This is a genomic window from Ferrimonas sp. YIN67 (assembly GCF_057219095.1).
Genome location: NZ_JBXVVJ010000005.1, coordinates 177,122 through 234,792, shown reverse-complemented (window position 1 = coordinate 234,792; position 57,671 = coordinate 177,122). Strand labels below are relative to the sequence as shown.

At 59.2% G+C, this 57,671-nt stretch carries 47 protein-coding genes and 1 tRNA gene (1 of these 48 cut by a window edge); 21 read left to right on the top strand and 27 right to left on the bottom strand.

Going from position 1 to position 57,671, the window contains the following annotated elements; genetic code table 11:
- Positions 1 to 11 precede the first annotated feature (11 nt).
- On the bottom strand, positions 12 to 707 hold the full coding sequence (locus tag AC2D8U_RS12930; protein ID WP_484619481.1) for a Yip1 family protein: 696 nt from the start codon (positions 705 to 707) through the stop codon (positions 12 to 14).
- A 76-nt stretch (positions 708 to 783) separates the two neighbouring features.
- The gene (locus AC2D8U_RS12925) at positions 784 to 1,542 is read right to left on the bottom strand and encodes a Yip1 family protein (RefSeq protein WP_484619480.1); all 759 of its coding nucleotides are present in this window, start codon (positions 1,540 to 1,542) and stop codon (positions 784 to 786) included.
- A gap of 262 nt (positions 1,543 to 1,804) precedes the next feature.
- Here AC2D8U_RS12925 and AC2D8U_RS12920 point away from each other — a divergent pair, with 262 nt between their 5' ends.
- Complete coding sequence (locus AC2D8U_RS12920) at positions 1,805 to 3,898, top strand: cytochrome c3 family protein (RefSeq protein ID WP_484619479.1); 2,094 nt, start codon at positions 1,805 to 1,807, stop codon at positions 3,896 to 3,898.
- 355 nt (positions 3,899 to 4,253) lie between these two features.
- Here AC2D8U_RS12920 and AC2D8U_RS12915 read toward each other — a convergent pair whose 3' ends face one another.
- The 3 genes from AC2D8U_RS12915 to pepA form a co-directional block, all read right to left on the bottom strand.
- A complete protein-coding gene (locus AC2D8U_RS12915) occupies positions 4,254 to 7,100 on the bottom strand; it encodes a valine--tRNA ligase (RefSeq protein ID WP_484619478.1) in 2,847 nt (948 codons plus the stop codon).
- Between the two features lie 20 nt (positions 7,101 to 7,120).
- The gene (locus AC2D8U_RS12910) at positions 7,121 to 7,561 is read right to left on the bottom strand and encodes a DNA polymerase III subunit chi (RefSeq protein WP_484619477.1); all 441 of its coding nucleotides are present in this window, start codon (positions 7,559 to 7,561) and stop codon (positions 7,121 to 7,123) included.
- 422 nt (positions 7,562 to 7,983) lie between these two features.
- Complete coding sequence (gene pepA, locus AC2D8U_RS12905; protein WP_484619476.1) at positions 7,984 to 9,492, bottom strand: leucyl aminopeptidase; 1,509 nt, start codon at positions 9,490 to 9,492, stop codon at positions 7,984 to 7,986.
- A 234-nt stretch (positions 9,493 to 9,726) separates the two neighbouring features.
- Between pepA and lptF the strand changes: the two genes are divergently transcribed.
- Both lptF and lptG read left to right on the top strand, forming a co-directional pair.
- Positions 9,727 to 10,842, top strand: coding sequence for an LPS export ABC transporter permease LptF (gene lptF / locus AC2D8U_RS12900; RefSeq protein WP_484619475.1), 1,116 nt, complete (start codon positions 9,727 to 9,729; stop codon positions 10,840 to 10,842).
- Positions 10,842 to 11,903, top strand: coding sequence for an LPS export ABC transporter permease LptG (gene lptG / locus AC2D8U_RS12895; protein WP_484619541.1), 1,062 nt, complete (start codon positions 10,842 to 10,844; stop codon positions 11,901 to 11,903). The genes lptF and lptG overlap by 1 nt, the downstream gene beginning before the upstream one ends.
- 684 nt (positions 11,904 to 12,587) lie before the next feature.
- Here the strand turns inward: lptG and AC2D8U_RS12890 are convergent.
- Together AC2D8U_RS12890 and AC2D8U_RS12885 are read right to left on the bottom strand one after the other, a co-directional pair.
- On the bottom strand, positions 12,588 to 13,202 hold the full coding sequence (locus tag AC2D8U_RS12890) for a fumarylacetoacetate hydrolase family protein (protein ID WP_484619474.1): 615 nt from the start codon (positions 13,200 to 13,202) through the stop codon (positions 12,588 to 12,590).
- 74 nt (positions 13,203 to 13,276) lie between these two features.
- Positions 13,277 to 13,777 (bottom strand): RDD family protein, encoded by a 501-nt coding sequence (locus AC2D8U_RS12885; RefSeq protein WP_484619473.1) that lies wholly within the window; start codon positions 13,775 to 13,777, stop codon positions 13,277 to 13,279.
- Between the two features lie 133 nt (positions 13,778 to 13,910).
- On the opposite strand from AC2D8U_RS12885, the gene AC2D8U_RS12880 reads away from it, so the two are divergent.
- The 4 genes from AC2D8U_RS12880 to dddY all read left to right on the top strand — a co-directional run bounded on the left by AC2D8U_RS12880 (position 13,911) and on the right by dddY (position 17,560).
- Positions 13,911 to 13,997, top strand: a tRNA-Leu gene (locus AC2D8U_RS12880).
- Between the two features lie 275 nt (positions 13,998 to 14,272).
- Positions 14,273 to 15,805, top strand: coding sequence for an acrylate reductase flavoprotein subunit ArdA (gene ardA, locus AC2D8U_RS12875; RefSeq protein WP_484619472.1), 1,533 nt, complete (start codon positions 14,273 to 14,275; stop codon positions 15,803 to 15,805).
- Positions 15,806 to 15,818: 13 nt separating this feature from the next.
- Positions 15,819 to 16,172, top strand: a complete 354-nt coding sequence (locus AC2D8U_RS12870; protein WP_484619471.1) for a cytochrome c3 family protein — start codon at positions 15,819 to 15,821, stop codon at positions 16,170 to 16,172.
- Between the two features lie 131 nt (positions 16,173 to 16,303).
- The gene (dddY, locus tag AC2D8U_RS12865) at positions 16,304 to 17,560 is read left to right on the top strand and encodes a dimethylsulfoniopropionate lyase DddY (protein ID WP_484619470.1); all 1,257 of its coding nucleotides are present in this window, start codon (positions 16,304 to 16,306) and stop codon (positions 17,558 to 17,560) included.
- Positions 17,561 to 17,598: 38 nt separating this feature from the next.
- On the opposite strand, the gene AC2D8U_RS12860 is transcribed toward dddY, so the two are convergent.
- Entirely contained in the window at positions 17,599 to 18,459 is an 861-nt protein-coding gene (locus AC2D8U_RS12860) for a LysR family transcriptional regulator (RefSeq protein WP_484619469.1), read from the bottom strand.
- A gap of 120 nt (positions 18,460 to 18,579) precedes the next feature.
- Between AC2D8U_RS12860 and AC2D8U_RS12855 the strand changes: the two genes are divergently transcribed.
- Entirely contained in the window at positions 18,580 to 19,266 is a 687-nt protein-coding gene (locus AC2D8U_RS12855) for a TetR/AcrR family transcriptional regulator (protein WP_484619468.1), read from the top strand.
- A 329-nt stretch (positions 19,267 to 19,595) separates the two neighbouring features.
- Here AC2D8U_RS12855 and AC2D8U_RS12850 read toward each other — a convergent pair whose 3' ends face one another.
- The gene (locus AC2D8U_RS12850; protein WP_484619467.1) at positions 19,596 to 20,711 is read right to left on the bottom strand and encodes a dienelactone hydrolase family protein; all 1,116 of its coding nucleotides are present in this window, start codon (positions 20,709 to 20,711) and stop codon (positions 19,596 to 19,598) included.
- 127 nt (positions 20,712 to 20,838) lie between these two features.
- Between AC2D8U_RS12850 and AC2D8U_RS12845 the strand changes: the two genes are divergently transcribed.
- The 4 genes from AC2D8U_RS12845 (at position 20,839) to AC2D8U_RS12830 (ending at position 23,239) form a co-directional block, all read left to right on the top strand.
- Entirely contained in the window at positions 20,839 to 21,483 is a 645-nt protein-coding gene (locus tag AC2D8U_RS12845; protein WP_484619466.1) for a PadR family transcriptional regulator, read from the top strand.
- A gap of 249 nt (positions 21,484 to 21,732) precedes the next feature.
- Positions 21,733 to 22,044 (top strand): hypothetical protein, encoded by a 312-nt coding sequence (locus AC2D8U_RS12840; protein ID WP_484619465.1) that lies wholly within the window; start codon positions 21,733 to 21,735, stop codon positions 22,042 to 22,044.
- Between the two features lie 182 nt (positions 22,045 to 22,226).
- Positions 22,227 to 22,595: a diacylglycerol kinase gene (locus tag AC2D8U_RS12835; protein ID WP_484619464.1), complete on the top strand. Its 369-nt coding sequence runs from the start codon at positions 22,227 to 22,229 to the stop codon at positions 22,593 to 22,595.
- Positions 22,589 to 23,239 carry an START domain-containing protein gene (locus AC2D8U_RS12830; RefSeq protein ID WP_484619463.1) on the top strand — a complete coding sequence of 217 codons (651 nt, stop codon included), beginning with the start codon at positions 22,589 to 22,591 and terminating at the stop codon, positions 23,237 to 23,239. Before AC2D8U_RS12835 ends, AC2D8U_RS12830 begins: the two co-directional genes overlap by 7 nt.
- Before the next feature lie 34 nt (positions 23,240 to 23,273).
- Here the strand turns inward: AC2D8U_RS12830 and AC2D8U_RS12825 are convergent, their stop codons facing one another.
- The 4 genes from AC2D8U_RS12825 to AC2D8U_RS12810 form a co-directional block, all read right to left on the bottom strand.
- The gene (locus AC2D8U_RS12825) at positions 23,274 to 23,882 is read right to left on the bottom strand and encodes a DUF2238 domain-containing protein (RefSeq protein ID WP_484619462.1); all 609 of its coding nucleotides are present in this window, start codon (positions 23,880 to 23,882) and stop codon (positions 23,274 to 23,276) included.
- Between the two features lie 384 nt (positions 23,883 to 24,266).
- Positions 24,267 to 25,310: a TRM11 family SAM-dependent methyltransferase gene (locus AC2D8U_RS12820; protein WP_484619461.1), complete on the bottom strand. Its 1,044-nt coding sequence runs from the start codon at positions 25,308 to 25,310 to the stop codon at positions 24,267 to 24,269.
- 216 nt (positions 25,311 to 25,526) lie between these two features.
- The gene (locus tag AC2D8U_RS12815) at positions 25,527 to 27,104 is read right to left on the bottom strand and encodes a hypothetical protein (RefSeq protein ID WP_484619460.1); all 1,578 of its coding nucleotides are present in this window, start codon (positions 27,102 to 27,104) and stop codon (positions 25,527 to 25,529) included.
- Positions 27,105 to 27,181: 77 nt separating this feature from the next.
- Entirely contained in the window at positions 27,182 to 28,354 is a 1,173-nt protein-coding gene (locus tag AC2D8U_RS12810) for an acyl-CoA dehydrogenase family protein (protein WP_484619459.1), read from the bottom strand.
- 354 nt (positions 28,355 to 28,708) lie between these two features.
- On the opposite strand from AC2D8U_RS12810, the gene AC2D8U_RS12805 reads away from it, so the two are divergent.
- Positions 28,709 to 29,194, top strand: coding sequence for a hypothetical protein (locus AC2D8U_RS12805; RefSeq protein WP_484619458.1), 486 nt, complete (start codon positions 28,709 to 28,711; stop codon positions 29,192 to 29,194).
- Between the two features lie 51 nt (positions 29,195 to 29,245).
- On the opposite strand, the gene AC2D8U_RS12800 is transcribed toward AC2D8U_RS12805, so the two are convergent.
- The 3 genes from AC2D8U_RS12800 to AC2D8U_RS12790 all read right to left on the bottom strand — a co-directional run bounded on the left by AC2D8U_RS12800 (position 29,246) and on the right by AC2D8U_RS12790 (position 30,748).
- Entirely contained in the window at positions 29,246 to 29,437 is a 192-nt protein-coding gene (locus AC2D8U_RS12800) for a cysteine-rich CWC family protein (RefSeq protein ID WP_484619457.1), read from the bottom strand.
- Positions 29,438 to 29,591: 154 nt separating this feature from the next.
- The gene (locus AC2D8U_RS12795) at positions 29,592 to 30,056 is read right to left on the bottom strand and encodes a MaoC family dehydratase (RefSeq protein ID WP_484619456.1); all 465 of its coding nucleotides are present in this window, start codon (positions 30,054 to 30,056) and stop codon (positions 29,592 to 29,594) included.
- Between the two features lie 566 nt (positions 30,057 to 30,622).
- Positions 30,623 to 30,748: a hypothetical protein gene (locus tag AC2D8U_RS12790; protein ID WP_484619455.1), complete on the bottom strand. Its 126-nt coding sequence runs from the start codon at positions 30,746 to 30,748 to the stop codon at positions 30,623 to 30,625.
- A gap of 693 nt (positions 30,749 to 31,441) precedes the next feature.
- On the opposite strand from AC2D8U_RS12790, the gene AC2D8U_RS12785 reads away from it, so the two are divergent.
- From AC2D8U_RS12785 to AC2D8U_RS12765, 5 genes are all read left to right on the top strand, one after another.
- The gene (locus AC2D8U_RS12785) at positions 31,442 to 32,617 is read left to right on the top strand and encodes a steroid 3-ketoacyl-CoA thiolase (RefSeq protein ID WP_484619454.1); all 1,176 of its coding nucleotides are present in this window, start codon (positions 31,442 to 31,444) and stop codon (positions 32,615 to 32,617) included.
- Positions 32,618 to 32,697: 80 nt separating this feature from the next.
- Positions 32,698 to 33,606, top strand: a complete 909-nt coding sequence (locus AC2D8U_RS12780) for an SDR family NAD(P)-dependent oxidoreductase (RefSeq protein ID WP_484619453.1) — start codon at positions 32,698 to 32,700, stop codon at positions 33,604 to 33,606.
- 16 nt (positions 33,607 to 33,622) lie between these two features.
- The gene (locus tag AC2D8U_RS12775; protein WP_484619452.1) at positions 33,623 to 34,321 is read left to right on the top strand and encodes a PaaI family thioesterase; all 699 of its coding nucleotides are present in this window, start codon (positions 33,623 to 33,625) and stop codon (positions 34,319 to 34,321) included.
- Positions 34,322 to 34,331: 10 nt separating this feature from the next.
- The gene (locus AC2D8U_RS12770) at positions 34,332 to 35,522 is read left to right on the top strand and encodes an acyl-CoA dehydrogenase family protein (protein ID WP_484619451.1); all 1,191 of its coding nucleotides are present in this window, start codon (positions 34,332 to 34,334) and stop codon (positions 35,520 to 35,522) included.
- Between the two features lie 9 nt (positions 35,523 to 35,531).
- Positions 35,532 to 36,665, top strand: coding sequence for an acyl-CoA dehydrogenase family protein (locus tag AC2D8U_RS12765; RefSeq protein ID WP_484619450.1), 1,134 nt, complete (start codon positions 35,532 to 35,534; stop codon positions 36,663 to 36,665).
- A gap of 1,179 nt (positions 36,666 to 37,844) precedes the next feature.
- Here AC2D8U_RS12765 and AC2D8U_RS12760 read toward each other — a convergent pair.
- The 6 genes from AC2D8U_RS12760 to AC2D8U_RS12735 all read right to left on the bottom strand — a co-directional run bounded on the left by AC2D8U_RS12760 (position 37,845) and on the right by AC2D8U_RS12735 (position 50,239).
- Positions 37,845 to 41,645, bottom strand: a complete 3,801-nt coding sequence (locus AC2D8U_RS12760; protein ID WP_484619449.1) for an Ig-like domain-containing protein — start codon at positions 41,643 to 41,645, stop codon at positions 37,845 to 37,847.
- Between the two features lie 175 nt (positions 41,646 to 41,820).
- Complete coding sequence (locus AC2D8U_RS12755) at positions 41,821 to 45,834, bottom strand: putative Ig domain-containing protein (RefSeq protein ID WP_484619448.1); 4,014 nt, start codon at positions 45,832 to 45,834, stop codon at positions 41,821 to 41,823.
- A gap of 632 nt (positions 45,835 to 46,466) precedes the next feature.
- A complete protein-coding gene (locus AC2D8U_RS12750) occupies positions 46,467 to 47,660 on the bottom strand; it encodes a lipid-transfer protein (protein WP_484619447.1) in 1,194 nt (397 codons plus the stop codon).
- Positions 47,657 to 48,088 carry a MaoC family dehydratase gene (locus AC2D8U_RS12745; RefSeq protein ID WP_484619446.1) on the bottom strand — a complete coding sequence of 144 codons (432 nt, stop codon included), beginning with the start codon at positions 48,086 to 48,088 and terminating at the stop codon, positions 47,657 to 47,659. Before AC2D8U_RS12745 ends, AC2D8U_RS12750 begins: the two co-directional genes overlap by 4 nt.
- Positions 48,085 to 49,224: an acyl-CoA dehydrogenase family protein gene (locus AC2D8U_RS12740; protein WP_484619445.1), complete on the bottom strand. Its 1,140-nt coding sequence runs from the start codon at positions 49,222 to 49,224 to the stop codon at positions 48,085 to 48,087. Before AC2D8U_RS12740 ends, AC2D8U_RS12745 begins: the two co-directional genes overlap by 4 nt.
- A gap of 10 nt (positions 49,225 to 49,234) precedes the next feature.
- Positions 49,235 to 50,239, bottom strand: coding sequence for an OB-fold domain-containing protein (locus tag AC2D8U_RS12735; RefSeq protein ID WP_484619444.1), 1,005 nt, complete (start codon positions 50,237 to 50,239; stop codon positions 49,235 to 49,237).
- A 221-nt stretch (positions 50,240 to 50,460) separates the two neighbouring features.
- On the opposite strand from AC2D8U_RS12735, the gene AC2D8U_RS12730 reads away from it, so the two are divergent.
- Positions 50,461 to 51,393, top strand: coding sequence for a M14 family metallopeptidase (locus AC2D8U_RS12730; protein ID WP_484619443.1), 933 nt, complete (start codon positions 50,461 to 50,463; stop codon positions 51,391 to 51,393).
- A gap of 409 nt (positions 51,394 to 51,802) precedes the next feature.
- Positions 51,803 to 53,182, top strand: coding sequence for a YjiH family protein (locus AC2D8U_RS12725; protein ID WP_484619442.1), 1,380 nt, complete (start codon positions 51,803 to 51,805; stop codon positions 53,180 to 53,182).
- A gap of 414 nt (positions 53,183 to 53,596) precedes the next feature.
- Here the strand turns inward: AC2D8U_RS12725 and AC2D8U_RS12720 are convergent, their stop codons facing one another.
- From AC2D8U_RS12720 to AC2D8U_RS12705, 4 genes are all read right to left on the bottom strand, one after another.
- Positions 53,597 to 54,199 (bottom strand): TatD family nuclease-associated radical SAM protein, encoded by a 603-nt coding sequence (locus tag AC2D8U_RS12720; protein WP_484619441.1) that lies wholly within the window; start codon positions 54,197 to 54,199, stop codon positions 53,597 to 53,599.
- 103 nt (positions 54,200 to 54,302) lie between these two features.
- Positions 54,303 to 55,019: a class I SAM-dependent methyltransferase gene (locus AC2D8U_RS12715; protein WP_484619440.1), complete on the bottom strand. Its 717-nt coding sequence runs from the start codon at positions 55,017 to 55,019 to the stop codon at positions 54,303 to 54,305.
- On the bottom strand, positions 55,016 to 55,624 hold the full coding sequence (locus AC2D8U_RS12710) for an HD domain-containing protein (protein ID WP_484619439.1): 609 nt from the start codon (positions 55,622 to 55,624) through the stop codon (positions 55,016 to 55,018). The genes AC2D8U_RS12715 and AC2D8U_RS12710 overlap by 4 nt, the downstream gene beginning before the upstream one ends.
- A 118-nt stretch (positions 55,625 to 55,742) precedes the next feature.
- Positions 55,743 to 56,654: a sensor domain-containing diguanylate cyclase gene (locus tag AC2D8U_RS12705; RefSeq protein WP_484619438.1), complete on the bottom strand. Its 912-nt coding sequence runs from the start codon at positions 56,652 to 56,654 to the stop codon at positions 55,743 to 55,745.
- Between the two features lie 424 nt (positions 56,655 to 57,078).
- Here AC2D8U_RS12705 and AC2D8U_RS12700 point away from each other — a divergent pair, with 424 nt between their 5' ends.
- Positions 57,079 to 57,270 carry a hypothetical protein gene (locus AC2D8U_RS12700; RefSeq protein ID WP_484619437.1) on the top strand — a complete coding sequence of 64 codons (192 nt, stop codon included), beginning with the start codon at positions 57,079 to 57,081 and terminating at the stop codon, positions 57,268 to 57,270.
- A gap of 24 nt (positions 57,271 to 57,294) precedes the next feature.
- Here AC2D8U_RS12700 and AC2D8U_RS12695 read toward each other — a convergent pair whose 3' ends face one another.
- Positions 57,295 to 57,671, bottom strand: the 3' portion of a protein-coding gene (locus AC2D8U_RS12695) for an ACT domain-containing protein (protein ID WP_484619436.1). The gene runs 37 nt beyond the window's last position; 377 of the gene's 414 nt are visible here — the last part of the coding sequence; its start codon lies off the right edge, out of view; the stop codon is at positions 57,295 to 57,297.

Below are 57,671 nucleotides of genomic sequence, written 5' to 3'. Positions count from 1 at the left end.
TTCTCTGATCTTTACACGGGGATCAGAGCACTGAGATCCACAAACATCAGCACCGGCACCAGGATCAACGCCGAGACCACCAGCAGAATGGTGAGATGGGTGAAGAAAGCGCGCCACAGGCTGTAGCGATGGGCTTCGGCCAGGTTGGCCACGGCCAGCACCATGGACCAAAGGGCGAAGATCATCTGCAGTACCCAGATCAGCATGGCGGTAGCGCCCTGCCACAGGTTGCCCTGCGCGGAGATCTCCGGCTCGACCAGGACATCGGGGCCGAAGATCGCCACCAGCGCCAGCAACAGAGGCAGGGTGAACACCGCCGGCATCTGCGCCCAAATCATGCCGATCACGATACTGCGCACATCGCCACTGCCGCCAAACCAGCTGCCCACCCAGCGATAGAGAAAGCCAAACAGGTAGGTCAGGCACCAGATAAAGAGCACGCCAAGGGGCACGCCCACGGCTAGCCCTATCAGCAGGGAGCTATCCATTGCCAGGCCCTGCTCGCCCAGGGAGCCCAGGCTGCCCGAGAGGACCGCAAGCACCAGAATGGGCCAGAAGAAACGCATCGGCGTCCGGCTGTCGAGGATGGCCCGCAGGGTTTTGCGGGGCTCCAGCATGATAGCCAGCCAGCTTTGCCTGGGAAATTCATTGGAGATCGGTTCGGCCTGCCGATGTTCCGTCTCCTGTGAGGTGTGCTCTATGTTCATATCGGTTTGTTCATCCCTATAACAAGGTTGTGGCCCTATCACTGTAACACCAAGAACGGGCCCTGTGTCCCGAGGCTCAGCTCGGGCAACTCTGCTCCGTCTGACTGCCGAACTGTACCGGGCCCTCTCTCAGATCGAATCCCATGTATACGGCAAGCAGCAAGGCAGATCCGATCAGCAGGGCGATCAGGTTAGCAGCCAGGCTGCGCCACAGACTGAAACGATGGGCGGTGGCCAGGTTGATCACGCCAAGACCGAGCGACCAGACAGAGAAGATCAGCTGAAGTACGCCAAACAGCACCAGGTAACCGGCATACACCACCCCGCCGATGGACAGCCAGGCTGCGACATGGCTGTCCAGGGCACTCCACAGCATCATCAGTAACAGCAGGGGGAAGAGAAAGAGCTGGGGGAGTCCGCTCCAGATCATGCCGATCAAGATCTCTTCCGAGCTGCCCCTGCCCCCCAGCCAGCGGCCGATGTGTTTCATCACCCAGGCACCCAGCTTCAAGAACAGGTAGATCAGGGGAATAACCAGCACAGGCGCGAGGATAAAGCCAATGAGGGTAGCACTCTCGAACTCGGCGTCGGCCTGCATGACCTCGGGCAGGGATTCAAACAGTCCTGTCAGCAGCGGCAGTGACAACACCCTCCAGAGGTAGCGTCTGGGGGTCTCGCTGTCGAGAATGCCCCGCAGTGTCCGCCGAGGCTCGAGCATCATGGCCAGCCAGGACTCCCTGGGAAAGGGGCTGGCCGGGCGTTGGGCACGGTCAAACAGGGCGGCAATGGATGCCGGGGTCGGCTCAGCGGCGGCGCGCTGGCTAAAAAGTCGCATGTCGATTCCTATATGAAGCACAACGGCAAAGGCCGATGAAAGGGGGCATCTTCGGTAAGAGTCCCAGTTAGATCAAGCCATTAAGCTTTGACCTGCGAGTTCGGTAGGTATCACTCGTCGGTCCAGCCCCAGGGGCTTTTTCCCTTTCCCTGGCGAGAGAAACACGGCATGGTGAGGCAGCGCCCAAGGTGCCTGGCGATCTCCTCCAGGCTGACCAAGGGTGCCGGGCAAAGCCCGCCCGGTTGTATTCCATGGAGGACCTATGCAACGCCCCCTGATCCTGTTCCTGCTGTGGCTGCTCAGCCCGGCCAGTCAGGCCGAACAAGCCTGTGTCGAGTGTCACGCCGCCCAAGCCAGTCAATGGCAGTCATCGCACCATGCCCAAAGCCTGGTACCCGCCAGCCCCACCTCGGTGGCCGCCGACTGGGCCCGTGGCCCGGCCCGTGAAGGGACGCTCGAGGGGCGCTTCTATAGCAAGGGCGACCGGCTCTGGGTCGCCCTGGAGGAGCAGGGGGAGATCGCGCATTACCGGATCGACTACCAGGTGGGGATCACGCCGCTGCAGCAGTACCTGACGGAAACCGAGCCGGGTCGCTTCCAAGTGCTGCCCTTTTCCTGGGATAACCGGCCCGAAACGGAGGGGGGCCAGCGCTGGTTTACTCTCTACGGGGAGGCCATCGGCAAGCAGGACCGTTTCCACTGGCAGCAGCCCCTGTTCAACTACAACGGCATGTGTGCCGATTGTCACTCCGATGGCTACCAGCGCAACTATGACGCCGAGACCGATCGCTTCAACAGCCAGTGGCGCACCATTAATGTCGGCTGCCTGGCCTGTCACAATGATATGGCCGACGGCCATGCCTCGGGCAGTGCAGAGCGCCATGATGGCCCGACCCACACCAAGGGCGAGGCCGGCGGCCAGTGGCTGCGGGGAGAGGGTGAGTCAACCGCTAGGCGACAAGGCGGCAAGGCAAACACGCAGATCATGGAAAGCTGCTTTGCCTGCCACTCCCTGCGCTCAAACCTGACCGATGGCTTCGATGCGGAGACGCCCTATCTGGATCAGTTTCGCCCCAACTGGCTGACGCCGGATCTTTACCATGCCGACGGCCAGATCAAGGAGGAGGTCTATGTCATGGGCTCCTTCCTGCAAAGCAAGATGCACGCGGCGGGGGTCACCTGCCAAAACTGTCACGATCCCCACTCGCTGGGCCTCAAAGCCGAAGGCAATGCCCTGTGTGGCCAGTGCCATAACCCCCAGGAGTTCGATGGACCCGATCACCATGGCCATGTCGAGGCCACCGCCGGTGGCCAATGTGTCAACTGCCACATGCCCACCACGACCTACATGCAGGTCGATCCGCGCCGGGATCACAGCTTCACCAAACCCAATCCGCTGGCCAGTCGCGAGCACGGGGTGCCCAACGCCTGCCAGGGGTGTCACCAGGATCTCACGGACAAAGAGATTACGGCCGCCTTCAAGGCGCAGTTTGGCGCGGATGCGGGCCAACAGAGTTCGGAGCAGCGACTTTACCAGCAAGTGATGCGCGGCCAAGCGGTCTCACCGGGCCAATTGCTGCGCGCCGCGGGCTCCGAAAACCTGCCGGTGATCAAGCGCGCCACCCTGCTCAGCCAGCTCCCCCTGTACGCCCGTCAGCTTAGCGAGGCACAGCTTATGCCCTTTATCGGCAGTGACGAGCCACGGCTGCGCCTTGCCGCCACCCAAGCCGCCGTGCTCTGGCCCCCTGCCCTGCGGCAAAAGCACCTGCTGCCCCTGCTGGATGACGCCTACCGGGCGGTGCGGGTAACGGCGCTCGATCCCCTGCTTGGGCTGCCCCTGCCGCCCCAGGCGAAACCGGCCTACCAGCGCGTGCTCGCCGAGCTGCTCAGTGCCAGCGAAACCAGCGCCTGGCGCGGCGAAGGCCGGGCTAATGCGGCCATGCTGTACGCACGGCTGGGCCAGCCCGGCAAAGCGGAGCAACACTACCTGGCGGCGATAGCGCGGGATCCCTACTTCGAAGGGGCCTATGTCAATGTCACCGATCTCTACCGGGTTCAGGGGCGCAGCAGCGAGGCCGAGGCCATCTACCAGCAGGGCCTGGCCGCCCTGCCCGGCTCCGCCATGCTGCACTACAGCTATGGCCTGCACCTGATCCGCAATCAGGATGCCAAGCAGGCCGAAGATTATCTGGCCAAGGCGGTACGCCTGGCCCCGCAGCAGGAGCAATTCGCCTACGCCTATCTGCTGGTGATGGAGGGGGTTCGAGGACGGGCCGCCGCCCAGGCCAAGCTCAGGCAGATGCTGCCGCACTACCCCAGGGGGGGCATGCTGGAGCAACTTAGCCGCCAGTGGTGAGCACCGCCAAGCAACCGATGCCCCGTAGGGCAGGTTAGCCCGCGCAGCGGGCGTAACCTGCCGCATTCACGGGAGCCGAGCCTTCATGGGCCCACGGGAAACGGCCCGAGATCAACGGGGCGCGATGTCAGCTTACGGGACTTCGTCCCTAAGCTAACCTACGGAGCTGGGCTTTCGGAACCAAAGCAATGTCAGCTTACGGGACTTCGTCCCTAAGCTAACCTACGGAGCTGGGATCGATGTCAGCTTACGGGACTCCGTCCCTAAGCTAACCTACGGAGCCGTTGGAAACGGCAATAAAAAACGCGCTCCCGGTTCCCCGAGAGCGCGTTTTCTGCAGTATTAAGCGACTGGTTTACAGCGCTTTAAGCTGCTCTTTCTGCTCTTCCAGCTTGGCGATGTCGCGCTTGGCGCCATCCAGCTTGGCCTGCTCTTTGGCAACCACGGCCTCGGGAGCCTTGGCCAGGAAGCCCTGGTTACCCAGCTTCTTCTCGACGCGCTCGGCGTCTTGCGCCAGCTTGGCGATCTGCTTGTCGATGCGGGCCAACTCGGCGTCCACGTCGATCAGGCCCGCCATGGGGATCAGCAGCTCCATCTCACCGATGATCTGGGTGGTGGACATAGGCGCCTCACCCTCCAGCACGCTGATGGACTCCAGGTTGGCCAACTTGGTCAGCATGATCCGGTTGGCTTCCACCCGGGCCAGCTCGTCGGCACTGGCGTTTTTCAGCAGCACGTTGAGCGGCTTGGATGGGGCCACGTTCAGCTCACCACGGACGTTACGCACGGCGACGATGAATTTCTTCACCCACTCCAGCTCAATCATGGCCTGCTCGTCCACCAGCGCGTCATCAAACTGCGGGTAGGACTGCAGCATGATGGTGTCGGCGCCCTTGTTCAGCATCGGTGCGACGGTCTGCCAGATCTCCTCGGTGATGTAGGGCATCAGCGGGTGCAGCACGCGCAGCATGCCTTCCAGCACGGTCAGCAGGGTGTGGCGGGTGCCACGCTGCTGCGCCTCGGTGCCGTTTTGCAGCACCGGCTTGGTCAGCTCCAGGTACCAGTCACAGAACTGGTTCCAGGTGAACTCATAGGCGATATTGGCAGCGATATCGAAACGGTAGGAATCCATCGCTTCACGCAGGTTCTTGACGGTTTCGTTGTACTGGGCCAGGACCCAGCGATCCGCCAGGGACAGCTCCATATCGCCACCATTGGCGCCACAGTCCTGATCTTCGGTGTTCATCAGCACGTAGCGGCTGGCGTTCCACAGCTTGTTGGCGAAGTTGCGGTAACCTTCCAGGCGGTTCATGTCCCAGTTGATGTCGCGACCTGTGCTGGCCATCGCCGCCAGGGTGAAGCGCAGCGCATCGGTACCGTGTGGCACGATCCCGTCCGGGAACTGCTTGCGGGTGCTCTTCTCGATCTTGGCGGCCAGCTGAGGTTGCATCATGTTGCCGGTGCGCTTCTCAACCAGGGTTTCCAGATCGATGCCGTCGATCATGTCCAGGGGATCCAACACGTTACCCTTGGACTTGGACATCTTGTCGCCCTGCTCGTCACGGATGAGGCCGGTGACGTACACGGTCTTAAACGGCACCTGAGCCTTGCCCTCTTTGTCTTTGTTGAAGTGCATGGTCATCATGATCATGCGGGCAACCCAGAAGAAGATGATGTCGAAACCGGTCACCAACACGTCGGTGGGGTGGAAGGTTTCCAGCTCAGGGGTTTTCTCCGGCCAGCCCAGGGTACCGAAGGTCCACAGGGCAGAGGAGAACCAGGTGTCCAGTACGTCGTTGTCCTGGGTCAGCACCACGTCATCAGCCAGCTTGTTGTCGGCGCGCACCTCGGCCTCGGAGTTACCGACATAAACCTGTCCGGCTTCGTCGTACCAGGCCGGAATGCGGTGGCCCCACCACAGCTGACGGGAGATACACCAGTCCTGCACGTCGCGCATCCAGGCGAAGTACATGTTTTCGTACTGCTTGGGTACGAACTGGATCTCGCCGTTTTCAACGGCTTCCACCGCTGGCTTGGCCAGCGGCTCAACCCGTACGTACCATTGATCGGTCAGCATCGGCTCGATCACCACGCCGCCACGATCGCCGTAAGGCACGGTCAGCTCGTGATCTTTGATCTCGTCCAGCAGGCCCAGCTCGTCGAACTCGGCGACGATCGCCTTACGGGCGGCGAAACGCTCCATGCCCTGGTACTTGGCGGGCAGCTCGGCAGAGTAAACGTCGGACGCTTCACCGTTGGTGTCCAGCACTTCGGCTTCATCGCGGATATCGGCGTTGAAGGTCAGCACGTTGATCATCGGCAGAGCATGACGCTTACCCACTTCGTAATCGTTGAAGTCGTGGGCCGGGGTGATCTTCACACAACCTGTGCCCTTCTCCATGTCGGCGTGCTCGTCACCGACGATAGGAATGCGACGGCCAACGATCGGCAGGATCAGCTCTTTGCCGATCAGATCCATGTAGCGGGGATCTTCCGGGTTCACCGCCACACCGGTATCGCCCAGCATGGTTTCCGGACGGGTGGTGGCCACCACGATGTAGTCTTTGCCGTCTTGGGTCTTCACGCCATCCGCCAGCGGGTAGCGGAAGTGCCACATGAAGCCTTTCTTGTCCTTGTTTTCCACTTCCAGATCGGAGATCGCGGTGTGCAGTTTCGGATCCCAGTTCACCAGGCGCTTGCCACGGTAGATCAGATCGTCCTTGTACAGGCTGACGAACACCTCCTGTACGGCGGCGGACATGCCCGGATCCATGGTGAAGCGCTCGCGATCCCAATCCACGGACGCGCCCAGACGACGCAGCTGCTGAGTGATGGTGCCGCCGGACTCTTCCTTCCACTCCCACACCTTGTCGATGAAGGTTTCACGGCCCAAGTCCTGACGGGTGATGTTTTGTGCCGCCAGCTTGCGCTCCACCACCATCTGGGTGGCGATCCCCGCGTGATCGGTACCGACCTGCCACAGGGTGTTTTTGCCCTGCATGCGCTGGTAGCGGATCAGGGTATCCATGATGGTGTCCTGGAAGGCGTGACCCATGTGCAGGCTGCCGGTGACGTTCGGCGGCGGGATCATGATGCTGTAGGCATCTTTGCTGGTATCACCGTGGGGCTTGAAGTAGCCCGCTTCTTCCCAGCGCTGGTAGTGGCGCTGCTCAATCGACTGGGGATTGTAAGTCTTATCCATGGAGGGGATCTCTTTAGAAACTAAAACGGCTGACGGGCCAGATCTTGGGTGGTCACATTGACCCCCAATTGACGGTAGGCAGCGAATCGTCTGCGTGCCTGCGCCTTGGCCTGCTCATCAGCCGGGACAAAATCGATAATCTGGGTGAATTGTACCGCAAATTGCGGCGCATCGAAGCTCAGGTTGATCAGTAGCGGACGTTTTTCCACCGTGGCGTGATCCCGATCGGCCCATCCTATCACCACGGGGGCGCCACCACGGGGCCCTTCACCCACCAGGTTGTGTGGAATGAAGCTGTCCGGCTCAAATTGCCAGAGCAGTTCATCGAGACGATGGGCCTGGGTTTGATCCTGACACAGCAGGTAGACCCCCTGGCCTTTGCGGTAGGCCCGGGCGGCGGCCTGGCAGGCGAGCTGCTCGGCAGACTCATTGGTCAGAAGGTAAAACAGCGCGTTGGCCATGGGACCTCGTAAAAAACTAAAAGCGGAGCCTAAAGCTCCGCCTCATATATTAACCGAACAGGGCCACCTTAGGAGCATACGGCAGGTTACGCCGCTGCGCGGCTAACCTGCCCTACGAAGCGGATGGCACACAAGCCCCTACGGCTCCGTAGGTTAGCTTAGCGACATCGTCGCGTAAGCTGACAATACCCCATCCTTAGGAGCATACGGCAGGTTACTCAGCTGCGCGGCTAACCTGCCCTACGAAGCCCAACCCGGAGGAGCATACGGCAGGTTACGCCGCTGCGCGGCTAGCCTGCCCTACGAAGCTAAGAGCAAGAGCCTAGGTTCTAAGATCTAGAGCTCTCTAGCTCTTAGAACCTAGCAGGGCGAAGCCCGTCCTAGCACCTAGAACCTAGCAGGGCGAAGCCCGCTCAGGGAGCTTACTCCTGCTCCATCTCGCCGGCACGGCCCAGCAGGTACTGGGTCAGGATCGGCACAGGGCGTCCGGTAGAGCCCTTATTGGCGCCACTGTTCCAGGCGGTACCGGCCACATCCAGGTGAGCCCAGTGGTACTTCTTGGCGAAGCGCGACAGGAACAGCGCGGCGGTGATGGTACCCGCCGGGCGACCACCCAGGTTGCTCATGTCGGCAAAGGGGCTCTTGAGCTGATCGCCATACTCTTCCCACAGGGGCAGACGCCAGCAGCGATCGCCCGAAGCCTCACCGGCATTTTGCAGATCGTGCGCCAGGCTGTTGTGGTTGGAGAGCATGCCGGTGGCATGGCTGCCCAGGGCGATGACACAGGCACCGGTCAGGGTGGCAGTGTCGATCACCACGTCCGGATCGAACCGCTCGACATAGGTCAGGGCATCACACAGCACCAGGCGGCCTTCGGCGTCGGTGTTGAGCACCTCGACGGTCTGACCGGACATGGTGGTGAGGATATCCCCAGGGCGGTAGGACTTACCGTCTGGCATATTTTCACAGCCGGCCACGACCGCGGTGACATTGATGGGCAAGTTCAGTTCGCACAGCGCCTTCATGGTGCCCAAGACACCGGCCGCGCCGCCCATGTCGTACTTCATCTCATCCATGCCTTCGCCGGGCTTCAAGGAGATCCCGCCGGAGTCGAAGGTCAGGCCCTTACCTACCAGCACAATCGGCTTCTGCTCGGGATCCGCTGCACCCTGGTATTTCAACACGGTCATGATGGATTCGTTTTCGCTGCCACGGCCCACCGCCAGGTAGGCGTTCATGCCCAGCTCGGCCATCTGCTCCTCACCTAGGGTGGTCACCGTCAGCTTGTCGCACTTCTCCGCCAGTTGCTTGGCCTGGCTGGCCAGGTAGGCGGGATTGCAGACGTTGGGCGGCATGTTGGCCACATCACGGCACAGCTTGGTGCCAGCGGACACGCCCAGCCCATGGCTGATCGCCTTCTCCCCCGTGGTCAGTTCACGGCGGGTTGGAACATTGAACACCATCTTGCGCAGCGGACGACGGGTCTCATCCTTCTTGCTCTTCATGGCATCGAAGGTATAGAGGCTCGATTGGGTGGTTTCTACGGCCTGGCGCACCTTCCAGTAGGTGTCCCGGCCCTTGACGTGCAACTCGGTCAGGAAGCAGACCGCTTCCATGGAGCCGGTGTCATTGAGGGTATTGATGGTCTTGGTGATGATCTGCTTATACTGGCGCTCGTCCAATTCCCGCTCCTTGCCACAGCCCACCAGCAGGACACGCTCGGACAAGACATTGGGTACATGGTGCAACAGCAACATCTGCCCCGGTTTTCCTTCCAGATCGCCACGACGCAGCAGGTTGCTGATGTAGCCGTCGCTGATCTTATCCAGTTGCTCGCCAACCGCAGATAAACGGCGAGGCTCAAACACACCGACTACGATACAGGCGCTGCGTTGTTTTTCTGGACTGCCGCTCTTTACACTGAACTCCATGGCATCTCCCGGTTCTTAAAGACATGGCTGTATTATTGTTAGATAATACGCGCTTTGTTGGCCTCCGAGCCGCCGGAAACGGGTCCGCCACCGAGTTCGGGGATTTGTATTTTCATACGTTTTCTCCCCCAGATCGGCCCCAAGGCCATTTTAAAAAGGTGTAAAAGTAACTAGTTTACTTAAAATACAACCCGTTTCCAGAGAAATTACAAGTTTACCAAACGGACACAGGCTTTGATTGTATTTCGATATCTGCTTGGAGAGGTTTTCCGAGCTCAGATCGCGGTATTGGCGGTATTAGTCACCGTCTTTATCAGCCAACAATTCGTCAAGATCCTGGCTGATGCGGCTGAGGGACAATTTCCCGGCCAGCTGGTGATGACCCTGCTGGCCCTGAACATGCCTGAGCTGCTCTCTTTGATCTTGCCGCTGTCACTCTTTCTCGGGGTGATGCTGGCCCATGGCCAGATGTATTCCCAGAGCGAAATGACTGTACTGCATGCCGTGGGGATCTCCGAGTGGTACGTCACCCGGGTCACCCTGGTGCTTGCCTTTGTGATGGCTGCCATTGCCGGTGCGACGGCGATCTGGGTGGCGCCCTGGGCTCAGGAGAAGGAGTACCAGGTGCTGGAGGAAGCCGAATCCGAGGCTGGCCTGGCCGCCTTGGTGCAGGGTCGGTTCCAGCGTGCGGCCAACGGCAAGGGCGTGATCTACGTGGAAGGGCTGTCCAAGGGCAACCTGGATACCGTGTTTGTCGCCCAGTTGCCCTCCCCCAGCGAAACCACCACGGAGGAAACCGCCCTGGTGTTGGCCAGCTCGGGACGCATCGTCGAGGGGGCTGACGGTTCACAGCGCCTGCAACTGACCGACGGTGCCCGCGCCAGCGGTGTGCTCAATTCGCGGGAGTACAGCCAGATCGAGTTCGACAGTTACGAAATGGAGATCAAGGCACAGGAAGCCTCGCACAAGCGCCGCAAGCTGTCGGCTTACTCCATGCAGCAGCTGCTCGAGGATGGCAGCCCTCACGCCTGGGCCGAGATCCACTGGCGGATCGCCGTCCCCATCGCCCTGCCCCTTCTGGTGTTGATCGCCGTCCCCATGTCCCGGGTCAACACCCGCCAGGGCAAGTTCGGCAAGATGATGCCGGCGATCCTCATCTACCTGGGCTACTTCGGCATGCTGATGGCCGGTCGCAAGGCGATCGAAAACGAGGCGCTTCCGGCCATTTTGGGACTCTGGTGGATCCACGTCACCGCATTGATCATCGGCATCATCCTGATCGGCAAGGGCCGCCCCAGCGGGCGTAAGCTTATCGCTGTGTTCCGCCGCCGTAAGGAGAATGCCGCATGATCCGCATCCTGGATATGTACATCGCCCGCACCATCACCAGCACCTCGGCCTTGTGTTTGCTGGTGCTGACCGGCCTGTCCGGCCTGATCAAGTTCGTTGATCAACTGCGCCTGGTCGGCCGCGGCGACATGACCACCTGGGATGTGGTGATGTACGTGCTGTTTTTGATCCCTCGTGATGTGGAGATGTTCTTCCCCATCGCCGCCATGCTCGGCTCCCTGATCGGCATGGGCATGCTGGCCTCCAGCTCAGAGCTGGTGGTGATGCAGGCGGCGGGGATGTCTCGCCTCAATATTGCTGGCTCCGTGATGAAGACGGCCATTCCCCTGATGATCCTGGCCATGCTGTTCGGCGAATACGTTGCCCCCGTCTCTGAGCAAACCGCCCGCGAGCTGCGCGCCCAGAAGATCTCCGGTGGCAGCCTGATCAGTGCCCGCAACGGGACCTGGGCCAAGGACGGGGATCTGTTCGTTAATATCACCGAAGTGCAGGAAGCCAACCGGCTCAACGGCGTCACCATCTACGACTTTGATGAAGGCAACCGGCTGCGCCACATCACCCGGGCCGAGCAGGCCGTCTTCGATGGCGAGGCCTGGCGCATGGTGACAGTGACCAAGACCCAGATCAGCGATGAGCAGATCAATACCCACGAGATGGCGCAGGAGCGCTGGCGTTCCACCCTGACCCCGGACAAGCTGCAGGTGGTGACGGTGAAGCCCGAGTCCCTCTCGATCCAGGGGCTGATGGGCTACCTGGATTATCTGGAAGCCAACCGGCAGGACACCACCCGCTACGAGCTGGCACTGTGGCGTAAGGTGGCTCAGCCCATCACCGTCGGCGTGATGATGATGCTGGGGCTCTCCTTTATCTTTGGCCCGCTGCGCACCGTGACCATGGGTGCCAGAGTGCTGCTTGGGGTGATCACCGGCTTCAGCTTCTACCTGAGCAACGAGATCTTCGGCCCCATGAGCCTGGTGATGGGACTGCCCACCTTTATGGGCGCCTTCCTGCCCAGCGCCCTGTTTGCCCTCGCCGCCTACCTGCTGCTTCAGAGGCGATAGCCAGGCAGAGAAATGCCCGGTCCCTTCTTCAGGGGCCGGGCATTTTTTATGGGTTAAGCCTTAGCGGCAACGACTTTGTCAGATCACGCCGCTGCGCGGCTGTTCTCACCTACGGAGCGTCCAGCTCCGTAGGTTAGCTTAGGGACGGAGTCCCGTAAGCTGACATCGATCCCAGCTCCGTAGGTTAGCTTAGGGACGCAGTCCCGTAAGCTGACATCGATTTGGGCTCAATTCCGGATTGTCAGATCACGCCGCTGCGCGGCTGATCTAACCTACGAAGCGCCCAGCTCCGTAGGTTAGCTTAGGGACGAAGTCCCGTAAGCTGACATCGATTTGGGCTCGATACCGGGAGCGTCAGATCACGCCGCTACGCGGCTGATCTAACCTACGGAGCAGTCCCGTAAGCTGACATGGCTTTGGGCTCGAGACGGGAGCGCCAGATCACGCCGCTGCACGGCTGATCTAACCTACGAAGCAGTCCCGTAAGCTGACATGGCTTTGGGCTCGAGACGGGAGCGTCAGATCACGCCGCTGCGCGGCTGATCTAACCTACGGAGCAGTCCCGTAAGCTGACATGGCTTTGGATCCGAGACGGGAGAGTCAGATCACGCCGCTACGCGGCTGATCTAACCTACGAAGCCGAGACGGAAACGTCAGATCACGCCGCTGCGCGGCTGATCTAACCTACGAAGCCTGCCAACTCTGGCTCACCAAGACCCGATCGCCTGCCAATACCCGGCCTTCAAATCGCGCCCCCGACGGCACAGGCCCCACCCCTGCCGGCGTCCCGGACATCAGGATATCGCCGTCCTCCAGAGTGATAAAAGTCTGGATCTCAGCCAGGATCGCCTCAGGGGTGTAGATCATCAGATCCATGGGGGCCTGCTGGGCCACTTCGCCATCGATCCGCAGCTCCAGCGCCAGCCCCTCCAGGCGCGCCGGCAAAGGGACAAATTCACTGAACAGGGCCGAGCCGTTAAACGCCTTGGCCCGCTCCCAGGGCAGCCCCTTGGCCTTGAGCTTTCGCTGAGTGGCCCTCAGGGTCAGATCCAGCCCGATGGCCACATGGGAGAGGCGGCCGTCCCGCACCAGGAAGCAGAGCTCCGCCTCGAAATGCACCGGCTCTCCGGCAAATTCGCTTGGCAGCGATGTGCCAATGGCGCTGTTGGGTTTCGCAAAGACCACCATCTGCTCGGCCACTTCGCTGCCCATCTCGGCTATGTGGGCGTGATAGTTACGCCCGACACACAGGATCTTCTGAGGCACTAAAGGCTGCCCCTGTACCATGACGGTTTGCATTTAAGATCATATCTCCAGGTGATTATCCCGGGCCCTCGCCTTGGCGCGGCCCCCTTAACCGATCAGCCGTGCGCTCAACGGCGCTTCTCCATCAGCGCCCGGTTCTGCTCCAAAGTCAGCTCAACCACCTCAGAGCCACTGAGACGATCATGCATCGCCAGTCCCTCGTCATCCCAGAGCAGACTCAGGTTGGCCAAACCACCAAAGGCATAGAGCGCCCGGTAGAGCCCCTGTCGGCGGCTCATCAAGCCGCCATCACGACGCTGAACCCGCAGGCGCCAGGCCCGCATCCCCAGGGTCTGGCCGCTCTTGCTCCAGCTGTAGACAAACAGCCCGATCACCGCCGCCAGCTTGCCGACCTCGTTAAGGGTCAGCCACAGGCCGCTGGCTTGCAGCAGATCCGAAGTGTGCTCCAGCCCCTGCTTATCGATCACTCCGGCTCCGACCAGGGCGGAAAACAGGGCGAACAGCACGGTTCCCGCCAGCATATACACCGCCAGCGCCACCATAAAATCGTACATCCAGGCCGCCATTCGGCGGCCCAATCCCGCCCGGGGGGCATTGGCAAAAGACATCTATCGGCACTCCCTGCTGTATCGTGGATCCGCAGTCTATCAAACCCAAAGCGGGGAAGATGCGCAGAAATCGCCCACTTGAACGCAAAGGGCTTGCCGAGCCGGTTTCGTTCTATATAATGCAACCCACTGAGCCGGGATGGCGGAATTGGTAGACGCAGCGGATTCAAAATCCGCCGGTGGTGACACCTTGGGGGTTCAAGTCCCCCTCCCGGTACCAAACTCAGAGAAAGCCCCGAAACGGAAACGTTTCGGGGCTTTTTCGTATCCAAGAAAAAACTTTCTCCTTTTCCTCTGAATTTCCGCGGCCAGGCTCCCGCTTTGTCCCCCGCTCCAATTCATGCCCAATCGCTGATCCTCACAACTAATCGCCACCCACTTAACAGTTTTGCAACGCCACACTCCCTTCTCAGAGGATAGATCCGCCGCTTCCACAGTTTGGAATCGATTCCATCCCTAATCTGCAGTGACTCACTCATTTACGAGGCACCCCCAATGAGGAAGAACACTGTTAACCGCACTCGCCGTAATCTGATACAAGGGATCGGGGCCACCGGCCTGGCTGCCATGACGGCCTCCAGTTTGGCCGCTGACCGCGGCCCCAAGGGTACCGATTGGCACCAAAGCTACGATCTCGTCATCATAGGATCCGGATTTGCCGCCCTCGCCGCCGCCATTGAGGCCAAGCGCCAAGGGCTCCAATCCGTCGCCATCTACGAGCAGATGCCCACCTTCGGTGGCAACTCCTCCATCAATGGCGGTCTGTTTGCCGTCCCCAACTCCCCCATGCAACAGAAAGAGGGCGTCAAAGATTCCGTCGATCGTATGGTGGCGGATCAGCTCAGATCCGGCCGGGGGATCGCCGATGAAGCCCTGTTGCGCCATGTGGCCGAACACGCCAACGAAGCACTGCAGATGACCTTTGATGCCGGGGCCGAGTACCTGCCCTACCTGCAGCAACTGGGCGGCCACAGTGCCCCCCGCACCTACCAGACCACCGTCGCCTGCGGCGCAGGGATCACTCAACCCCTGTACAAGCTGGCGGTCAAACTGGGTGTGGAGATGCACAACCGCTGCCGGATGAGCGGCTTTATCCGCGGTAAAGGGGGCGAGATCGAGGGGGTCACCATTGAAACCCGCTACTACGCCGACCGTAAAGTCTCCGAAGGCGAAACCCTCAATATCAGAGCGGGCAAGGGCGTACTGGTGGCCACCGGGGGCTTCTCCCAGAACATCGCCCTGCGCATGGCTCAGGACCCAACCCTGACCGCCGACGTTGGCTGCACCAACATCAAGGGCGCCACCGGCGAAGCGATGCTGGAGATGTTCCGCATCGGTGCGGTGCCGGTTCACCTGGCCCACATTCAGTCGGGCCCCTGGGCCTCTCCGGATGAGGGGGGATTCGGTTACGTCTCCAACTACTCCATCTTCAACTTCCCCCACTCCATCGCCATCAACCGGATGACCGGCCAGCGCTTTATGAACGAGATCGCTGATCGTAAGACCCGGGCCGATGCCCAGCTGGCCAATCGTGATGCCGAAGGCAAACCGGTTCCGCCCTTGATGATCACCCACTATCACGACGCCGATCAGCACCCGAACTGCCAGAAAGTGCTCAAGTACGGCGTGGGCTGGAAGTTCGACACCCTGGAGTCCCTGGCCAAGCACTTTGATGTTCCGCTGAAGCCGCTGAAAACGCAGATCGAGGAGTACAACCGCTACGTCGACAGCGGGGTGGACGAGCAGTTTGGCAAGCCGATGGGCAAGGCTAAGGGCAAGCAGATCAAGGCGCCCTTTATGGTGGTTCGCCTGTGGCCCAAGGTGCACTACTGCCAGGGCGGCGCCAAGATCAACCAACTGGCGCAGGTGATGGACTCACTGACCGGCAAACCCATCAAGGGTCTGCTGGCAGCGGGGGAAGTGGCCGGAGGGATCCACGGCGTCAGCCGACTGGGTAGCTGCTCCATTCCGGAGTGCATGGTCATGGGTATGACGGCGGCACGCACTGCAGCCGCAGGCAAGGCGTAGGGAGAACCAACCAATGAAACGCACTATCACACTGATGCTCTCCACCCTGTTACTGAGCACTGCGGCACTGTCCGCGCAAGCCTTTGAGTTCCGAGACTGGCATAAGGAGGCGGGACTGGACTGTAAAACCTGCCACCAGGGCGCCCCCAAGGGCTACCCGGCCGACGATGCCTGCCAAGTTTGCCACGATCTGGATGACCTGGCACAGCAAACCGCCCGGCCGGAAGAGGAGAAGTGGCAGAACCCACACAACAACCTGCACTATGGAAAAGATATCCCCTGTGTCGAGTGTCACTCCGAGCACGGCACCAAGCCGCCGATGTGCGACCAGTGCCACACCTTCAAATACCCCGCTCATAAGCAGTAATTGAGGGTTCAGGGCCCCCTGCAGCGGGCCCTGACCGACACTGGAGCACACCGGGCGTATTCCACTCTCCCGAAGAGTCCGGTGTTGCTCCTCTTTCCACCTTCCACCGTTATTGCCGCATGGATAGCCTTATGAATAAACCTCTTTTGCTGACTGCCCTGCTGTGCAGTCCCGGCGCATTGTCAGCGCCCCTCCCCGATTTTCTCGACAGCAACGAGATTGAGAACGCCACCTTCACCTGTCTGGAGGCACCCGCCCAATACAGCGCGAAGGAGCAACAATATGTTGATCTGCTCTGGCAGGAGACCCTGACCTACCTTGAGGGCTACGCCATCGCCCTCAGCACCAGTGACGGCCACTGCCGCAACTCCGATCGAAGCATGGTGGAAACCAACACCCATGATCTTCAGGGGCCGCAGTACCAGTGCATCATGGATCAGCGCGACATGCAGTTGATGGTCAAACACCTCTATGCGGTGATCCAAAACCCCGACAAGGCCAAGGCCTGCTTTGGCGCCCGGGAAGAGGTGGACTGGATCTACAGCCCCGGCGGTGAGCTGGAGGCCCACTCCCCCGTTGCCCAGTGGCTGAGCCGCACCAGCTTCGACACCTTCTTCAAGGAGAAGGTCAGCGATCCGGAGGTCCAGGCCTATGGTCGCGAGTTCACCCGACACTTCGCCAAGATGGTGACCGGCGATGACATGGTGATGCCTGGGGCTTTTCCCTTTGATGTCAGCGCCAATGCCCTGCCCAACCTCTGGGCTTCGGTGGGCTGGTTCCCGATGTACGCCGAGGAGAGCGAGCGCAACCAGCGCAACTTTGCCAAGACCCGAGGCAGCTACGCCTATGCCGAAGTGTTTGGCCATTGGGGCCTGCTGCGGATCGACGCGATCAACGGCGAGAAGGTGGGGGCTGAGGTGGGCATGGTGGCCCAGCGCATCGACTCCTTCTACCCCTACCACAACCACGCCATCTCCGAGATCTACTACACCATTCGGGAGCCCGCCTGCGCCGATGAGTTCCAGAACTTTGCCATTCGGGAAAACAGCCCGCTGGTGAAGACCCTGAGCGAAACCGACACCATTCGGGAGGTGGAGTTCGACGGGGGAATGGATAACGAAGCGATGTTCTGGACCGCCACCTCGCCCCACAAGGATGATCTAGCCTACTTCCATCAGAACACCATCCACGCCTTCAACTACAACGGCGCCGACTGTCACGCCAACCCGGAGCAGAAAGCGATCGTGACCGTTTGGGCCCGCTCTAACGCCCACGATAAGCGCAACGATTACGGCACCACCCGGTTGTGCGAGTCCTCGGCCCGTGCGGACACCCCGGCGATGCGGGGGGAAGCAATCCGTTGCGATCTGACCAAGACAAAGTACTGATCAACAGCATCAAAAACGGCGCCCCGAGGCGCCGTTTCTTATTCTCCGACAATCGCCTGTCGGTGGGTTCGCAGCAACTCAATCAGCTGATGAATGGCGGGAGTAGGCTCGGTTTTACCCAGGTACACCGCTTCATTAAAAGCGGGCAGACGGGGCAGTCCGTTCTCCTCGGGGTCGAGCAGCTCCATGGTGTCACGAATGCGGAAATCGGCGATGGGGGCAATGGCCAGATCGTGCTCCACCGCCAGGCAGATCGCCTCCGGTGAGGGGGTGGAAAGCACCGCCCGAACCGGTGTCATGTTCAGGTGGTGATGGGCAAACACCTGGGCCCGAATGGGGCAATTTTCCGGATAGAGCGCCAGCGGGATAGGGCGCCGGTTCACCGCGCTGCCCCCCTTCTTGCCGACCCAGTGAAAATGGCGTTCCACCAGGATCTCTGCATTGGGTTGGGGCTCCCAGTGGGTGCCGATCACCAGATCCAGTTCACCCTGCTCCAGGCGTCGATAGAGGTTGCCACTGACGTCCGTGTCCAGCACCAGCTCAATGGCCGTAAACTCACGGATAAACTCCAGGATGGAGGTGGTCAGGTAACGCACCACATAGTCCGTGGGGAGTCCCAGACGGATCACCTCCCGTTGCTCGCCATGACTGAGATCATCCAGGGCTTCAAGGTTCAGCTTGACCATCTGGTGCGCATAGGTGAGCAAGCGTGTACCGGCCGGGGTCAGGCGGGTCCCTTTATTGTCCCGACTCAGCAGCTGCTGGCCGACGGTCTCCTCGAGACGTTTCAGCTGCAAACTGACCGCGGACTGGGTACGACAAAGCTGTTCGGCCGCTCTGGACAAGCTGCCCAACTCTGCCACGGCGATAAAGCTCTCCAGCAGTTCGATCTTTAACATGAGGCATTGAGAAAGTTCATATCGCCATGAGGATAACTCGATTTACCGACTTGAGGCGAAACACTAAGCTCGTTTTGTGACTCACAATGCCCATCCGGGAGCGGATGCTAGGAGACCGCGATGAGCGACTGGAAAAAACGGGATCACTACCTGATCGGTATTGCAGAGCGACTGCTGCAGGGCCAAAAGACCTTCACCCTGCGCCGGGTGCATCTGGTGCAGGCCAGCGGCATCAGCCGAGGCACCATCTACAACCACTTCCCCACGGAAGAGGATCTGATCCTGGCCCTATGCCGATACCGATACGAGCAGGCACTCAGTCAGGCCAAAACCTTTATGGCACACAGCGACACGCCCCTGGAGGCGTTCGTGCTGCATCAGTGCTGGGTCCTATGGGATCTGCTTCATCATCAGCGCTTCGTGTTGCAGCGGCTGATGCCCAACCCGGAGATCCTGGCACAAGCCTCAGCTCAGCAAGTGGAGCTTTACCAAGGGGTGGCATCTCGTCATCGCGACTACTTCAAGGGCCAGATCGCCGCCCTGAGTTCGGATCGGGCCTTTGACCGGGCCCCCATGGTCTGCTGTTACATCCGGGGCTCACTGATCCAGTGTGATGATGACGGCTGCGATCCCCAGGATCCTGCGCTCTACGAGCAGTACGCGTACGGCCTGATGCAACTGCTGGGGCGCTCCGATAAACGGGGACCCGGCCGAGCCCGGTGGGAGGCTGAACTGAGGCACTGGTTGCTCCCGAAAGAGACCAATCCTCGATCGGTCAGAGAGAACCACAGCCGGTTGATAGCCTGAATCATGATTCCGGCTCGTGTACCCCCGACGAACGGTGAGTGCTCCCAGGCTTGGGCTTTTCGGACCTAGATCCTAGGTGCTAGGTACTAGGAAGGGCAGGTTCTAGGTGCTAAGAGCTAAGGGCTAGGTGCTAAGGGCTAAGTACCAGGGGGCGCTGCACGACGCCTGGGCCAGTGGGGATGAGATCCCTTCAAACACACCCGAAAATTGAAGTCCCCCGGGACCAAATCGCACGCAGAAGCCGCAACTCAGGTTGCGGCGTTTTTGTCTCTGCGCTTCGCCCCTGCACCGTGCGGCCAGGCACGGAGGCTGCGCCCAGCCCTTATCGGCTAGTGCACAGTCTGCAGCGAAAATGCGTTTCGACCGAGAAACGCCAGCAGATCCCGATAGCCCTGCTGCCGGGTCTTCTCGTCCCGGCCGACAATGTAGCCATGGTGCACACAGTCGTTGAACTTGCCACCGCTGGAGAGCCGTGCCGCAATCCGCTCCGTGCGGCTGGCACCGGGCTCGTACTCAGCGATCACTTCACCATTCAGCAGGCCGATCCCCGCCGCGTTGTAACGGATCTCACAGCCTTGCAGATAGGGGTAATCCTCCCCCAAGGCGCGGGGCGCCTCTATTTCCCAGGAGTGCCCGGCCCCCTCATAGATCCGGGAATCCACCACCACGCCGAGATCGCGCAGCTGCTGCTCCTGCTGTCGGCACGCCACCAGATCATTGGAAGCATCCTCGGTGCCCCGCAGGGTCAGCAGGGGCGCGCCGTTGGTCCGGGTGGTTTGCAGATCTTGATAGCAGGGTCCGTAGATATCGACATGGAGGGCGAAGCCTGGCAGATCCGGGGTCAGGACCTGGCGGAAGCGATCATCCATCGCCATGCGGGCCGCCAAGCCGCCGTAGGACATCCCCATCACCCCAATCCGATGGCCGTCGATGGCCGGGTGAGTGGAGAGGAGTTTCAGCGCGGCAAAGGCATCGGTGACCAGATCAAACTCGGTGACCGAGGCGATCCGGAGCAGGTAGTTGCTGTCGTTGGTCAGCCCCCGAGGCTCGTAATACTCCACCACAAAGGCGGCGATGCCATGCCGATTCAGCAACTGGGCGTATTCGTGCTCCCGTCCCGGTTTGATCCCGCCGCTGGCGGGAAGGATCACCATGGCCGGCACAGGATCCTCAGCGCTGATCCCCTCCGGCATGGAGAAATAGCCCTTGCCCGTGGTGGGGAGCGCCTGGCTCATGCCCGCGAAGATCACATCCAGATCAAAGGGGGAGGCGGTCGAATAGTAGATGGTGCCCCGATCACCGTTCACCAGGCGGCTTTGCGGCTCGGGCCACTTGGGGAACTCCGGCAGCGTCAGGGCAACCAGGGTATTGCGGACGCTGTCGTTCTGTAACAGACCGGCGCCCAGCAGGATCAGGGCACACAGCCCAACCAACCACTTCTTCATAAAAAACCTCTCCTCAGTCAGTGAGGGAAGCGACGAAAAAAGCGACCGTCGCACTGCATCCCGTCCCGGTAGTCAAATACTCCATATAGGAGTATTATCTATACTCCAACGTGGAGTAAAGTGAAACATGAATTCGTTATCCCCCACCTCCTACGCCCTGCTGGGCCTGCTGAGCAATCACAGCTGCTCGGCCTACGAGCTGAACAAGGTGATGCAAAACAGCCTCGTCCGCGCCTCCTGGCCCCGCGCCCAAAGCCGGATCTATACCGAAGTGAAAAACCTGGAGAGGTACGGACTGGCCGCCAGTGAAGTGAAGCAGCAGGGTGAGCGCTCGCGCCGGGTGTACCAGATCAACGACAAAGGGCGGAAAGCCCTCGCCGCCTGGTTGGAGAGCGCCGGTGGCACCCTGCGCCTTGAGTACGAAACCCTGTTGCAGCTCGCCTTTGCCGATCGGGGGCAAGCCGGGCTGACCGAGCGGCTGATCGATCGGATCGAGCAGCAGGCCTGGGAGGAGATGAGTCAGATGAAGGCCGCCTGTGAGCACACCCTGAAAACCGGAAACTGGCACATCTCGGACACGGGCCACCTGCACGTACTGACGATCAAGTTCATGAATGAGCTGGCCGAAGCCAGGGTACGCTGGGCCGAACAGGCCCGCGACTACATGGCGGCGCTGGACAGGGACAATCTCAAGGCGCAGTCACTGGCCAGTTACGAGCAGGAGATCGCTCGACTGCAGCACGCCCTTGGCAAAAAAGATCCCAAGCGCTGATCCCCCGGGGACAAGGCCAGTCTTGCCCCTTCCGATCTTGTTTTGAGCAATTTCTCTAATGGGGTGAACGAGTTTCGCAACTCGGTCGCCAGGACTCGGCTCAAACTCGCTGAAAAGCGCGCCACCAGGGGCTTTCGACGACCCGACCAAGGCTTGGGATAGCTCACAGCTCACACAGAAAAAGCTTGCGCGCGAACCCGCTTCAGATATGCTGGTGGCGATTTTACCGCCAAGGCACAAGATATCACCATGATTAGAACCGCAACGCTGGTCTCCGACACCGGGATCTCCGAGGGAGAGTGGTGGATGATCGACAGCAACCTGAGGGTGCGTGCCTTTCCCAACCTCTACTTTGAGGGGTATGAGCTCACCATCTGCCTGCGGGATCTGGTGGAAAACCAGCGCAGCACTCCGCCTAGCCAGGTCACCGAGCTGCTGCCCGATGGCGATCTGTTCCGCTTTGCCTTTGAGCAGGCCGGAAAACAGTGGACCCTGGAGTGCCACACCGCCTCCGCCCAGGCAGAAAGCAAGGCGTTTGCCATCTCCCTGTTGGCCAACTGAGGCGGGGCGAGTAACGCCACGCCTTGGGCCTGCCACCGGACAAGCCCATTTCTCACCAACCTCCTTCCAATTGCGCCCTCTGGCTGTGCCAAGCTTGAACAAGCCCTAGATTTGATCCCGTCTCCCTGCTCAATCTGGCGTATCATTGGATACATCCCAAACCACACCATCGAACCGCATCAATGAATCAACCGGTTAGCAAAAAGCGTGGCCTGTTCCGCTTTGTTCAGGCTGGACGCTACTCCCTGCAAGGCCTCAAGGCCGCCTACCGTCACGAGGAAGCTTTTCGCCAGGAGCTGTTCCTGGCGTTGATCCTGATCGCCGCCGCCTTCGCCTTCGACGTCAGTGCGCTCGAACGCGTACTGATGATCGCCGTCGTCATCCTGGTCTTGATCGTCGAGCTGCTCAACTCCGCCATCGAGGCGGTGGTGGATCGGATCGGGCCCGAACATCACGAGCTGTCCGGCCGTGCCAAGGATATCGGCTCCGCCGCCGTCTCCCTGGCCCTGGTTCTGGTGGCCATCGTATGGGGAGGGATCCTGCTGTGGTAAGCCGCATCACGGTTCTGCTGATCACCCTGCTGGCCCTGCCCGTTTCTGCCCAGGATCCCGGGCCGCGCATCGAGCCAGCCCCAGGCGATAACTGGTCCCGGGCCTCAAGCAAGGGCGAAAACAGCGTCTGGACCCGGGATGTCCCGGGTACGGCGATCAAAGAGGTGAAGCTCGAAGGGGTGATCGACGCCCCCGTCGAACAGGCCTGGCGCACCATCACAGAGATCGAGCGCTACACCCAGTTCATGCCCTACATCGATGATATCGAGGTACTCCAGAGCGAGGGGGAGGATCGGGCCTACGTCTACCACAAGGTGGATCCGCCCCTGGTCAGCAAGCGGGATTACACCCTGCTGATCGTCAACCAGGTGGATGAACAGAGCGGCGAGCACTACCGCTACTGGACCCAGATGAACCAGTTCGGGCCGGAGGAGAAACGAGGAGTGGTACGCCTGGTGATCTGTGATGGCAGCTGGGCGCTCTACCCCATGGAGGATGGCCGGACCCGGGCCGTATACTGGGTCTACACAGATCCCGGCGGCAAGATCCCCACCTGGCTGGCCAACAAGGCCAACACGGTGGGGCTGTACGATATCCTCAAGGCGGTAGAGAAGCGGGCACAGGATCTGAGCTGGCAACAGTAAGCGCTTCATGCAGGGGCCCAAAGGCCCCTTTTTACTACCCTGAGGCCTGGCTCAACCGCTTCAGCTGCCCATCATGCACCCTGCTCAGGCTGATCAGGGCCAGGATCGCCCCCACCAGGGCCAGGGCCATGTCAGACTGGGTATCCCAAACATCCCCCTGAGTGCCCAGGAAGGCTTCCGCCCCCTGGCCGGACAGCAGGGCCACCCACCACTCGATCAGCTCATAGAAGGCACTGAACGCCAGGCAGACACTGATCACAAACAGGTTCATCCAGCCCCGGCCATTCACCACAGCCAACCGCAGCAGGATCTCCCGGGCCAGGATGGCCGGCACAAAGCCCTGGACGAAATGCCCCACCTTGTCGTAGTTGTTGCGCGCACCGTCGGTAACATCCCGGATCCAGTCAAACAGGGGCACTTCGGCATAGGTGTAGTGGCCACCGATCATCAGGATCACGCAGTGCAGCAGGATCAACTGGTAGAGCAAAGGCGTCAGGGGAAAACGCCGATAGGTGGTCAGCAGCATAATGGCGCCAATCAAGGCCGGTAAGACTTCCAGGAACCAGGTAAACCCATCCTTGGGATCCAGTGCCGACCAGACCAGGACTGACAGGAAGACGCCTGCCCACAAAAACAAAGCCATACACTCCTCCCTACGCCTGCCGTGATCATGGTCCCCATCGATTCAAACGGCAAGTGACTGGCTCAAGGGGCCTCCTGGACAAGGAGCAAGTCAGGCTCAAACGTGTGCCCGAAATCATTTTAGCGCCTTGGACTCGAAGCGATTGCCGTCACCCGGTTTCCCAATATGGCCAACCGGGAGCATCTTTCGGCCTTCACACGGGAGAGGCGGCAGGGCGAGCGGCGGCTCCGGGGACATCGAACCCGGATAGCCAGGCCGATGAAACCCCAGACTGACGGGACACATGCACACAAAACATTGCCCATGTGGATCCCGCATCGCCCTTTTGGCGGGCGTGACCGTCTCGCCAGAACGAAACAGCGGGCCATCGGGCCCGCTGCGTATTTACCGTTTCACCGCCACGATCAGGTTGCGGTTGATGGACTGGTCGACCCGGTGCAGATAGCCGCTGTAGGGCGCCTCGTCCAGCACGGTAAAACCGTTGGCATCGAGTACCTGGGCCACTTCAGAGTACTTCATGGTGAACTCGTTGTAGGAGAGCACCATGGCGCCCTTGGGCTTGAGGGCATGGCGCCAGGCTGGCACCGCGGCCTCCAACAGTTGCAACGCGCTGCGATCCATCTTGGCATCCTTGTCGCTTTTGCTGCCGTGCTGCACGCCATAGGGCAGATCGGACACCAGGATATCGAAGCTGTTTTTCTTCAGGATCACGTTAGCCTTGCGGGTGTCCGCCGGATAGAGACGAAACTGCTGGGTATCCCCCGCCGCGTAATCCGACTTCTCCGCCGCAGTCTCCACCGAAAACAGATCGGCCACCTTTTTGCCATCGGGCCCGGTACGCTTCTCCTTGGTGATCTTGTGCTTGTAGCGGCCGGTTTTGAGGAAGCGGACGATGTAGGCCTGGATCTCCAGGGTCCACTTGGTGTTGATCTCGATCCCTTCCACATCGAAACCGCGGATCATCCCCTCGTACAGGGTGGTGCCCTTGCCGCACATGGGATCCAGCAGGCGCAGCTTTTCATTGGCCTGGCCGCTGGCTGTGCCACAAGCACTCACCGCCAGGTTGATCATCATCCGGGTAAACTGCTCATTGGTCTTGCCGGTGTACTTGAGGATCTGACTCAGGCTTTCTGGGAAGGTAAAGATCTTGGGCACCTTGATGGGCTTGAGCAGGCCATTGTCCACCACTTCAAACAGGGCATAGAAGATGGAAGCGCCCGCCAGGGCCTTGAGAGCCACCTCATCCAGCGCCTTATCGGTATGAAACACCAGGCTGGCCGGCAGGCCCAGATCGGCATCCACAAAGTCGGTGATCCGCACATCCGCACCCAGGCTGATCGCCGCCAGCTCAGAGCGGGCAATGGCCATGGCGGTATCGAAATAGATCCGGTTATGGCCCGGATTGGCAAGGATGGCGTACTGGTGCATGGCGTCGGCCCTGAATGTCGGTGAACGGGGTAAAAATGGGCGCTAAAAGTACCAGTATCAAGCTATTTTAGCAATTTTGGCCCGGAGAAAGCGCCCGACGCCCGACCTCGTAGGGAGGCTTGGCCACGAAGCGGCGCGAACTCAGCTCGTAACAAAAAGCCGCTGGCTTACGCTGCGCCATGCCCCCCTGCGGAGCAAGGATCAGGCCTCTCCTCCTTACAGCCTCACCCCATCACGGATCGCCAGGATCCCCTTGAAGGTACCGACATAGAGGGTGCCATCCGGGCCAATGCTGATGGGGGCCCAGCTGTTGTCAAAATCGCTCCCGACCCCGGTATGGATCTTAAAAGCCGTCTCACCGGTTTCAAAATCCAGCGCCATCAGATACCAGGCGTTCTCGCCATCGGACTGAGGTTCAAAGGTATAGAAATAGGCCAGGCCGCTGCCCAGGGAGAGCTTGGGCACCACTGAGGGGGCACGCTCCGTCGAGTGCCAGACGGTGTCACAACCGCTGCCATCGTTCCGCACATCGATACGCGTGATCCCCCCCGCCACCTCCCCGGCCTTGGGGGGCTGGCGGGCGAAGCGGTAGCCATGGTTATTCTCAATGATGATGCTGTTGCCGTACCCAATCATCGAGTTATCGGTCACCGAGCGCCCCGGCTCAAACAGCGGCACACTGCACACCAGGCGTTCGCCATCAAACTCGGCACCACGGCGATAAACCAGCAGATTGATGCGCTCATCGGCATTGTCCGTGATGGTGATGTAATCCCGACCCAGCAGGGTCGGCGTGGTACCGCTGCCCTGATTAATGGTCCCCACCTTCTGGCTGCTGCCTCGATCATAGGACTCGCGCCAGTCCACCTCAGGCGTGCCGTCACCCTGCTTATGGAAACGGTAGAGGGCATGGTCTGAGACGATATACACCCCATCCCTGGCCACCGCGAAGCTGTTCTGGATCTCCTCACCGACCAAGTGATGTACCTTGATATTACCGGTACTTGGATCCAGCGTTCCCACACGGCCGTAGCGGGTGATCCACCAGATCAGCCCATCCATATCCGGCAGCGCGGCAGTCACCGGATCGCACTGCTGCGGTGTCGGGTTCCAATTGCCCAGGGAGAAACAACGATTGGGCACGTAAGCGGACAGATCCCACTGATCCTCCTCGACGATCCGCCAGCCCGTATCATCCTGGAGTGCCGCCAGACGCACCAGGCGCTGACGCGAGTCCACCAACACCACCCGATCCTGATCATCCAGGTAGTAGTAGGCGCCGCCTGAGCTGTCCTGATTGATCAGGCTCATGTCCCGATGGGCGATCGCCTGCCAGGTACTGGGACGAGCGGGCAGATCGTGCCGGGCCAATATGGTCAAGGTGTCGGGCTCCACCAGTTGGAACTGAAAACCACGCAGGCCGGCACAGAGCAAGAATGCCTTGCCATCACGACGAAAGGTCATGCCCACGCACATACCGCCACTGCCGCCCCGTCCCTGACGGCTTAGCACCTGGGGGGCATAACCGGTCGGGCCGGCAGGCCGGTGCACGTCGGAGTTAAAGGGATCGGCGTGCATGGCGCTGTAGCCGGTTGCTGCCATATGGGGGTGCTGGGGCTGAAGCAGGGGTGTAAGGGGTTTGGCCACCACGGGCTCGCCCAACAGGGCCCCCTGCTGGGCCTGGGCAGGCAGGGGCGAGAGGTCGATGGGTTCGGGTCGCATCAGCAACACGGCAACGGCCACAACAGGCAATAACAGCAACAGCGCCAGGCCGATCAGGATCTTCTTTAACATGGTGGGTTTCCTAATCGAAAGAGGAGATAAAAAAACGGGCACCGCCCAATGGCCGTGCCCGTAAAATGAGAGTGAGCTCAGCGGGAAGCCCGCTGCATCCTCAGGCCAAACATCGCCGTCAGCTCCCGCAGGATCTCGTTGACCCCACCGCCGAAGGTGTTGATCTGGCACTTACGGTAGCCCTCCTCCAGTGCCCCCTTGAGCACATCGGCACTGCCCTTATGCTTGCTCAGACCCGCCGGGCCCAGGGCATCGAGCATCAGGCGATAGATCTCGATCACCGACTCGGTGGAGTGCACCTTGATGGCCGAGGCAAAGGCCGGGTTGAGCTGATTTTGCTCCAGCTCCCAGGCCATGCGGCCATTAAGGACTTTCAGTGCCTCGATGCGGGCATAGGCCTCGGCCATGGCGGTCTGCACAAAGGGCTCGTCAATGGGGCGCAGCCCAAGGGCGTTGGGGGTCCGGCTCCAGTTCAGCAGTTGCTGGTAGTGCCCGATGGCGTTGATCCCCAGCGCCGCCAGGCCGATCCGCTCATGGTTAAGCTGGGAAGTGATGAGTTTCCAGCCGCCATTGAGCTCGCCAACGATGTTCTTGGCCGGGACCCGCACATTGTCGTAATAGGTCATGTTGGTGCGCACATCGCCGACCGTATAGATGGGGGCGTAGGAGAACCCCTCCGCCTTGGTATCGACGATAAAGATGGTGATCCCCTTATGCTTGGGGGCCTCCTTGTCGGTGCGCGCCGCCAGCCAGATGTAATCCGCTCCCTCGGCGCTGGAGGTGAACACCTTGGTGCCATTGATGATGTAATCGTCGCCATCCTTCACCGCACTGGTGGAGAGCGACGCCAGATCCGTGCCGCTGCCCGGCTCTGTGTAGCCGATGGCAAAGTGCACATCCCCCTTGGCAATCCGAGGCAAAAACTCCGCTTTATGCGCCTCGCTGCCATTGGCCATCAAGGCTGGCCCTACAGTATTGAGGGTGACAAAGGGGATAGGGGCACCGGCCATCTGCGCTTCTTCGAAGAAGATCAACTGCTCAGCCTCAGTCCGCCCCTGACCGCCATAGGCCTCGGGCCAGCCAATCGCCAGCCAGCCATCCTCGCCCATCTGGCGGATCACCCGCATGTACTCGTCACCACTCTCGTTACCGTGGCATGCCTGACGCACCGCTGGGGTGATCAGCTTGGCGAAGTACTCCCTTAACTCCTGCCGCAGCGCCTTTTGTTCCAAACTGTTGTCGATCTGCATAATGCCTGTCCTGTTGCCTGCGGGCCCAAACGCCCGTGCTGCCCCTACCCTTTACCGGGTACCAAAGTCACCGGCCCGTTCCAGTGACGCCAGTCTCGATCGAAGCAGTCCCATCCATGTCACCTACTTTGACTCGCAGGCAAAATCCAAACAATGACGAAACCGGACAAGTTACAGTGGCGTTTGCGGCCCGTAGAGCACCTCCTTTTATCCAACTCAGGGCTGAAGAAACAGGCAAGAACTGTCGCTAAATATCTAATTGAGAAAGGGATTTTCCAAGGCGACGTCTTCCGGACGGAAGGCTCGAATATCGACCCATCGAGGTCAAGCCGAATACAGAATGGAAATCACAACGTGAGAATCATCATCAGAGTCCTGACGCTCTGCCTGCTCAGTGGGCTCTCATCCCCCCTGTGGGGCACCCCTATCTCGCATCCGGTCCCCCTGCGCGACTTTGACTCGGTCGCCGCGTTCGAAGCCCATCACGAAGTGCTTGAGCTTGCCTGCCTGGAGAGCACCTTTGGTGGCGCACAAGCCAGTGAATGCTTCCTCCGTGCCCGGATCTGGCGTGAAGAGATCGACCACTACCATCAACAGTTACAAAACCGACTGGCCTTGAATGCACGGGATCAGTTACTGCAGGAACACCTGGCCTGGCAGCGTTTCCTAGACCGCACCGAGCAACTGAGCCAGCAGCTACTGGAGCTGAAGTATGCCCAGCAGTCGGGCCCACTCTACGAGAGCCTCAAGGCCAGTGACAACGCCGAGTTGCTGGCTCCCCTGCTTAAGCAGCGCGCCCTGATGCTGAAAAACTGGTTGGATACCCTACCCAATAGCTGATCACCAAGAGCAAGTTGCAGGGGCGAAGCGCCCCTGCTTTTCTTTGCCCGGCTATTCCGTCACCCTTGCCATTGCCGCGCGACGCAAACACTCTGGGCACAGACACCCCTCCTCCCGTGCGGCCCGATCCAACGGCAACCCCACAGGTTGAGCCATGCACCAGCACCGGCGATCGGCGCAACAGGCAAAGCGCTGGCCACAGCGGGGACAGATCTTGTCATTGGGACTTTGCATCGATCTCATGACTAAGTGTTCCTTGGGGGGATAAAGCCAGATTACCCAAGCTTCCCCCGCAGGCAAAGCCAGCACAGGAAAAAGCGGACCCTAAGGTCCGCTTTCCACATTAACGGGCTCACCACAGACTCATCGAGCCAACCGGTCGCTCACCGTCATCGCCTCACATGTACATAAAGGTCATTTCGTAAGTCAGTGCCGGACGCTCCTGACCCACCACATGGACATGCTGCTCCAGAGTCACCGCGGTGCCTTTCTTGGTGGCTTCAACAGCCTTGAGACGACTGCGTGCCTGGATCTGACTGTTTACCGGCACCACCCCGGTAAAGCGCAGGCGATCCGAACCGACGTTCAACATGTTGTTAAAACCGACCACTTCGAACGGCTGCTCGGTGCGCAGCTTCGGCAGCAGCACCAGAGTCAAGAAGCCGTGGGCAATGGTGCCCTTGAAGGGGCTGTACTTGGCACACTTTTCGACGTCGGTATGGAGCCAGTAATCGTCTCCGGACAACTGGGCAAAGGCATCGATCAGGGCCTGATCTATGGTCACAGGCTCGCTCCAGCCACCGAAGTCATCGCTGATCTGGGTCTTAAGACCGGCCACGTCGTCAAAGTTGTACTGGGTCATATCGCTACTCTCTTCTTTTCCTGAGCTTTGCACTGACAGGTCAGCGCCTGCAGTACGGCATGTCGCCAGCATAGCCACCCCGTCATCCCTGAAACAATGACCAAACCCGGCCAAGATCCCATGTGCATATGCGGTCAGAGAGAAGCAGAGAGAAGCAGAGAGAAGCAGAGAGAAGCAGAGAGAAGCAGAGAGAAGCAGAGAGAAGCAGAGAGAAGCAGAGAGAAGCAGAGAGAAGCAGGAAGCCTCGGCTTTTGCTTTACCTGTATTCTGTCTTCTGTGAGCGCAGCATCCTGTCATCTGCTTTTAAGGCAGCAGGAAAAGTCACTGTTAGGAAGAGCCGTTTGGGGAGGGCGGGGGTGGGCAAGTTGGATCAGCGAGCACTCTTTTTCGCATAACCCAACATAGCACCTTGGTCGCGCCTCGGGCTTTCCCGGCAGTCGGGAACAACAAGCCCATTAAGGAGTGGCGCACTCCCTTACCTTCATCTCAATCAGACCGGTCCGGGGGACAAACCTTAGCCTTGTACTAAAACTACAAATTTGACCGAGAAAGGCGGTCTCGCATCCTTAAACGATGGGAGCCAGGGAAGCAACAATGCCGGCACAGACCAGGCTACCAGCCACGGCGTAACAGAGGCGACATACGCCCTGGTAGGGGGTAAGCCATTGAGCAGGTTTGAACATAGTAAACATATCAGTTTCCTTTTTTCTTTGATTTCAGCGTTGAGCGCATTATAGCAGCAAATTGTAATCTGAAAACCATTTTGTAAGAAAATTACACTTCTGTTCTGATCTGACAGTTCTTCACCTTGATCCCCCTCCTCACTTTCACCTTGGCGGTGACCAAGACTAAGGTCCGGCGCCCGCACGCCCCATGACATAACAGCCTCCCGGACCGCTCTCCCCTTATCCTTAACACTAAGAGGATGAAACCGAGACAGGGCTCTCCTTCCCTCCCTTCATCATCGTTCCCAACGGTGCAACACCCTATGAACGGTGAGTGATCCCTGGTTTAGGGATCCAGGACCTCTCTCCGCCCTAGGCCATCGTCGCCCGTTAAAATTGGCACAGACCGAAGAACCGCCACTTAACTCAACCCGACACGGCCATATGGTGGCCGGCTTCCATGACAAAGAAGATAGCCGCGCAGTAAAGCCTTCACCCTCGACAGCACAAAGCAGCTCAGTACGCTGGCCAAATCTGTCAATGAGACTGGCCAACTCCTGCCATTTTTTCCCTGGCACCCCCTCGTTAGAGTGGTGAACATGCGACGCTGTGCCGCTCCCTGATCGTAACGATCACTCAACGCAGCCAGCGCCACTCAATCGATGGCCAACTGTTCGGCAGTACGCCGATGGCCTTCCAGGGAAGTAAAGGAGCAAGCCAATGGCTGAAGCCGTTATCGTTGAAGCACTACGTACCCCCATCGCCCGAGGCAAACCCATCGTCGGGGATCTGCACGGGTTCCACGCCACCGAACTGCTGGCTCTGTCCATGCGCGGGGTACTGGAGAAAGCGGGCCTGGAGCGCACCGACATCGACCAGTTGATCGGCGGCTGCGTGACCCAGGCCGGAGAGCAGGCGGGCAACCTGTGTCGCAACGCCTGGCTCTCCATGGGGGGCACCTATAACGGTGGCGCCACCACCATCGATGCCCAATGTGGCTCGGCCCAACAGGCCAACCACCTGATCTCCGCCCTGATCAGTAGCGGCTCCATCGACACGGGGATCGCCTGCGGCGTTGAGGCCATGAGCCGGGTCGGCCTGGGCATGAACGTTTACAACGGCCCGGGCTTCTTCCTGCCCAAGTCCTGGCCCTGGGACTCCACCCCGGACCAATTTGCTTCCGCCGAGCGGATCGCCAAGAACCGGGGGATCACCCGCCAAGATGCCGATGAGTTTGCCGTACGCTCCCAGCAGCGTGCGCACGCCGCCTGGGAAGCGGGCCATTTTGATCGTGAGATCATTCCGGTCACTGCCCCCATCATCGGCGAAGATGGCAAGCCCACCGGAGAAACCAAGCTGGTCACCCGGGATCAGGGCCTGCGCCAGACCACCATGGAGTCCCTGGGGCAACTCAAGGCCGTGGCCGAAGGTGGGATCCACACCCCTGGCAACTCCTCACAGATCTCCGATGGCTCCGCCGCCGTGCTGTGGATGAGCAAAGAGGAAGCGATCGCCCGGGGACTCAAGCCCCGTGCCCGGATCATCACCGATGTGGTGGTCGGCGCCGATCCCTACTACCTGCTGGATGGCCCGGTGAATGCGACCGAACTGCTGCTCAAGAAAAGCGGCATGAACATCGGTGATATCGATCTGTTCGAGGTCAACGAAGCGTTCGCCGCCGTGGTGTTGTCCTGGGCCCGGGTGTTCAAGCCGGATATGGATAAGGTCAACGTCAACGGCGGCGCCATCGCCCTGGGTCACCCGGTCGGCAGTACCGGTGCCCGTTTGATCACCTCGGCACTCCACGAGTTGGAGCGCACCGATAAGAATACGGCCCTGATCACCATGTGCTGCGGCGCCTCGGTGGGCACCGGCACCATCATCGAGCGCCTGTAAGCGCCGACAACGCCACCTGGCTGTCGGCCATTTAAGAATGAATCAGCGGGGCAGAGTCGCCCCGCCAAGGAGAGCGAATCATGAGTCAATTGGACGGAAAAGTTGCCATCGTTACCGGCGCCGGACGCGGCCTGGGTCGCGCAGAGGCCATCGAGCTGGCCAAGCAGGGTGCCCGCGTGGTGATCAACGATCTGGGCCACAACAGTGATGCCCAGGCGGTCGCCATGGGCGTGGTGGAAGAGATCAAGGGGTTCGGCGGTGAAGCCATCGCCCACTTCGGCGACTGTGCCGACTGGAACGACTCCAAGGCCCTGTTTGCCAAGGCCATCGACACCTGGGGCGACGTCAATATCCTGGTCAACAACGCCGGGTTCTGCCGCGATCGCCTGATCTTCAACATGTCAGAAGAGGAGTTTGACTCGGTCGTCCGCGTTCACCTCAAGGGCCACTTCGTCAACATGCGGCACGCCACCGAGTACTGGCGTAACAAGTGCAAAGCCGATGGCAAGCCGGTGTTTGGCCGCCTGGTGAGCACCTCCTCCGAGGCCTTCCTGTTTGGCTCTGCCGGCCAACCCAACTACGCCGCTGCCAAGGCGGGTATTGTGGCCATGACCATGGGCGCCGCCCAGGTGATGATGAACTATGGCGTCACCGCTAACGTGATCTGCCCCCGTGCCCGCACCGACATGACCAACCAGGGCCCCACCGCCAAGTTCTTCGTTAAGCCGGAAGAGGGCTTTGATACCTTTGCACCGGAAAACGTCAGCCCTCTGGTGGCCTACCTCAGTGGTCCGCAGGCAGGGAACATCTCCGGCCAGGTGTTCGTGGTGTGGGGCAAGCAGGTTACCGTCGTGGACCGCCCCGTGCTGGGCAAAACCTTCGAGAGCGGCGAGATCTGGACGCCAGAGGGACTGCACAGCGCCATGGGCGAGCATTTCGCCGATCTGACGCCGGTGCGTGACGGCTTCGCCATCATGCCCCAGATGTGATCGGGAGCTCGACAGCATGATCCAGCCCAACGACCTTCGCCTCAAGATCACCGAGCAGCTGCGCCGGCTCAACCAGCATCTGGTGGCCGACACGGTGAACGAGGAGAGCCTGGCCCGACTGGCCCTGCTGCTGGAGAAGGCCGAGCCTTTGGTGCTGGGTCACCCGCCACGGATGCGCCATGTCCGGGCTCAACAGGATGGCGCCTACGATTACGGCCCGGCGCAGAACTGTTTTACCCCGGTCAGTGGCAGCTGTAATGCCGTCGCCCCGAAAGCCCGCTATCTCATGGAGCAGCGGGGTGATGATATCCTGGCGGTGGCCGAAGTGGAGTACAGTGCCGCTTTCGAAGGGGGCCCGGGATTGGTCCATGGCGGTTTCACCGCCGCCCTGTTTGATGAGCTGTTTGGCATCGTTCAGGCCCCCAAATCCGTCCCCAGCATGACGGGCAAGCTGCAGGTGACCTATCGCAAACCCGTGCCGCTGAAAACGCCCCTGCGTTTTGAGGCCTGGTGCGAAAGTCATGTGGGGCGTAAAAGCGTACTCAAGGGGCGCCTGTGCCTGGATGCCCCCGAGGCAAGAGGGGTGACACTGGCCGAAGCGAATGCCCTGTTTATCGACGTGGATCCGGCCATGTATCGGCAATTGTCGGTGCAGCGAAATGCAGCACTGACCGAACACAGGATCCCTTCGGCCCAGGCCGAAGGGCTCGAGTAAAGGAGGACAGATGTCCGATCTCAACGCCTTCCGTCAGGAGATCCGAACCTGGCTGGAACAAAACTGCCCCCCCGCCATGCGCACGCCGGCGACGCCGGAAGAACAGGTCTGGGGCGGCCGCAATATTCAATTTCCCAGTGAAGAGTCCAAGATCTGGTTCGAGCGCTGTGTCGAAAAAGGCTATTGCGTGCCGGACTGGCCCACGGAATACGGGGGCGCCGGTTTCGATGCCAAGCAAACCAAGATCTTCAAACAGGAGATGGCCCGCCTCGGCTGTCGTCCCCCTCAGGTCAATTTGGGGATCTGGATGGCGGGTCCGGCGATCCTGGAGTTTGGCACCGAGGAGCAAAAGCGTGAGCATCTGCCGAAGATCGCCCGCGGTGAGATCCGCTGGTGTCAGGGCTACTCGGAGCCGGGTGCGGGCTCAGATCTGGCCGGCCTGCAGTGTAAGGCCGAGCCTGATGGCGATGACTACATCGTCAACGGCACCAAGATCTGGACCTCCTACGCCGATCACTCCGATTGGATCTACTGCCTGACCCGCACCGACAAGGACGCCAAGAAACAGGAGGGGATCACCTTCCTGCTGTTTGACATGACCTCCGCGGGCGTGGAAGCCAAGCCCATTGAGCTGATCACAGGTGAAACCCACTTCTGCCAGACCTTCTTCGACAATGTCCGCGTGCCCAAGGCTAACCGCCTGGGCGAAGAGAACAAGGGCTGGACCGTCGCCAAACGGGTACTGGAGTTTGAGCGCAACATGATGGCCGATCTGGAAGCGACCATCGCCGCCGATCCCCTCAACCTGGCCAACCTGGCCAAGACCCATCTGGGCGAGATCAATGGCCAGGTGGCGGATCCCATCCTGCGTCAGGAGATCGCCCGCAGCGAGATCGACAAGCGCGCATTGGATCTGGCGATGCCCCGCATGGGCGATGAGTACGCCCAGGGCATGGGTGATCCCAGCCTGGGGATGATCCTCAAGTACGCCGGTACCGAAGGCGAAAAGCGTAAGTACGAACTGGCCTTGAAGATCGCGGGGAGCCAGGCACTGGGCTGGGGGGGCGAAGGGTTTAGCGAAGCGGATCTGAAGCTGACCCGGGACTGGCTGGGGGTGAAAACCCACTCCATTGCCGGTGGTACATCGGAGATCCAGCTCAATATCATCGCCAAGCGGGTGCTTGGCCTGCCGGACCAATAAGGAGCGCGCATGTCTTTAGCATTCAATGAGGAGCAACGGGCCCTCAAAGACACCGCCCGTGATTTTGCCCAGGCGCAGGCCCCGGTCGAGGCGCTGCGTGCCTTGAGGGACGCCGGCAGTGAGCAGGCCTTCGATGATGGCACCTGGCAACAGATGCTGGAGCTGGGCTGGGGCGGCATGTTGCTGCCGGAAACCTACGGCGGCTTTGACTTCGGGCTCAAGGGCCTGTGCGCCGGCATGGAGGAGTTTGGCCGCACCCTGGTGTGCTCACCGCTGCTCAGCTCAGTCGTGCTGTGCGGCAGTGCCATCCTGGCGGCGGGCAACGAACAGCAGAAACAGCAGTGGCTGCCCAAGATCGCCAGCGGCGAAGTGCGTTTTGCCCTGGCCCTGGATGAAGGGGTGCACCATAACCCGGCTCGGATCCAGACCCGAGCCGACCGTACGGTCGACGGCTACCTGCTCAACGGCAACAAGGAGATGGTGATCGACGCCATCGGTGCCGATCAGCTTCTGGTGGTGGCTCAGGAAGCGGGAGAGCTGGGCCTCTACCTGGTGGATCCATCAACCCCGGGGATCGTCATTGAGCGGCGCCAGTTGGTGGACAGTCGTAACTATGCCCAGGTGCGTTTTGAGAACGTGGCCATCGGTGAGCAGGACAAGCTCAGCGGCCTGGGCCCGGATGACGGCAGCCTGCGTGACGCCCTGGAGCTGGCCCTGGACAACGGCCGCATCGCCCTGAGTGCCGAGCTGTTTGGCGGCGTTCAGGCGATGTTTGAGCGTACCGTGGACTATCTCAAGGAGCGCAAGCAGTTTGGCGTCCACATCGGCTCCTTCCAGGCCCTGCAACACCGAGCGGCACAGATGTTTATCGAAGTGCAGCAGGCCAAGACGGTACTGATGGATGCCCTGGCGGCGGTCGAGCAGGATCGCCCCGATCGGGCCAGACGGATCAGTGCCGCCAAGGCCAAGATCGGTGAGCTTGCCGAACTCGTGACCAACGAGGCGGTCCAGCTGCATGGCGGGATCGGGGTGACCGACGAACTGGAGGTGGGCTTCTTCCTCAAGCGTGCCCGGGTGGTCCAGGCACTGCTGGGCAACAGCCAGTTCCACTATGATCGCTATGCTCAGCTAAGCGGCTACTGAGCCGCAGCCAAGGGCTCTTTGCGGACACAAAAAAACGCCCGTTGATGAGACGGGCGTTTTCTTGTCGTGCCGGGCAAAGGGGATGAATCCGTACCGCGACACTAACTTGCAGGGATGATGATGCAAGGCCATTGTGACACAGCCCACAGGAATGACACCAGCCCCGAAAAGAAATATCTTTCCCACTAAAGCCCAAAAGGACGATCCCGATCACACGGCGAAAAGTATGGACCTTTGCTGTATCTCAAAAAAGCTATGTCCTAACGAGCTGTTGCGGCTAAATGCTTTTGAAAAGAAAGCGAAACCTCTATGTCCCATCCAATATCTTCGCCGACTTCGAGGACGATTCCTGCACGCAATCGCTACGCCGTTCGAAGGCGCGAAAGGGGAAAAGACGGGGATCCGTATCCCACCTCGTCCCCCATTCAGAATTGGTGAGGCAAAGGGGAGTCAGAGCGGGGCGCGCAGTAGGGACGGGCCCCCTTGGGTTGGGCGGCTCCTTGGCCTCCCTGCCGCCACGGCATGGGTGCGTCCTGCACGGCACCACGCCAACGCGACAAGGCGAGTGGCTAAGTCTATGAATCGCAAAAGGGAGTTCAGTGCAACCCTTGTCGGGTACACAGCCAAAAAAAACGCCCAAGAAACCAGTCTTGGGCGTGAATGTTCGACGACGACAATGGGTGGTGCTTTGGGCTCCACCCCGAACACAATGAAGGATAGTGCACAGGAAGATAATGAAGTCATAGAATCAGACCGGGGCAAACTGTGAAAGTTCATGAAAAGTAGAAATTTTCTTAATGTTTTTCTTCGGCCGGAAAACCGGCACAAAAAAAGCCCACAGTGACAGGCTGTAGGCTTTTCTTGTTGGATACGGCCAGCTCTCGAATCAAGCGGCGGCTCCAATTTGCAGGGAGGATGATGAGTCCGTAGTAATAGACGCGCCTCGTGGCAAAAAGTTCATCCCATTTCAAAAAAATGTATCTTTTTATCAAAAGTATCACGGATGGATTTACCAGTCCTTAACCTAAGCCGCGGTTTTCCTTGGAGTTATACTCAAAAACCGTCGTCGCCAAACCAGCATGTATTGAGTAGAGCCCAGGCAAGCTGCCCGCTTTGAGTGGTACACAAACAAAAAAGCCCCGGCCAAAGCCGGGGCGATGATAACGACGGAGTGAGCCTTTAGCCTATAGCCTTACGCCGACGCAGCCCCAGGCCGCCCAGCAGGGCCAGCACCCAGATGCCCAGGCTACCCGAGTCATCCTTCTTCTCGACAGACTCGGTGGTCGGCTCGACGATCTCAAACACCAGCAACGTCTGATCCGTTGCCCCGTAGAGATCGGTCACGGTCACCAGGTAGCTCCGGCTCAATGGCCCGGTTGGCGTACCATAGAAGGTGCCCATCTCCTCATCAAAGGTCAGCCACTCCGGCGCATCGTTGATGGTGTAGCTGAGCACATCCCAATCCTGCGGATCATCGGCCACCACAGCGCCGCTGAGTGTCACGCCGGTCGTGCCAGTCACGGTATAGCGCCCCTGGCTGAAGCTGGGCTTCTGATTCTCGAGGACATTGACCTTGATGGTCAGCTCCTGCTCGATCTCCACCACGCCATCGGAGACCACCACGGCGAACGTCTCGGTATAGGTGTTCGCCAGCTTGGGCGGCGTACCGCGCAGGGCACCATCCGCAGACAGACTCAGCCAGCTCGGCTCCTCATCCTCGGCGGGTTCGTCGCGGAAACGGAAAGTCAGTGCATCGCCATCGGGATCCGTCGCCACCAACTGACCGCGGAACGGCAGGCGGGCATCGGTTTCATAGCTCAGCGAACTGCCATCAAATACCGGCGCATTATTAAACGCCTTGACCTGAAGTGTCACCGGGTGGGCGTCACTGGCACCGAAGTTATCGGTGACGACCACGTCAAACTGCACCGTGCCGATATCGGACGCTGCCGGTGTGCCGGAGAAGGTCCCGTTAGTGTTCAGGACAAACCAAGCCGGGGCATTGGGTGCGGTAAAGGTGAGGGTTTCTTCCGGGAAGTCGATGTCCGGATCGGTGGCTGTCAGAGTGCCTTCCAGCAGCTGGCCAACCACACGGACATAGGTATAGGTATTCGTGTCATCCAGAACCGGTGGACGGTTTCCCGGCCGAGTGAAGGTGATCACCAAAGTGGCTTCAACCGGCTCATTGGTCCCATCGGATACGCTGACCAAAAAGTCCGTCACCCCTTCGTCCGTAGGAGTGGGGGCCCCATTCAGCGTGCCGTCATCAGCGACGGTTAGCCAGGTTGAAGCTGTCTCCAACTTAAAGGTAAGGGGACTGTTCTCCAGATCAGTGGCTTCCAGTTTACCGAGGATCGCGGAATCGATCTCCACCGTATGCTTGAGGCTCTCCGCCACAAAAGCTGGCGGATCATTATATGCCTCAACGGTGATCGTTACCTGCGCTTCAGCAGAGTCACCAAACGGATCGGAAACCCGAACGGTAAAGCTATGATCGCCGATATCCTCGTCAGTTGGATCACCGGTCAAGAGGCCCTGCTCACTCAGGCTGCTCCAGCTGGGCAGATCCGTAGAGGTAAAGCTCAGGGTATCATTTGGGTTTACGTCACTGGCAAACGGCGCAATGTCGCTGTTTAAAGAACTTCCTGAGACAACAGAAGGCAATGAGATAAGATCCTGCGACCAAACCGGCGCCGTGTTGGGGGCAAAGCCGGTCAAAGCCAGATTTTTCAAATAACCAAAGTTATTCCATTTGTCCTCTTTCATCGCATGAGAGAAACGGATCGTCAACTCAGGCGCAAAGTCCGCTTGCTCAGGCAGACTAAATCTCACCTGTGTCCAGTTTGTATCATCGGTGCGCTCCAGCTCCGTAAAGGTCGTCCCGTCTATCGACCACTCGGCCGCGAGATACCAGTTTTGAGCCACGTCCAAGCCAGCAGTTTTCCGCACATAATGGATCTGGAGATTCTTCAGCTTTGAGGCATCAAAGGTTTGGTACATTACCCCGCCTTTGGCAAGCCGAGCCCCCGAGTCGCTATACAAGGCCCCATTCGGGTTTGCACCAACTTTAGGCGCTACATCCCCTTCCCAATTCCCTGCAAGGTCGACTGTACCTGTACCTGGATTATCATCAAAATCATCGGAGTACAGGGAGACAAACTCCCCCTTGCCCATGATCATCAACTCGACGTCGGCATCCTCTGAGCTGCCAGAGGTTTGTTCCGTGGAGGTATAAGAGAAAGAGACAAGTCCGGCAAATCCAGGCTCCGGGGTATAGGTGAACCCACCATCAGGTTCAACCGTGAGCGCACCTCGCTCCGGCTGCTGATAGTCGCTCACCGTGAGGCTGTCGCCCGCAGAAACTTGATCGTTGGCCAAAAGCCCCAGCCCAGCCGTAAAGCTGGCAGGCTGATCATCGGTCACCGCATAAAAGTCTCGATTGGCCTTCAGTGCCGAGGTCTGGGTATCGCGCTTGTACTCCCCAGCATCACGAGACTGGCCAAACAGGATTGCCCGATGCTGCCAAAGAGCCAGGTAGGCAGAGTTATCTCGAAACAGGAAAGCTGACAGGGCCGGATCTTGAGCCGCCACCATCTCAGCCTTCATCTGTGCACGCAGTTCAACCAGGCTCTCGGCATGAGCCGCATCACCAATCAGATTATTGACCGAGTGATAATCCGTGCCCGCATAGAGCTCTTCGGAAACCCGCTGGTTATAAAAGTCTTTCCTGGCTTGCTCCAGCACATTAAAGGAGGCGGAGGTTTTGGATGCTGCCTGCATCGTCCCGTTATAGGAGGGGGTGCCAAAGGGGGTAAAGATGTAGTTATAGCCCTCAGTCTGAATGGCCCGCATCGCCCTCGGGTTAGCAACATTGGTTCCCCAGAAAGTTTTATACACCGTTTCCCGTGGCTTGGCCGCATCATCCATGCCGCTATCCAGCAGCGCATAGAGAGACTGGCCCATCGCCTCAGAAGGCACGGTCCCACCGCTCGCTTCCAGCAGAGTTGGTAGGATATCCAAGGTGGAGACCATGTCGCTGTTGCTGTCTATGGTTACCATCTTACCCTCGATGGCACCACTGATGATCAGTGGCGTACGGGTACCGGCATTCCACAGGTTGGCCTCGGCAAAAGGAAAAGCCCAGCCCTGGGGGGAATAGAGCACATAGAGGGTATTGGCAGAGTCCAGTACCCCGGCACCTAAACCATCTTCACCCAACACTTCGAGTTGCTGCCGAATTTCCGCCAGGGTGTCATCCGCCCGATTCACCGAGGAGAGGTAATATTTAATCTCGGCGGATGTTTTACCCAGGGCATCATCCGCCAACGAAGGCGGCACTATACCGGAATCAGGGTAAGGGATGGATGGACTGGGCGTTTCCGTCTCATCTGGAGTGAGCGGATCTTTTGCCGCCAGGGCCCAAAACTCCCGCGCCGGATCAGCAATGTTGACGGTCAAAAACAGTGGCTGGCCATCCGTATTGGCTTGGCTCAACGCCGCCTTGGCCCAGCCCGCATAGTCCACAGGATCACGGGATACTACAGGGGTCACTTCATCTGCCCACTGATCATAGTCCCAGCTATAGGGAACAGACGGTGTTACATAGGTCGAATCGCCAATCACGGCAGTCGTGTATCCCAGAACGTCGAGCAACTCTGGCAGTGCTTTCACCGGAGAGTTCCAAACCTGGGTATCATCAATTACCCCGCTTTGATGGGGGTAAACCCCGGTCATCAGGGCATTGGTCGAGGTAACAAATTTGGACGAAACCGAGTGGGCATTGGTAAATGTCATGCCGTTCACAGCGAGCGCATTGATCGCCGGGGTTTCCAGACCAGGGTAGTTCCCGCCAAAGGCGGCCAGATGCTCCGGATTCAACCCATCCATGCTGATCAGCACGATATTAGGCTGGGCCAGGGCGGCTCCCGATACCGTCAATCCCGCCAGGGTCAACGCCATCGCCAATTGAGTCTTTTTCATTCTTTACGTCCTTTTATTGGAAGTGTTCTTCCTTCTCGCCAGTCCCGTCCGCGCCCGGACGCCATCCTTGTTACCCAAGGGAATGCTTTACTGACAACAAACAAAAACGGTTCCTGTGATCGTGGTTATTGCCTCAAGGGCTGGCGCAGCCTATTGGCTGCGCCACGTTGGCGATTTATTGGCGGCGACGACGCCATCCCAGCAGACCCAGCAGGCCGAGTCCGGCCAGACCCAGGCTACCCGAGCTCTCTTTGCTTTCCTCGGTATCGCTGGTCGCAGCGGCGGCAATGACCAGATCCAACCGGGCTTCGGCCACCTCGCCGTACAGATCCGTGACCTGAACGACATAGCTACCCTCTTGCGCCTCGGTGGGCGTGCCGAAGTAGCTGCCATCGTCGTTGAAGGTCAACCAGGCCGGGCCATTTACCAGGGTGTAGATCAGGCTATCCCAGTCATTAGGATCCTCGGCGACCACCACTCCGCTCAGGCTCTGACCTGCCTGCCCTTCTTGGCTAAACTGGGCCTGGGTAAAGCTCGGAGCCTGGTTATCGAGACGCTTCACCGTGATCACCAGGGTCTGCTCAATGGGGAAGGAACCATCGGTTACCGAGACGGTGAATCGCTCCTCCATGTCCCCCTCGCTCAGCGGCGGCGTGCCAGACAGGCGACCGCTGGCATCGACGCTGAGCCAGTCTGCCCCTTCAATCAGGGAGTAAGTGAGTGGGTCACCATCGGGATCCGTGGCTTCCAGTTTGCCATTTATCGGCAGCAGGGCTTGAGCCTCATGACGCAGGCTCTCCGGGTTAAACACCGGCGCTTCATTGAAGGCTTTCACCACTATGGTGACCGCCTGGGTGGTAACGGCATCGAAGTTATCGGCAACGCTTACGGCAAACTGGAAGGTGCCAACATCGGCTGCCGTCGGCACACCAGAAAACGACAGGTTGCCCGTCGTGGTAACGGTGAGCCACTCCGGTGCGCCATCTGCCGTGAAGGTCAGGGCCTCATCGGGGAAGATCAGATCCTCATCATCGGCACTAAGGGTGGCATCCAGAGACTCGCCGTACACCAGGTAATAGGTGTACTGGTTGGCCTCATCCCAAACCGGCGCACGGTTGACCGGACGAGTCAGGTTGATGGTCAGCTTGCCATGGATGGTTTCGACGGTATCGTTGACGGAAACATCGAAGCTGTAAACCGCATCTGGCACATTCACATCGGCATTGATGGTCAAGGCGCCGCTGGGATCCCACTGCAACCAACTGGGCGCATTCGTGACCTCAAAGGTCAGGTCTGCTTGGTCATGATCCCCATCGGTGGCCACCAACTGGCCATTGAGCACCCCGGGGATCTCCAGCTCATAGCTGAGGCTATCCAAGTCAAACTCCGGCGCCAGGTTGGGCTTAATGACATTGACCGTCAGGGTCTTTGGCAGGCTCTCATAGCCGCCATCATCCCGTGCAATCACAGTCAGCTCGTAAGAGCCCTCATCATTGATGGTGGGGTTACCCGTCAACTCGCCGGACGGAGAAACGCCCGTCACCCAATCAGGCAAAGCGCCAACCGTATAGAAGGTCAGGGATGTTGAAGCCTGATCCGGATCAGTGACAAAGTCACTGAGCTCTACGCTATACGCTTCGCCATAGGTGGCACCCGGCATATTAATCAGCTCATCCCACACCGGCGGCTGGTTGCCGATAGGCAAAGCGGTAATAGATACATTATCCTGGCTGAAGGCGTGGATATTACTGGTTTTATTAGAAAAGTGTTCAAAACGCACCCACACGCTGTCTTTATCCTCGACCTCATCGGGCAAGATCGTATGCCAAACCTGCATGTGCGCATCTTTGCTATTCTTATTCACAACAAAAACGTGGTCTTCGCCATATGCGCTCAGTCCAAGATTGCTCGTCAACTCCTTCCACTCAACCCTATCCAGCGAGTAGGAAACCACATAGCCATATTCTGTATCGGCACCGGTATCTACGTCACTGAGATCAAGATAGCTAGGATGCACTTCCCGGCCCAAGTGTGCCTGCAACTGGATATTGCGCCGCCCTTTGGTTGAAAAGTCACGTTCGATATAGCCCCGGCTACGGATCCAGTTGGAGAACTTGCCGGTCGGGAACATGGCGTTCCACTTAGCGATGAAAATATCATTGCTTCGTTTAACCGCTGTCCAACCATTTTCCGGTGCCCTTCTACCATCATTCAAGTCAGTGTTTTCTTTCTCTGCGGAAGCGTTGGCGAGGTCATCCACACGGCAGCTGAACATTCCCAGTGGCTTATCACCCTTGAAGCCCGAATCGTCCATGGTGCCATCGATATTGCCATGACACTCGAAGCCATCACGGAAGATGGTCGTACGCTGATCTGCGCCAACGGGATCCACCACGGTCAGATCGACATCAATTTTCCTTGAGTTGCCATCCTCCGTTAGGGTGACAGTGAAAGCGTCGTAACCGGAAAAATACTGACCCGGGTAGGGCGTATAGGTAAAAGCGCCGGTCGCCAGATCCAATGCCACATCACCATGGCGGGCCTGGGTATAATCATCCAGAGTCACGTCGGCGCCACCGGCATTGAGCTTAGTGAGCAGCCCCTGCTTGGCGGAAACCGTCAGGGCCTGGCCCATCCAACCGTTGTAGCTACCACCCTCAAATGTCTTGTTTTCAAATACCTTTCTGGAATTAGTGTTTTTGTTTCCCCTGCGATCCGCATCCCAGATGGCCCGACGATTCCAGTTAAGCAGGGCCGCTTCGTTGTCCCGTTCCAGATAGGCGCGCAAGGCCGGATCATGGGTCTCCACCATTTGAGCCACCAGCGCCTGGCGCAGCGCCTGCTCCTCATCCTTCACTGCATCGCTGCCCACCAGGTTGGCATCCACGCCGGCGATCCCATCTAACGGATAGAGCTCTTCCAGCACCCGAGTGGTGTAATGCGTCTTGGCAGGTTCACCCAGCTCGGCAAAGGCGTCCGTGCCCATCGCCGGCGACACCATCGCCGCAGTGGGCACAACGAACTCCTCAGCAGGATAGGGCGCGGCATCGTGCACCGTTACCCAGGGGTTGAAAATCAGTCTATGGGTTTCGTTTTGCACCGAGCGCATCGGTCGTGGCACCAAGTCAGCATCTTCGTGGTAACTGGCGAAGAGGGTGTCGTGCCCCTGGGCTCCAGGAGTGCCCTGCAGCAGGGGTAACAGGGACTGACCGGCGAACTCCATCTGGCTCGCGTCCAGCCCAGCCACCTCCAGGATGGTGGGGTAGAGATCCAGCAGAGAGATAGGCTCCGCCACCTCGGCAGAGGTAAACACGGTGCCTTCCACGTCCGCATCGGGGGTAGCGGTGCCCTTGATGATCAGCGGCACATGGGTGCTCTGCTCCCAGACGTTGTTGCCGCCATAGGGCAGGGCCCAGCCCTGGGTGGAGTAGAAGATCACTACGGTGTTATCCAGCACCGTTCCATCCATTGTAACCTGCGCCTGCAACGTATCGAGCACCTCCTTAAGTGCCAAATCACCCCGGTTGGCACTCATGAGGTATCGCTCCAGCTCAGCCTTGGTCGCATCGGCATTAGTCAGGGGAGCCGGTGGCGTCGGGACAGAACCAATGTAATCCGCATCCGGTGTTGTGCCATCACCGCTGGTCCAGAACTCCAGCTGAGGATCGGTGATATTGACCATCATAAAGAAGGGGTCGGAACCTGTTGCTACCAGAGCATCGTTAACCCAGGTGCCGTAGTCCGTTGGCTCGCGCTCCGTTACAGGAGCTGGGGAGTAGTAATCCCACGCATAGGGCACAGAAGGAGTGACATGGGTGCGATCCCCCAGGACTGCCGTTTTATAGCCTTTTGTTTTCAATTCATCCAGCAGCTCTGTACTCGGCTTATCCCACAGTGGCGTGGCTCCAACGATGCCGCTCTGGTGCGGATAGAGACCGGTCATGATGGCGCCGGTGGCGGTGGCAAAGGTGGTGGCTGGGGTGTGGGCCTGCTTGAATACCACGCTCTGAGTGGCCAGCTCGTCCGCCTTAACATGGGGCGGCGTGCTCAGTGGATTGCCAAAAGCAGCCAAATACGCTGGATTCACCCCATCCATGCTGATCAGCACGATATTAGGCTGGGCCAGGGCAAAACCAGATGTCGTCAGCCCGGCTAGGGCCAGCGCCATCGCCAGTTTAGTTTTTCTCATTATTCTGTCGTCCTATGCGTTTGAGCCGAAATTCCTTCTTTCTGCCTACGTCACGGCACCGCGCTGAGCAAAAAGACACCTAGCAGGGTCAAATTTACAACAACCAGCAAACGCGCAAGAACACTCTTTAACCTTGATTACAAAGGGGTAACAGCAAGCACGAAAATCAAGTAAAAAACAACAATGTAAAGTAACTTTTCATCCTGGAACAACGCTCGAACGCGAATAACATCCCATCACAGCGCCCTTTCAAAGGCCCCCTTTTCTCGAAGTAAATTCATGTCAACTTTGTAAGTGGGCGATTGACACAGCAATTGCAACATTCATCAAACCTGGATAGGAGCAGTGCTTTCTGCCATTCCCTGTCGCATGGCCGTCCCCTCGCTTAACAAAAGAGCGCCTTAACGACTCCCCGTGAAACCAATGGCCCTAAGGTGTGATGGCGACAAATCGCTTTTGGAGAGATGTTCTTAAGCGCCAGATATCACCATGACAGGCAAGGCTTTGGCCATCGAAATGGGAATGACACCGGGTAAGACTGCAAAAGGAGATGAGAGGCTAAGAAGGAGAAAAGACCGCGAATCAAAAGGGCCCACGAGGGGCCCTGAAAGATGGCAGAGGAGCCGCAAGCTTTACTGCTTGCCGAGGATCAACCCCGAAGTGGGCACGCCTGTCCCGGCCGACACCAGGACGTTCTCCACGTTATCCACCTGGTTGATTGCCTCCCCACGGATCTGACGCACCCCTTCGGCGATGCCGTTCATACCATGGATGTACGCTTCACCCAGTTGTCCGCCATGGGTGTTGATGGGCAGGCGACCACCCATCTCAATCTCACCGGCGCGGACGAAATCCTTGGCTTTGCCCTGATCACAGAAGCCGAACTCCTCAAGCTGCTGCAATACAAAGGGGGTGAAATGATCGTAGATCACCGCCGTCTGAATGTCCGCCGGCCCGATCCCCGCCTGGCTGTAGAGCTGTTTGGCCACCAGCCCCACTTCGGTTAAACGGGACATATCCTTGCGGTAGAAATGGGTCATCATCTGGGGATCATCACAGGCCCCCTGGGCCGCCGCCTTGATCAGGGCCGGGGTCTTGTTCAGCGTCTTGGCCCGTTCGGCAGAGGTGATCACCAGTGCCACGCCGCCATCACTCTCCTGGCAGCAATCGAGCAGACGCAGAGGCTCACAGATCCAGCGCGAAGCTTGGTGCTCCTCCAGGGTGATGGGCTGCTGATAGAACCAGGCATTGGGGTTGTTGGCCGCCATCTTGCGCGCCGCCACCGCCACGCGACCGAAATCTTCATCCGTCGCCCCAGTTTCATGCATGTAGCGCTGAGCCACCATGGCCACCCAAGACGCCGGCGTCACCAGGCCATGGGGAATGTACCAGCCATAGTGGGCCGTCTCGAAGGTGGGATCCGCCGCCGTATCCTGCATGCCGGTACCGAACCGATACTCGGAGCGCTCGTTCATGGCACGGTAAACGACCACCACTTCCGCCACCCCTGTAGCCACTGCCATCGCCGCCTGCTGCACCGTGGCACAGGCGGCGCCACCGCCGTAATGGATGCGGCTGAAGAACTTCAGCTCCTTGCCGCCGATCTCCCGGTGTACTTCGATCTCCGGGTTGTTGTCCATGGTAAAAGTACAGATCCCATCCACTTCGCTGGGATCAATCCCGGCATCGGCCAAAGCCGCGGTCACACACTCCACCGCCAGCTGCATCTCGCTGCGGCCGGACTTCTTCGAAAATTCAGTGGCCCCGATGCCGACGATGGCCGCGGCGCCACTGAGTCCACGTTTGTTTGCATTGATGCTGCTCATGCGTCTCCCTCCGGCAGGCTCACCAGCACGGTGCCATTTACGTGATTGCCCATGCTGTTTTTGCCCACCACGGCCACTTCCACCACATTGTTCTCATGCTTGGCCGCCACCTTGCCACTCAGCGTCATGGTGTCACCGACATAGTTGGGTACCCCAAGCTTGATGTTGACGCTGTTTAGCAGACCGGACGGACCGCTCCAGTCGGTGATCAGGCGCCCGACCAGGCCGTTGGTGGTGAGGATATTCATAAAGATATCCTCACTGCCCAGAGACTGAGCCGCGTCCCGATCATGGTGTACATTCTGATAGTCCCGAGAGGCGATCGCCGTCGCGACGATCAGCCGAGTGGTCACCTCTATGACCAGGGACGGCAGCTTGTCGCCCACCTGTACGTTTGAATAGGTCACTGCGTTCATAGCCTGACTCATACGATCGCCTCCAGGGTTTCCGCCTGCGCCAGGTACTGCCCCAACTTGGCCAGTTGCTGAGTGCCCCCACCCAGGCTCAGGGTGTTCTGCTTGGTCCACAGGTAGAAGCGGTGCAGGGGGTAATCGATGTCCGAGCCGATCCCGCCGTGCAGATGCTGGGCGGTATGCGCCACTCGATGACCACCGGTTGCAGCCCACCATTTGGCACTGCGCACACTGGCTTCGGTATCGGCGCTTGCGCTGTCACCATCCACCAGCCAGAGTGCCTTCCAATAGGCCGAACGGGTCGCTTCCACATCGATAAAGGCATCGGCAGCTCGGATGGTTGTACTCTGGAAACCGGCGATGGCATTGCCAAACTGTTTACGCTCTGAGGTGTACTCGGCGGTGCGTTTGAGCGCCTCCTCCATCACCCCGATCTGGATAGCCACCAGGGCCACCTGAGCCCGCAGCTCTATCCATTTAAGTGCCGCCGCGCCTTCGGATGGCCCTACCAGCACCTGCTCCGGGGCGATGGCCACATCGTCGGCCACCAGGGTGGCACAAGGTTGACCATTGGTGGAGAGGCCCGCCTCCAGCGTCACCTGCTCCGGCTTGACCAGCAGCAACACCGTCCCTTGCTCGCTCTGGGCCGGAACGATGATGGCGGCAGATTCAGCGGCAAAAGGCACCGCCTGGCGCACGCCACTGAGCCGGTAACCATCGCCGTCAGCCGTGGCGGTGATGGGGGCAATAGCCGCCTCGCTCATGCCCAACTCGGCGTACGCGCCGGTCAACAGGTGTTCTCCCGTGGCCAGGCCGGTCAACAGAGTATCCTTCTGCTGATCGCTGCCAAATTCGGCCAGAGGCAGTCCCCCCAACACCAGGGCGTTGTACAACGGCAGAGGCGCCACAAAGCGGCCCTGCTCTTCCAGGATCAAACACAGCTCGGTAAAGCCCAGCTGGGAGCCACCAAAGGCTTCCGGCACGGCAATGCCCAGCAGGCCGGACTCGGCAAACTGTTGCCACAGGGCCTGATCATAGGGGGCGCCGCTTTGAGCCTGGGCGTGTACCTGCTCATCGGAGGCCTGATCCCGCAAGATCTGACGGGTCAAATCGCGGATCGCGACCTGGTCTTCGGTAAAGTTAAAATCCATCTCTCTCTCCTCAGATCTGAGCAGGTTTAAACAGGGCCAGGCTCAGATCATCACCACAATCGGTGATCTCCGCCTGCACCGGCAGTCCGATCTTCACCGCTTCCGGCTCGATCCCCACCAACTGGGCAATCAAACGGGTCCCCTCCTCAAGCTCGACCAGGGCGATGGGATTGGGCTCATCAAAAGCGGGCAAAGCCGGGTGGTGCAGGTTCACGAAACTGTGGATCACGCCGCGACCGGAGGCCTCGATGGCATCGTGCTTCAACGACTGGCAGCTGGGGCACATGGGTGAAGGGGGATGACGCAGGGTATTGCAGCTGGTACAGCGCTGGATCAGCAGCTTGCCCTGCTTGAGCCCCTCCCAGAAGAAACGGTTATCCCGGTTGATCCCCGGCTGTGGCCGCTGGGCCTTGCGCGACTTGCCGCCGGTCGGCTTGTCCGCCGGCGCCGCCTGACGCTCGGGTGCCTTGAACTTGAGCAGGCGGAAACGCATCTCCGCCACGCTCTCATCATTCTGATCGGTAAAGTGCCACAGCTCGGTAACGAAATAACCTTCGCCCAGTGCCGTATGTTTGAGCTCAGACACCGACTCAATGGTGTTGGTATGCTTGATATCATCACCGGGATGGAGGTGACGGAAATAGTTCTGATCACAATTCACCGCCACCACGGAGACGTAACCATACTCATCCAGGATATCGAGCACATAGGGCTGCTCGGCGGTGCGCAGCACACTGCCCGGGGCCTGGGTCTCGGTCACCCCTTTCATGGTCCAGGCCTGGATCATGGTGGGCGGCGCCACCACATCCGGGAACCCCTGGCTGCGGGCAAACTCCACGTCAGTATACAGGGGGTTGTCGTCACCCATCGCCTGACACCAGTGACGGATCATGGGCAGGTTGATAGGATCCCAGCTGCGCTGCGGCCCGACCGTCACACCGACCGTCGCCGCCATACGTGCTTCGAGCTCCCGCTGTTGGGCCTGCCCCGCTTCGATTGGGCCTTCTTTGCTCATAGTGATGCTTCTCCCTGATCCCCCTCAAGACGCTTGCGAGGGAATTCCTAGTTACTCACCATTCTAAGGGTGCAGGCCTTGCTCTCAATGGCGGATCCGGCCAAAGGGCAGTAACAAAATAGCCCGCCGACAGGCAGCCGTCCCACCTCCAGCAGCCATTGCCAAGGCGCCTTTCCGGCGCGTACCCTTGCGTCATTCCCCCAACGAGTGGACAGCAACCTATGAACGCCCTTTGCCAATATCCCATCGGCACCCCCGGCCAACCCTGGACCGACCTCGACAAGGCTCGCTGGCGCGCCCAGACCGAGATCAAACGCAGCTACGCCGATGAAGTACTGAGCAAGCTCGCCGCCCTCATGGATCGTTTTGATCGGATCCAGTACGGCGCCCTCACCTACGATCCCGAACGCTACCCCCTCTTCGCCCTGAAAAGCCGCGACTGGCAAGGTGAACGCCCCAAGGTGCTGATCACCGGTGGCGTCCATGGCTATGAAACCAGTGGGGTTCAGGGGGCCATCGCTTTCCTGGACCAGGTTGCAGAGCGCTACGAAGATAAGATCGATCTGCTGGTACTGCCCTGCATCAGTCCATGGGGCTATGAAACCATCAACCGCTGGAACCCGCACTGCGTCGATCCCAACCGCTCATTTATGCCAAACAGTCCCAGCGAAGAAGCGGCCGCCGCCATGGCCTTCGTGGCCGAGCAAGGGGTCGAATTCCTCGCTCACCTGGATCTGCATGAAACCACGGATACGGACAAGAGCGAGTTTCGTCCGGCCCTGATGGCGCGCGACGGCAAACCCTTTGATGCAGCCAGTGAGCATATCCCTGATGGTTTCTATACCGTCGATGACAGTGAACGTTCACAACCGGAATTTCAGCAGGCGATCATCGAGGCGGTGGCCACGGTGACCCACATCGCTCCAGCCGATGAAAAGGGCGAGATCATCGGCGCCGCGGTGCAACAGGAGGGAGTGATCCATTACCCCAAGAAGCAATTGGGCCTGTGCGGCGGTATGACCGACGCCCCCTATGTCACCACCACTGAGGTCTACCCGGACAGCCCAAGGGCTACGCCAGAGGAGTGCAATACGGCCCAGATCGCCGCCATTATCGGCGCACTGGATCACCTGCTGGCTAGGGATGGAAACTAGGGATTGGGAAAAGCCTAGGTTCTAGGGAAGAGCCTGGGAAAAGCCTAGGAAGAACCTGGGAAGAGCCTGGGAAGCGCCTAGGTTCTAGGAAAAGCCTAGGATCTAGGGAAGGGCCTAGGTTCTAGGAGAGCCCCAAGAAGCTCTTACCTAGAACCTAGAACCTAGAACCTAGAACCTAGAACCCGACCCCAGCACCTGAAACCTAGAACCTAGTACCTAGTACCTAGTACCTAGTACCTGTCCCCTACCCCATCGACTGTGATCCGTCGCAAGCAAATGAATAGATCTACATGTTTTTTGCATAAAACAACAATTGGCGCTTGATCGTTTCAAATCCCCTGTTATTATCGCCGCAGGCATTACCGATATGCACATAACAAGAATAAGTATTCACCGAGAGAGTAGTACGATGGCTGAACAAGTCCTGAACCAAGCGTCCGACAAGACGCTCAACAGCACCCGGAACATCCTGATGTTCATCATCCCGTCCCTTCTGGGCGTGCTGTTCTTTTTGGCGCCACTGACCGTAGATGGCAACATTACTTTCCCCCTGGCGCTGATGGCCTCCGGCCTTAAGGGCCTGCTGGGCGATGCAATCCTGCCCCTGGTCACCGCAGTGATCTGCACCACGGCACTGCTCTCCACCCTGGCCAGCCTGCTCAAGCCGAAACTGGTGACCCAGTCTCCCCTGCTGACCCGGTTGTTCTGCGTCTCCAAGGGCTGGCTGGTGGTTCGGATCCTAGGGGGTCTGTTCACCCTGCTGGCACTCAATGAAGTGGGTCCGGAGATCATCTGGAGCGGCGACACCGGCGGCCTGGTGCTGAACGACCTGCTGCCATCCCTGTTTGTCACCTTCTTCTTCGCCGGCCTGCTGCTGCCACTGCTGCTCAACTTCGGCCTGCTGGAACTGCTGGGGACCCTGATGAGCAAGATCATGCGGCCCCTGTTCCGGCTGCCGGGTCGGGCTGCCATCGACTGTCTCTCCTCCTGGCTGGGTGATGGGACCGTCGGGGTGATCCTGACCTCCAAGCAGTACGAAGAGAAGAAGTACACCGAGCGGGAAGCCGCCGTGGTAGCCACCATGTTCTCCATCGTCGGGATCTCCTTCTCCCTGGTGGTACTGACCCAGGTCGGCCTGCAAAACTACTTCGTGCCCTTCTACGCCGCCATCTGCCTGTCCGGTGCCGTTGCCGCCATGCTGATCCAGTACCTGCCACCGCTGTCCTACAAGAAAAACCTCTACATCGATGGCACCGCGCCAAACCACAGCGACGAGTTGGTTCCCCAGGGCATGTCTGCCACCAAGTACGGCTACCAGTTGGCCCTGCAACGGGCATCCAAGGTTGATAGCCTGGGCGACGTCGCCAAAAAAGGCCTGCATACCGCCCTGGACATGGTGATTGGCGTCCTGCCTGTGGTCATGGCCATCGGTACTCTGGGCCTGGTGATCGCCGAAGCCACCCCGCTATTTAGCTGGCTGGGCGCCCCGTTCGTACCAGTACTGGAGCTGCTGCAGGTGCCTCAGGCTGCCGATGCCGCCCAAGCCGTCATGGTTGGCTTCACCGACATGTTCGTCCCCTCCATCCTGGTCACTGGCCTGGACAGCGAGATGACCAAGTTCGTGATTGCCGCCCTGTCCGTGACCCAGTTGATCTTCATGTCCGAGACCGGCTCGGTGATCCTGAGCTCCAAGATCCCACTGAACATCTTCGAGCTGATGGCCATCTTTGTCCTGCGGACCCTGGTTACTCTGCCGATCATCGTTGTGGTTGCCCACCTGGTGTTCTAAGCAAACCGTAAAAGAACTAAAAACGCCGCCTTGCTCAATGCAAGGCGGCGTTTTTTATCTGTGCTTTCGCCAATTCCCGTCCGGTGGTGACACCACCCAAGCCCACCCCGAGGCTCAATGCTTCGTCAGTGAGATCAGCCGCGTAGCGGCGTGATCTGACGCGTCTGTTCAACCCTATGTCAGCTTACGGGACTGCGTCCCTAAGCTAACCTACGGAGCCGGGCGCTTCGTAGGTTAGATCAGCCGCGCAGCGGCGTGATCTGACATACCGGTATTGGACCTAAAGCCATGTCAGCTTACGGGACTGCGTCCCTAAGCTAACCTACGGAGCCGGACGCTTCGTAGGTTAGATCAGCCGCGCAGCGGCGTGATCTGACGCTCCCGGTATCGAGCCCAAAGCCTCTTTCCTCGCAGTTACCCCACCAGATCCAGCACCCGACGCTTAAAACTGGCGCCGGCCGCTTCGACAATGGTTTGGCAGGCGGCGATATCCACCCCCTCCAGTCCGTCGATGGCGGACACCTCCACCTTGCCAATATACTGCGGCGCCAGCTCAATAAACTCGCGTACCGCGTCGTAGGAACCCTTAAGCTTGGGGGCGCAGTGCTTGAGATAGGTCGCTTCATCCTGGGCATTGAGGGAGATGGAGAGGGCATCCACGCAGGTAGCCAGCTCGGGCAGGATATTGCGGCGGTGAAACAGGTTGCCCAGGCCATCAGTGTTGATCCGCACCTTGCCGCCCTGCGCCTTGATCGCCCTGGCCACCGCCAGCAGGGTGTCCAGGTTCAGGGTGGGCTCGCCATAGCCACAGAACACGTACTCGTCGAACGCGGCCACGTCGCCCAGCATAGGGAGGAACTCTTCGGCCTTGGGCTGACGATCCAGCCCCAACTGGTACTGGTGCACCTGGGTGGAACCGTTCTGCTTGGGGCAGAACTGGCAGCGCAGGGTACAGCGGCCGGTGATATTGAGGTAACGGCTATTGCGAATGTCGTAGACCAGGGTGGCTTCACTCATGGGAACTTGGGCTTTGTCGAAAAGAAATACCACCCTACCTCCGGTCGTACCCCCGTACAGCGTGCGAACCCAAAAGCTTGCGCTGGCTCACGTCACACCCGGCTTAGCTGTCCCGTCTTGCCATCACAAACAGGAAATTGGGTTGGGTGCTCAATCGCCGATACGTCTCAGGGCTACGCTGACGCAATCGTTCGGTTGCCGTGCCCTCCTCCAGGGCGGTGATCACAAAGCCGTTCTCCGTCACTGCTCCGATCTGCTCCCCCAGCGAGCGTCGATAGAAGACCACCTCAACTGGCGTTCCCACCGTGTCCCAAGACTCGCTGATCGCCTCCCGGGCGTAGTAATTACCGCTCGGCGACAGTTCCGCATCCGCCACCGGGCTATGGGTTGAAAACAACAGCCTTCCACCAGGCTTCAGTACCCGGGCGCACTCGGCAAAAAAGGCATAGTGATCATCGAGGTAGTGCACCATCAAGGGGCTCAGCACCAGATCATACTGCCCGTCGGCCTCCTGGGGCAGCCCTTGCGTCAGGTCCTGCACATAAGAATGCAGATCCTTGCACCCGGCAAAGCGCTTCTGTACCAGTTCAACCATGTGCGATGACCGATCCACCGCGGTGACGTCGGCACCACGTTTGAGCAATTCGGCCACATACTCGCCGGGACCACAGCCCAGATCCAGCACTCGCTTGCCGCTGAGTTCAGGCAGCGCCTTGTCCAGCATGGCCAGGGTCGTGGGCCGTTCAAACTCCGCGTTGTAGTCGTTGTCTTTCAACACCTCGGCATAAGCCTTGGCGTGCTTGCCATACATCTCATTCATGATGCTATGCCTGCATCCTTTTCAGAACGCAACAAACCGGCGGCTTCTGCCTGATCCAACTTGTCTTCCAGTACCTCCCACAGTGCCGGAATACCCTTGCCGATACGGCTGTTGATGTTCAGCACCATCTCCTTGCTGACATTGTGCTTTTGCCAGCTATGGCCATCCCCGTGCAGGTTATGCAACAGCGGCGGCACCCGATCGATCGCCTTGGCAAACTTGGCATCGGCGGTGTCACCGTCTTCAAATTCCCGCCACAGATCCAGATACCCAACGGCGACCTCATCTGGCAGGATCGCTAAGAGTCGTTTTACCCCGCTCTCTTCGGCCAGCTTGTTCTCCGGGGTTTCACTGGCGTAGATAATGGTGTCGCCGGCATCGATCTCCCCCAGATCATGGATAAGCAGCATCTTTATCACCCGATCAATATTGACCGGCTCGGCAGCAAAATCCTTTAGCATTAGCGCACTGAGAGCGACATGCCAGCTGTGTTCGGCGGAGTTTTCATAACGCTCGAGCCCCACCGGGCGGGTCTTGCGATGGACGTCTTTGAGTTTTTCAATCTCGACGATGAAGTCGATAATCTGCTGGATCGGGTTATGCATTGCGGGCTCCGGAAGTTGAGAGGGCCGATTTTACCCGATGACCGGCAGGGCCTCTACCGACCGGGTCAAACGGCCTTGCCATATCGAATCACATCATCCCGTCGACCGAGGTACTCCATTAACCCTCAACCCGATCTCGTCCATTCGCCTTCGCTCGATAGAGCATGCTGTCAGCCATTCCTATCAGCCGCTCTTTGTTATCGTCACCGCAAATGGACATTGCCGCTAAGCCTATACTGGCGGTTAAAAAAGGCTGCGTCGGCGATCTTTCGTTCGCGAAATTGAGTTTCCGGATCTGCTCCATTAGATTTTTTGCGAGGTGCCTGGCCTGTTCTATTGAGGTGTCACCCCAGATCAGCGCAAACTCTTCCCCCCCGTACCTTGCACACAGGTCACCCGGTCGATTGACAAATCCTCTAAGCAAGCTTCCCACCTTAGTGAGACATTCGTCGCCGGTTTGATGGCCGTAGGTATCATTGAGCAGCTTGAAGTGGTCCAGATCGATGATCGCCAGGCTAATCGGTTTCTTTAACCGAAAACATCGCCTCCACTCTGCATGAAGAAACTCATCAAAGACGCGGCGATTAGGGATCTTCGTAAGGCCATCCAGCCTGGCAAGCTCCCTGACTTTCTCTTCGGCCAACTTGCGCTCGGTGATGTTCTGATGAGAAATCACATAATAATCTGTACCCATCGCCCTTAGCGGAGTCGTGCGCATCATGAACCAGCGTTTCTCTGTGGGGCTATGGCAGGGATATTCAAAATAAAATTTGCCAACCCTACTTTCGATGACACTTCGAATGCCCGCTCCGGCCCCTGCCCCGAACTCATCCCCCATCGCGGCAGCTTTATCGCACTCCTCCAAATAGTTGATCCCCCTCCAATCATCACCAACAAGGCAATCGTTACTGCTTCCAAACACCGTCCAGCTTTTATTGGTAAAGCAGATCACTCCCGCTTCATCTATCACGACAATATGCTCGGTGATCGAATCTAAAACCAAATTCAAGAAAGTTTCTGAGTTTTCCATTCTCAACGCCCTTAATCATTGGGATCGGCTTTAACACCCTGTTGCGCTTACCAAGCACTCCGGAGCCTTTCTTCCAAGCAAAGGCTTGCCCGTTGGAGTGATTGGCGTTCGCACATAACCGATATCACAACACTAGACCCTTTGCGCCCGGCCTGCATCGGACTGAGTCTCAGCGACCGACCCAAGAAGAGGGGGGAAACAGGGCTGAGAGAAAACGGAAAAATGTCACAGCGTTTGAGTCGCTTCACGGAAAAGAATCAGGAGAATTGAGCGGTAGTACCGCTAACGCAGAATTCAGATCAACGCCTTTACGGTGCCCACTGCGATTTGGGTTCCTTAATACTCTTCCAACCGTGCTGTGATCCCTCATCCGATAGAGGGCGTAGCAAGCAGGAGACATCGCCAACGCCTTCGAGGAGGCATCATGCATGTTAATCAACTGAGAAAAGGGATGGTGATCGAATGTCACCAAGGGATCGCCACCATCTTAGCCATTGATCCCGTCAATGACACCGTGTTGGTCGAACGGCAAGACAATCACGGCCACATGACTGTTCGAGCTAAGGATATCGAGTGTGAGCCCGGACTCCATGCATACGAGGATCGCGATTACTGAGTGCTTAAAGCAGGGATGCTGATCTCAGGGGGTATCGTTCGGTTGGGCGCTCAGCTGGTTTAGCGCAGTCAGCGCCCGATCGGCAACCTCACTTTGCACAAAGATATGGTCGTGATAATAGCCCGCCACCACATTCGCGCTGATCCCCGCCTTGGTCAAGCAGGTCGAAAAAGCGGCGGTCAGCCCCACCGCTTCCAGGCTGGAATGCACCATCAGGGTGATCTGCCGGTAGCTCCCCTCAAACGGGAGCTGGGCGGCCTCTGCAGACACCTTGGTTAAAATCAGGGTCAGCCCCTCTTGCTCACGAACGCTGGCCAAAGGCTCCAGCGCTGCGTACTGGGCCAAGGTGCCGCTGACGGTACAAAACACGTATTCATCCTCCATAAGCTGCGGCCGCATCG

What these genes read in the sequence shown, in the direction of transcription:
- AC2D8U_RS12720 (WP_484619441.1), bottom strand. Translation starts at nt 54,199, where the DNA reads ATGAGTGAAGCCACCCTGGTCTACGACATTCGCAATAGCCGTTACCTC.
- AC2D8U_RS12715 (WP_484619440.1), bottom strand. Translation starts at nt 55,019, where the DNA reads ATGAATGAGATGTATGGCAAGCACGCCAAGGCTTATGCCGAGGTGTTG.
- AC2D8U_RS12820 (WP_484619461.1), bottom strand. Translation starts at nt 25,310, where the DNA reads ATGCACCAGTACGCCATCCTTGCCAATCCGGGCCATAACCGGATCTAT.
- AC2D8U_RS12795 (WP_484619456.1), bottom strand. Translation starts at nt 30,056, where the DNA reads ATGACCCAGTACAACTTTGACGACGTGGCCGGTCTTAAGACCCAGATC.
- AC2D8U_RS12800 (WP_484619457.1), bottom strand. Translation starts at nt 29,437, where the DNA reads ATGAGATCGATGCAAAGTCCCAATGACAAGATCTGTCCCCGCTGTGGC.
- AC2D8U_RS12890 (WP_484619474.1), bottom strand. Translation starts at nt 13,202, where the DNA reads ATGCAAACCGTCATGGTACAGGGGCAGCCTTTAGTGCCTCAGAAGATC.
- AC2D8U_RS12845 (WP_484619466.1), top strand. Translation starts at nt 20,839, where the DNA reads ATGAATTCGTTATCCCCCACCTCCTACGCCCTGCTGGGCCTGCTGAGC.
- AC2D8U_RS12850 (WP_484619467.1), bottom strand. Translation starts at nt 20,711, where the DNA reads ATGAAGAAGTGGTTGGTTGGGCTGTGTGCCCTGATCCTGCTGGGCGCC.
- AC2D8U_RS12840 (WP_484619465.1), top strand. Translation starts at nt 21,733, where the DNA reads ATGATTAGAACCGCAACGCTGGTCTCCGACACCGGGATCTCCGAGGGA.
- AC2D8U_RS12700 (WP_484619437.1), top strand. Translation starts at nt 57,079, where the DNA reads ATGCATGTTAATCAACTGAGAAAAGGGATGGTGATCGAATGTCACCAA.
- AC2D8U_RS12725 (WP_484619442.1), top strand. Translation starts at nt 51,803, where the DNA reads ATGGCTGAACAAGTCCTGAACCAAGCGTCCGACAAGACGCTCAACAGC.
- pepA (WP_484619476.1), bottom strand. Translation starts at nt 9,492, where the DNA reads ATGGAGTTCAGTGTAAAGAGCGGCAGTCCAGAAAAACAACGCAGCGCC.
- AC2D8U_RS12745 (WP_484619446.1), bottom strand. Translation starts at nt 48,088, where the DNA reads ATGAGTCAGGCTATGAACGCAGTGACCTATTCAAACGTACAGGTGGGC.
- AC2D8U_RS12785 (WP_484619454.1), top strand. Translation starts at nt 31,442, where the DNA reads ATGGCTGAAGCCGTTATCGTTGAAGCACTACGTACCCCCATCGCCCGA.
- AC2D8U_RS12810 (WP_484619459.1), bottom strand. Translation starts at nt 28,354, where the DNA reads ATGCAGATCGACAACAGTTTGGAACAAAAGGCGCTGCGGCAGGAGTTA.
- AC2D8U_RS12740 (WP_484619445.1), bottom strand. Translation starts at nt 49,224, where the DNA reads ATGGATTTTAACTTTACCGAAGACCAGGTCGCGATCCGCGATTTGACC.
- AC2D8U_RS12910 (WP_484619477.1), bottom strand. Translation starts at nt 7,561, where the DNA reads ATGGCCAACGCGCTGTTTTACCTTCTGACCAATGAGTCTGCCGAGCAG.
- AC2D8U_RS12885 (WP_484619473.1), bottom strand. Translation starts at nt 13,777, where the DNA reads ATGTCTTTTGCCAATGCCCCCCGGGCGGGATTGGGCCGCCGAATGGCG.
- AC2D8U_RS12760 (WP_484619449.1), bottom strand. Translation starts at nt 41,645, where the DNA reads ATGAAAAAGACTCAATTGGCGATGGCGTTGACCCTGGCGGGATTGACG.
- AC2D8U_RS12705 (WP_484619438.1), bottom strand. Translation starts at nt 56,654, where the DNA reads ATGGAAAACTCAGAAACTTTCTTGAATTTGGTTTTAGATTCGATCACC.
- AC2D8U_RS12920 (WP_484619479.1), top strand. Translation starts at nt 1,805, where the DNA reads ATGCAACGCCCCCTGATCCTGTTCCTGCTGTGGCTGCTCAGCCCGGCC.
- AC2D8U_RS12735 (WP_484619444.1), bottom strand. Translation starts at nt 50,239, where the DNA reads ATGAGCAAAGAAGGCCCAATCGAAGCGGGGCAGGCCCAACAGCGGGAG.
- AC2D8U_RS12790 (WP_484619455.1), bottom strand. Translation starts at nt 30,748, where the DNA reads ATGTTTACTATGTTCAAACCTGCTCAATGGCTTACCCCCTACCAGGGC.
- dddY (WP_484619470.1), top strand. Translation starts at nt 16,304, where the DNA reads ATGAATAAACCTCTTTTGCTGACTGCCCTGCTGTGCAGTCCCGGCGCA.
- AC2D8U_RS12730 (WP_484619443.1), top strand. Translation starts at nt 50,461, where the DNA reads ATGAACGCCCTTTGCCAATATCCCATCGGCACCCCCGGCCAACCCTGG.
- AC2D8U_RS12925 (WP_484619480.1), bottom strand. Translation starts at nt 1,542, where the DNA reads ATGCGACTTTTTAGCCAGCGCGCCGCCGCTGAGCCGACCCCGGCATCC.
- AC2D8U_RS12855 (WP_484619468.1), top strand. Translation starts at nt 18,580, where the DNA reads ATGAGCGACTGGAAAAAACGGGATCACTACCTGATCGGTATTGCAGAG.
- AC2D8U_RS12765 (WP_484619450.1), top strand. Translation starts at nt 35,532, where the DNA reads ATGTCTTTAGCATTCAATGAGGAGCAACGGGCCCTCAAAGACACCGCC.
- AC2D8U_RS12860 (WP_484619469.1), bottom strand. Translation starts at nt 18,459, where the DNA reads ATGTTAAAGATCGAACTGCTGGAGAGCTTTATCGCCGTGGCAGAGTTG.
- AC2D8U_RS12775 (WP_484619452.1), top strand. Translation starts at nt 33,623, where the DNA reads ATGATCCAGCCCAACGACCTTCGCCTCAAGATCACCGAGCAGCTGCGC.
- AC2D8U_RS12930 (WP_484619481.1), bottom strand. Translation starts at nt 707, where the DNA reads ATGAACATAGAGCACACCTCACAGGAGACGGAACATCGGCAGGCCGAA.
- AC2D8U_RS12750 (WP_484619447.1), bottom strand. Translation starts at nt 47,660, where the DNA reads ATGAGCAGCATCAATGCAAACAAACGTGGACTCAGTGGCGCCGCGGCC.
- AC2D8U_RS12915 (WP_484619478.1), bottom strand. Translation starts at nt 7,100, where the DNA reads ATGGATAAGACTTACAATCCCCAGTCGATTGAGCAGCGCCACTACCAG.
- ardA (WP_484619472.1), top strand. Translation starts at nt 14,273, where the DNA reads ATGAGGAAGAACACTGTTAACCGCACTCGCCGTAATCTGATACAAGGG.
- AC2D8U_RS12835 (WP_484619464.1), top strand. Translation starts at nt 22,227, where the DNA reads ATGAATCAACCGGTTAGCAAAAAGCGTGGCCTGTTCCGCTTTGTTCAG.
- AC2D8U_RS12755 (WP_484619448.1), bottom strand. Translation starts at nt 45,834, where the DNA reads ATGAGAAAAACTAAACTGGCGATGGCGCTGGCCCTAGCCGGGCTGACG.
- AC2D8U_RS12780 (WP_484619453.1), top strand. Translation starts at nt 32,698, where the DNA reads ATGAGTCAATTGGACGGAAAAGTTGCCATCGTTACCGGCGCCGGACGC.
- AC2D8U_RS12870 (WP_484619471.1), top strand. Translation starts at nt 15,819, where the DNA reads ATGAAACGCACTATCACACTGATGCTCTCCACCCTGTTACTGAGCACT.
- AC2D8U_RS12710 (WP_484619439.1), bottom strand. Translation starts at nt 55,624, where the DNA reads ATGCATAACCCGATCCAGCAGATTATCGACTTCATCGTCGAGATTGAA.
- AC2D8U_RS12825 (WP_484619462.1), bottom strand. Translation starts at nt 23,882, where the DNA reads ATGGCTTTGTTTTTGTGGGCAGGCGTCTTCCTGTCAGTCCTGGTCTGG.
- AC2D8U_RS12815 (WP_484619460.1), bottom strand. Translation starts at nt 27,104, where the DNA reads ATGTTAAAGAAGATCCTGATCGGCCTGGCGCTGTTGCTGTTATTGCCT.
- AC2D8U_RS12770 (WP_484619451.1), top strand. Translation starts at nt 34,332, where the DNA reads ATGTCCGATCTCAACGCCTTCCGTCAGGAGATCCGAACCTGGCTGGAA.